The sequence below is a fragment of the Nostoc foliaceum FACHB-393 genome (genome assembly GCF_014698505.1).
Lineage (GTDB): Bacteria > Cyanobacteriota > Cyanobacteriia > Cyanobacteriales > Nostocaceae > Nostoc > Nostoc foliaceum_A.
The window spans coordinates 57,672-115,342 of record NZ_JACJTD010000009.1; the positions used below are offsets into that span (position 1 = coordinate 57,672).

At 41.2% G+C, this 57,671-nt stretch carries 47 protein-coding genes and 2 pseudogenes (1 of these 49 only partly in view); 30 read left to right on the plus strand and 19 right to left on the minus strand.

The features are described 5' to 3' along the window. Positions 1-61: 61 nt before the first annotated feature. The gene (locus H6G92_RS10230) at positions 62-652 is read right to left on the minus strand and encodes an IS630 family transposase (protein WP_190893619.1); all 591 of its coding nucleotides are present in this window, start codon (positions 650-652) and stop codon (positions 62-64) included. Next, positions 634-1,143, minus strand: a complete 510-nt coding sequence (locus H6G92_RS10235) for a helix-turn-helix domain-containing protein (protein WP_190893411.1) — start codon at positions 1,141-1,143, stop codon at positions 634-636. The genes H6G92_RS10230 and H6G92_RS10235 overlap by 19 nt, the downstream gene beginning before the upstream one ends. A 253-nt stretch (positions 1,144-1,396) precedes the next feature. Here H6G92_RS10235 and H6G92_RS10240 point away from each other — a divergent pair, with 253 nt between their 5' ends. After that, positions 1,397-3,745 carry a WD40 repeat domain-containing protein gene (locus H6G92_RS10240; RefSeq protein ID WP_190893413.1) on the plus strand — a complete coding sequence of 783 codons (2,349 nt, stop codon included), beginning with the start codon at positions 1,397-1,399 and terminating at the stop codon, positions 3,743-3,745. Positions 3,746-3,762: 17 nt separating this feature from the next. On the opposite strand, the gene H6G92_RS10245 is transcribed toward H6G92_RS10240, so the two are convergent. The 5 genes from H6G92_RS10245 to H6G92_RS10265 all read right to left on the minus strand — a co-directional run bounded on the left by H6G92_RS10245 (position 3,763) and on the right by H6G92_RS10265 (position 9,556). Further along, the gene (locus tag H6G92_RS10245; protein WP_190893415.1) at positions 3,763-4,341 is read right to left on the minus strand and encodes an HMA2 domain-containing protein; all 579 of its coding nucleotides are present in this window, start codon (positions 4,339-4,341) and stop codon (positions 3,763-3,765) included. A gap of 350 nt (positions 4,342-4,691) precedes the next feature. After that, positions 4,692-4,997, minus strand: a complete 306-nt coding sequence (locus tag H6G92_RS10250; protein ID WP_190893417.1) for a DUF5132 domain-containing protein — start codon at positions 4,995-4,997, stop codon at positions 4,692-4,694. Between the two features lie 70 nt (positions 4,998-5,067). Further along, complete coding sequence (locus H6G92_RS10255) at positions 5,068-7,320, minus strand: heavy metal translocating P-type ATPase (RefSeq protein ID WP_190893419.1); 2,253 nt, start codon at positions 7,318-7,320, stop codon at positions 5,068-5,070. 144 nt (positions 7,321-7,464) lie between these two features. Further along, positions 7,465-8,304, minus strand: coding sequence for a hypothetical protein (locus H6G92_RS10260; RefSeq protein WP_190893421.1), 840 nt, complete (start codon positions 8,302-8,304; stop codon positions 7,465-7,467). A 37-nt stretch (positions 8,305-8,341) separates the two neighbouring features. Beyond that, the gene (locus H6G92_RS10265; RefSeq protein ID WP_190893423.1) at positions 8,342-9,556 is read right to left on the minus strand and encodes an HMA2 domain-containing protein; all 1,215 of its coding nucleotides are present in this window, start codon (positions 9,554-9,556) and stop codon (positions 8,342-8,344) included. Between the two features lie 326 nt (positions 9,557-9,882). On the opposite strand from H6G92_RS10265, the gene H6G92_RS10270 reads away from it, so the two are divergent. The 6 genes from H6G92_RS10270 to pip all read left to right on the plus strand — a co-directional run bounded on the left by H6G92_RS10270 (position 9,883) and on the right by pip (position 19,486). Next, positions 9,883-11,661, plus strand: a complete 1,779-nt coding sequence (locus tag H6G92_RS10270; RefSeq protein ID WP_190893425.1) for an iron uptake porin — start codon at positions 9,883-9,885, stop codon at positions 11,659-11,661. Between the two features lie 541 nt (positions 11,662-12,202). Continuing rightward, complete coding sequence (locus H6G92_RS10275; RefSeq protein ID WP_190893427.1) at positions 12,203-12,565, plus strand: hypothetical protein; 363 nt, start codon at positions 12,203-12,205, stop codon at positions 12,563-12,565. Between the two features lie 105 nt (positions 12,566-12,670). Then, a complete protein-coding gene (locus H6G92_RS10280; protein WP_190893429.1) occupies positions 12,671-16,651 on the plus strand; it encodes a tetratricopeptide repeat protein in 3,981 nt (1,326 codons plus the stop codon). An 82-nt stretch (positions 16,652-16,733) separates the two neighbouring features. Continuing rightward, positions 16,734-17,120, plus strand: a complete 387-nt coding sequence (locus H6G92_RS10285) for a hypothetical protein (RefSeq protein WP_190893431.1) — start codon at positions 16,734-16,736, stop codon at positions 17,118-17,120. After that, positions 17,120-18,442 carry a hypothetical protein gene (locus tag H6G92_RS10290; RefSeq protein ID WP_190893433.1) on the plus strand — a complete coding sequence of 441 codons (1,323 nt, stop codon included), beginning with the start codon at positions 17,120-17,122 and terminating at the stop codon, positions 18,440-18,442. The genes H6G92_RS10285 and H6G92_RS10290 overlap by 1 nt, the downstream gene beginning before the upstream one ends. 96 nt (positions 18,443-18,538) lie before the next feature. Then, positions 18,539-19,486 (plus strand): prolyl aminopeptidase, encoded by a 948-nt coding sequence (gene pip, locus H6G92_RS10295; protein WP_190893435.1) that lies wholly within the window; start codon positions 18,539-18,541, stop codon positions 19,484-19,486. Between the two features lie 44 nt (positions 19,487-19,530). On the opposite strand, the gene H6G92_RS10300 is transcribed toward pip, so the two are convergent. Next, the gene (locus tag H6G92_RS10300) at positions 19,531-19,968 is read right to left on the minus strand and encodes an NUDIX hydrolase (protein ID WP_190893437.1); all 438 of its coding nucleotides are present in this window, start codon (positions 19,966-19,968) and stop codon (positions 19,531-19,533) included. 406 nt (positions 19,969-20,374) lie between these two features. Beyond that, positions 20,375-21,346, minus strand: a complete 972-nt coding sequence (locus H6G92_RS10305) for an RsmB/NOP family class I SAM-dependent RNA methyltransferase (protein ID WP_190893439.1) — start codon at positions 21,344-21,346, stop codon at positions 20,375-20,377. A 161-nt stretch (positions 21,347-21,507) separates the two neighbouring features. On the opposite strand from H6G92_RS10305, the gene H6G92_RS10310 reads away from it, so the two are divergent. The 4 genes from H6G92_RS10310 to H6G92_RS10325 all read left to right on the plus strand — a co-directional run bounded on the left by H6G92_RS10310 (position 21,508) and on the right by H6G92_RS10325 (position 28,098). Continuing rightward, on the plus strand, positions 21,508-22,926 hold the full coding sequence (locus H6G92_RS10310; protein ID WP_190893442.1) for a DUF2157 domain-containing protein: 1,419 nt from the start codon (positions 21,508-21,510) through the stop codon (positions 22,924-22,926). A 217-nt stretch (positions 22,927-23,143) separates the two neighbouring features. Then, positions 23,144-23,854, plus strand: a complete 711-nt coding sequence (locus H6G92_RS10315) for a GDYXXLXY domain-containing protein (protein WP_190893445.1) — start codon at positions 23,144-23,146, stop codon at positions 23,852-23,854. 867 nt (positions 23,855-24,721) lie between these two features. Beyond that, a complete protein-coding gene (locus H6G92_RS10320; protein WP_190893447.1) occupies positions 24,722-26,194 on the plus strand; it encodes a hypothetical protein in 1,473 nt (490 codons plus the stop codon). A 299-nt stretch (positions 26,195-26,493) separates the two neighbouring features. After that, the gene (locus H6G92_RS10325) at positions 26,494-28,098 is read left to right on the plus strand and encodes an NAD(P)H-hydrate dehydratase (protein WP_190893449.1); all 1,605 of its coding nucleotides are present in this window, start codon (positions 26,494-26,496) and stop codon (positions 28,096-28,098) included. Positions 28,099-28,175: 77 nt separating this feature from the next. Here H6G92_RS10325 and larC read toward each other — a convergent pair whose 3' ends face one another. Next, positions 28,176-29,456, minus strand: a complete 1,281-nt coding sequence (gene larC / locus H6G92_RS10330) for a nickel pincer cofactor biosynthesis protein LarC (protein ID WP_190893621.1) — start codon at positions 29,454-29,456, stop codon at positions 28,176-28,178. 61 nt (positions 29,457-29,517) lie between these two features. Here larC and H6G92_RS10335 point away from each other — a divergent pair, with 61 nt between their 5' ends. Both H6G92_RS10335 and H6G92_RS10340 read left to right on the plus strand, forming a co-directional pair. Then, positions 29,518-30,177: an L-threonylcarbamoyladenylate synthase gene (locus H6G92_RS10335; protein WP_190893451.1), complete on the plus strand. Its 660-nt coding sequence runs from the start codon at positions 29,518-29,520 to the stop codon at positions 30,175-30,177. Positions 30,178-30,573: 396 nt separating this feature from the next. Next, a complete protein-coding gene (locus H6G92_RS10340; RefSeq protein ID WP_190893453.1) occupies positions 30,574-31,794 on the plus strand; it encodes a HetZ-related protein in 1,221 nt (406 codons plus the stop codon). Between the two features lie 655 nt (positions 31,795-32,449). Here H6G92_RS10340 and H6G92_RS10345 read toward each other — a convergent pair. Next, a complete protein-coding gene (locus tag H6G92_RS10345; protein WP_190893456.1) occupies positions 32,450-33,844 on the minus strand; it encodes a sensor histidine kinase in 1,395 nt (464 codons plus the stop codon). Between the two features lie 235 nt (positions 33,845-34,079). Between H6G92_RS10345 and H6G92_RS10350 the strand changes: the two are divergent. From H6G92_RS10350 to H6G92_RS10365, 4 genes and pseudogenes are all read left to right on the plus strand, one after another. Next, positions 34,080-34,253, plus strand: a pseudogene (locus tag H6G92_RS10350) (penicillin-binding transpeptidase domain-containing protein); the annotation flags it as partial. Positions 34,254-34,274: 21 nt separating this feature from the next. Next, positions 34,275-34,976, plus strand: a complete 702-nt coding sequence (locus H6G92_RS10355; protein WP_190893458.1) for a response regulator transcription factor — start codon at positions 34,275-34,277, stop codon at positions 34,974-34,976. A gap of 717 nt (positions 34,977-35,693) precedes the next feature. Continuing rightward, on the plus strand, positions 35,694-37,136 hold the full coding sequence (locus tag H6G92_RS10360; RefSeq protein WP_190893460.1) for a glycosyltransferase: 1,443 nt from the start codon (positions 35,694-35,696) through the stop codon (positions 37,134-37,136). Positions 37,137-37,433: 297 nt separating this feature from the next. Next, entirely contained in the window at positions 37,434-38,207 is a 774-nt protein-coding gene (locus H6G92_RS10365; RefSeq protein ID WP_190893462.1) for a sucrose-phosphate phosphatase, read from the plus strand. 99 nt (positions 38,208-38,306) lie between these two features. On the opposite strand, the gene H6G92_RS10370 is transcribed toward H6G92_RS10365, so the two are convergent. Further along, the gene (locus H6G92_RS10370; protein WP_190893464.1) at positions 38,307-39,191 is read right to left on the minus strand and encodes a DUF2382 domain-containing protein; all 885 of its coding nucleotides are present in this window, start codon (positions 39,189-39,191) and stop codon (positions 38,307-38,309) included. 236 nt (positions 39,192-39,427) lie between these two features. Next, positions 39,428-40,339, minus strand: a complete 912-nt coding sequence (locus H6G92_RS10375; RefSeq protein ID WP_190893466.1) for an S-layer homology domain-containing protein — start codon at positions 40,337-40,339, stop codon at positions 39,428-39,430. Between the two features lie 491 nt (positions 40,340-40,830). Here H6G92_RS10375 and H6G92_RS10380 point away from each other — a divergent pair, with 491 nt between their 5' ends. From H6G92_RS10380 to H6G92_RS10400, 5 genes are read left to right on the plus strand one after another with little or no spacing between them, the layout of a single operon-like run. Further along, positions 40,831-42,111, plus strand: coding sequence for a TIGR00341 family protein (locus H6G92_RS10380; RefSeq protein ID WP_190893469.1), 1,281 nt, complete (start codon positions 40,831-40,833; stop codon positions 42,109-42,111). Between the two features lie 11 nt (positions 42,112-42,122). Next, a complete protein-coding gene (locus H6G92_RS10385; RefSeq protein WP_190893471.1) occupies positions 42,123-42,938 on the plus strand; it encodes an ion transporter in 816 nt (271 codons plus the stop codon). Between the two features lie 31 nt (positions 42,939-42,969). Beyond that, positions 42,970-43,977 (plus strand): mechanosensitive ion channel family protein, encoded by a 1,008-nt coding sequence (locus H6G92_RS10390; RefSeq protein ID WP_190893473.1) that lies wholly within the window; start codon positions 42,970-42,972, stop codon positions 43,975-43,977. Then, positions 43,974-45,323 (plus strand): DUF2254 domain-containing protein, encoded by a 1,350-nt coding sequence (locus H6G92_RS10395; protein WP_190893476.1) that lies wholly within the window; start codon positions 43,974-43,976, stop codon positions 45,321-45,323. Before H6G92_RS10390 ends, H6G92_RS10395 begins: the two co-directional genes overlap by 4 nt. A 44-nt stretch (positions 45,324-45,367) precedes the next feature. Continuing rightward, positions 45,368-45,967 (plus strand): hypothetical protein, encoded by a 600-nt coding sequence (locus tag H6G92_RS10400; RefSeq protein WP_190893478.1) that lies wholly within the window; start codon positions 45,368-45,370, stop codon positions 45,965-45,967. Positions 45,968-45,999: 32 nt separating this feature from the next. On the opposite strand, the gene H6G92_RS10405 is transcribed toward H6G92_RS10400, so the two are convergent. The 3 genes and pseudogenes from H6G92_RS10405 to H6G92_RS10410 form a co-directional block, all read right to left on the minus strand. After that, on the minus strand, positions 46,000-47,184 hold the full coding sequence (locus tag H6G92_RS10405) for an acyl-CoA dehydrogenase family protein (RefSeq protein WP_190893480.1): 1,185 nt from the start codon (positions 47,182-47,184) through the stop codon (positions 46,000-46,002). Positions 47,185-47,386: 202 nt separating this feature from the next. Then, positions 47,387-47,464 (minus strand): annotated as a pseudogene (locus H6G92_RS38815) (class II aldolase/adducin family protein); the annotation flags it as partial. Between the two features lie 399 nt (positions 47,465-47,863). Next, positions 47,864-48,811 (minus strand): D-2-hydroxyacid dehydrogenase, encoded by a 948-nt coding sequence (locus H6G92_RS10410; RefSeq protein ID WP_190893483.1) that lies wholly within the window; start codon positions 48,809-48,811, stop codon positions 47,864-47,866. Positions 48,812-49,016: 205 nt separating this feature from the next. On the opposite strand from H6G92_RS10410, the gene H6G92_RS10415 reads away from it, so the two are divergent. The 3 genes from H6G92_RS10415 (at position 49,017) to H6G92_RS10425 (ending at position 51,695) form a co-directional block, all read left to right on the plus strand. Continuing rightward, positions 49,017-49,337 (plus strand): hypothetical protein, encoded by a 321-nt coding sequence (locus tag H6G92_RS10415; protein WP_190893485.1) that lies wholly within the window; start codon positions 49,017-49,019, stop codon positions 49,335-49,337. 409 nt (positions 49,338-49,746) lie between these two features. Then, the gene (locus tag H6G92_RS10420) at positions 49,747-50,850 is read left to right on the plus strand and encodes a sulfonate ABC transporter substrate-binding protein (protein WP_190893487.1); all 1,104 of its coding nucleotides are present in this window, start codon (positions 49,747-49,749) and stop codon (positions 50,848-50,850) included. A gap of 23 nt (positions 50,851-50,873) precedes the next feature. Further along, positions 50,874-51,695, plus strand: a complete 822-nt coding sequence (locus H6G92_RS10425) for an NADPH-dependent oxidoreductase (protein ID WP_190893489.1) — start codon at positions 50,874-50,876, stop codon at positions 51,693-51,695. A 57-nt stretch (positions 51,696-51,752) separates the two neighbouring features. Here H6G92_RS10425 and H6G92_RS10430 read toward each other — a convergent pair whose 3' ends face one another. Next, entirely contained in the window at positions 51,753-52,508 is a 756-nt protein-coding gene (locus H6G92_RS10430; protein ID WP_190893491.1) for a dienelactone hydrolase family protein, read from the minus strand. A gap of 548 nt (positions 52,509-53,056) precedes the next feature. Between H6G92_RS10430 and H6G92_RS10440 the strand changes: the two genes are divergently transcribed. The 5 genes from H6G92_RS10440 (at position 53,057) to H6G92_RS10460 (ending at position 57,060) form a co-directional block, all read left to right on the plus strand. Next, positions 53,057-53,476 (plus strand): VOC family protein, encoded by a 420-nt coding sequence (locus H6G92_RS10440; RefSeq protein WP_199344765.1) that lies wholly within the window; start codon positions 53,057-53,059, stop codon positions 53,474-53,476. A gap of 182 nt (positions 53,477-53,658) precedes the next feature. Beyond that, the gene (locus H6G92_RS10445) at positions 53,659-54,513 is read left to right on the plus strand and encodes an ABC transporter ATP-binding protein (protein ID WP_190893493.1); all 855 of its coding nucleotides are present in this window, start codon (positions 53,659-53,661) and stop codon (positions 54,511-54,513) included. Next, positions 54,470-55,324: an ABC transporter permease gene (locus H6G92_RS10450; RefSeq protein ID WP_190893496.1), complete on the plus strand. Its 855-nt coding sequence runs from the start codon at positions 54,470-54,472 to the stop codon at positions 55,322-55,324. The genes H6G92_RS10445 and H6G92_RS10450 overlap by 44 nt, the downstream gene beginning before the upstream one ends. Before the next feature lie 19 nt (positions 55,325-55,343). Then, positions 55,344-55,823, plus strand: coding sequence for a MarR family winged helix-turn-helix transcriptional regulator (locus tag H6G92_RS10455; protein WP_190893498.1), 480 nt, complete (start codon positions 55,344-55,346; stop codon positions 55,821-55,823). Next, on the plus strand, positions 55,783-57,060 hold the full coding sequence (locus H6G92_RS10460) for an MFS transporter (RefSeq protein ID WP_190893500.1): 1,278 nt from the start codon (positions 55,783-55,785) through the stop codon (positions 57,058-57,060). The genes H6G92_RS10455 and H6G92_RS10460 overlap by 41 nt, the downstream gene beginning before the upstream one ends. A gap of 101 nt (positions 57,061-57,161) precedes the next feature. Here H6G92_RS10460 and H6G92_RS10465 read toward each other — a convergent pair whose 3' ends face one another. After that, positions 57,162-57,413: a hypothetical protein gene (locus tag H6G92_RS10465; RefSeq protein ID WP_190893503.1), complete on the minus strand. Its 252-nt coding sequence runs from the start codon at positions 57,411-57,413 to the stop codon at positions 57,162-57,164. A gap of 31 nt (positions 57,414-57,444) precedes the next feature. Beyond that, positions 57,445-57,671 carry the 3' end of an ABC transporter ATP-binding protein gene (locus tag H6G92_RS10470; RefSeq protein WP_190893505.1) on the minus strand. 1,624 nt of this gene lie beyond the right edge of the window, so 227 of the gene's 1,851 nt are visible here — the last part of the coding sequence; the start codon falls outside the window, past its right edge; it ends in the stop codon at positions 57,445-57,447.

The window sequence follows — 57,671 nt, forward strand, 5'->3', positions numbered from 1 at the left end:
TGGGGCTAGTCATAGCTTTGCTACCAACAAGAGAACTTTTAAAACGCCCTCTTATACCAATTTAATATGAAGCTGCATAGAAAAGGGCTTCTAAAATGAAGTTATAAGAGGAAACAGAAATTACCTGCTCAAATGTAAGTTGCTCGAACAATTGCTGTATGCGATGCCTACGGCGGGCTACGCCTACGCGTAAATTTTGTATAGAAGAAAATAATTCATTTTTAAGCGACTTTTTGAGGAACTGCCAAAGCCTTTCAATCGGGTTCAGTTCGGGAGAATAAGGTGGTTGAAGCAGAGGAATAATATTTTCGGGCCAATTAATTGCATAACTAACATGAGCAGGAGCTTGGTCAATTTGTAAAATTGCATAATCTGAGCCTAATTGCTGAGATAGCCAGTCTACGAATTGTTGAAAATAGTCACCGTTAAGTTTGGGGTATTCTTGTTGGAAATATTTTCCTGTTAATGGTTCAATTGCACCATAAATCCAAAAATTTTCTCTTTCCCATTTAACAGATACAGTTGGCTTGATTCCAGAAGCCGTAATAACTTTTCCTGTCAGAGTTTTTAATCCCACCCTAGTTTCATCCTGACATAGGTAATGAACGCATTTTCCTTGGGCTAGATATTCTTCTAGACACTTGAGAATAATTCCGAGTTTTTTTTAAACTCAGACACCAATTTTTCATCTTGTTTGTGGCTTTGAGGACGAGGAACTTTTAGCTTTGCTCCTAATCGATATCGAACCCAGGAATAAACCGTTGCATACTCGATATTTAGTCCATGTTCTTGTTTCAACCACTCAACTATTGCACCATAGCTACTAAAGCCTTTTCCTGTTTTTAATTCCTCTTTGAGTGCTGCGATCGCTACGTCATGAATTTTCCGTTCTGCTCCTGGAGCTTTTTTGATTGACAATAATTCACATAGCCCACCTGATCTATACTTTTGCAACCACCTTGTCACAGTTGAGGTATCTTTTGCCAAGCGTTTTGCAATTTCTTGCTGCTCCTGAACCTGTCCGCTTTTTATCCACCACAGCATAATAAGTTTTTCTTTTTGGTTTCCCAAATTAGCTGTTTGTAAACGTTTTTTAAGTTCTTCTTCGCTCTCTGTGATTTCAATCCTAAAAGGGCGGCTCATGGTTATTTTAATTTCTCGAGTTTGTTTTCTCCATTATATGCAGCTTCATATAAAAATGGTATTAGATGATTATCATTTCTATTTACAGGTATTTCATTACATAGACTTATTGACATGTAAGGGTTTTAAACTTTTACGGTTGAGTTACTATACTTTCAGTTAGTAATATCAAGAGGATGTATGAATTTAATGGATGGCAGGATTGCCCTGATTTCATACAAATCTTGCTTATTTAGTTTCTAGGTATGTGTTTATGCAGCAAGGGTTAAGGTTACTAATTCAACTGGTACTAGAGTTTGCACCTGTTGTTGCAGAGCTAGTACAGAGGAGAAATCAAGACAATTTATCTCTAAGTAAATATGAACCGATTGAAGCAATTCCGGAATTAGTCAAAGCTCTGAATTCTTCAAATAAAAACAGCAGTTACGTTGAGGACTTTGAACAAGAAAGAATTTCCCAGCAGCAATTAGTAGCTTACAATCACAAAATGCGATTAAGAATAGCCTCGCAAGAGCGAGAAACGGCGCTTAAGTTGCCAGAAGTTCATAAAATTCTTGATAGCTGGCCATTAAGACTATACCCTTCACAAATTTTAGACTCCACACATAATGGACACATTCCACTGAAAATTTTGATTGCTCCTCCTCAAGTACATTTTGACAAATTTGACGATAATAAAGATGATAAAACTTCCCAAATTGAGTTAATGTTGGCTGAAGGATTACGGGATTTTCTTAACAAGCATTACTCTCTACACAGCCAAGTTAGACCAACAGAGTTATTGGCAGGAGCTTGGGATAGTAAACGTTTTCACAGTGAATCAAGTATTAAGGCTCTGTTTGAAATGTTGAAAACAGAGCCAAGTTTGATTTTGGAGTCAGAAAATGATGGTGATTATTTGAATTTTCGAATTGCCTACTGGGGTTTGGGACAAGGAAATTATTATTATAAAACAATTGCCCGTTTACCTTATCGACAAATTCTGGAAGAGTCTGCTAAAAGACGGGCGTTAGAATGGAAAAAGATTAGAGATGAACTGCTAGCATTGGGAGAAGACTTAGAGGAAATTAACCACATTGGAAAAGAAAATGTTATTAATTTGGCAATTTTAGAAAAGCTAGAAATATGGAATGAAAAAGGAATTGATATTAGTAAGTTATCCTTACAATATCAAGTCAATCGTCAAGACTTTGAAAAACTTTGCCAGGTTTTGATTACCTATCACTGTTTGGTTGCAGGTTGGGTAGCTGATGCTTACCACCTAGTTGATCATGGTGTACCTCCGCTATTACCAGAGTTGCTGCCGAGTTTACTGTCAGATACTTTTGATTTACAATCATTACAGGTTATAGCCTCAGGTTATAAACAAGTTTACCAAGCTCTGGAAAATGAGCGTTGTTACTGGATTCCAGAATTGGCTTTGCAATTAGCCCAGAGTTTATCTCATTTAAGCGATTGCTCTTGGGCAAACGAACAGCTTGATTATTCTGTGAATACTTGGTTGCAACTACGCCAAATATCACCACAAGATTCTACGAACCCGCTTCAGGCAATGCAATCAGCCGTCAGCGTCAAAGATGAGGAATATGTCAAAAAGTTAAGAGAATATTTTGTCGCAGTAGGTGATAGTCAGAGAATTGCTGATGTTGAAGAAATTTTAAATTGCGTCGCCAACCTCAAACACCAAGTAACCCTACAACATATTGTTCTCAGCCACACCCTAACTGGACATTCAAAAAAAGTCACATCTGTCGCCATTAGCCCTGATTCTGAGAGTTTAGTTAGCGGGTGTGCAGATAAAACCATCAAAGTATGGAATCTTAAGACCGGCAAACTTATCCGCATCACAGAAGATTTAGGCGAAATTTCATCTGTTGCGATTAGTCCTGATGGACATTTTCTTGCCGTTGGTAGTTGCCAACACCCCAGAAGTAATGTCAAAGTATGGAATCTCAATTCTGACAAACTCCTCCACACTCTGTTAGGACATCAAAAACCGGTTAACTGCATTGCAATTAGTCCTGATGGACAAATTATTGCCAGTGGCAGTCATAAAATCAAAATTTGGAACTTGCATAAAGGCGATGCCTGCGGCGGGCTATGCCAACGCATTTGTACCCTTTGGCATTCATCCGCAGTTAATGCCGCTGCTATCAGTCCCGATGGTACAATCCTTGCTAGTGGTAGTTCTGATAATAAAATTAGGCTGTGGAACCCACGCACGGGAGATCCATTACGCACCCTCAACGGACATTTAGGTGGGGTGAAATCAGTAATCATTAGTCCTGATGGAGAAATTCTCGTTAGCGGTAGCACGGACAAAACTATCAAAATTTGGCATTTAGCTACAGGTAAACTATTACACAGCTTGACTGGACATTTTGAAGAGGTAAAATCCTTAGCTGTTAGTCCTGATGGGGAAATTCTCTTTAGTGCTAGCGCAGACAAAACCATCAAAATTTGGCATTTGCAGACGGGAGAGTTACTGCAATCTATCACAGAACACTCAGGGGCTGTAAACTCTATTGCTATTAGCCCCAATGGTCAATTTCTTGCTAGTGCTAGTTCTGATAAAACCATCAAAATTTGGCAGATAAATTAAGCTTTTTACTGCTTTGGTTACTCGTTGGTTGATTGTTCTTGGCTCGTTCTGTGCAACTTAATAAAGCTATCAAAAGCATACCATGCTAAAACATACCAAGGGATAACTTCTAACTCCAAACCTTTATTAAGTAATTGCCGCACTGAAAGACTAGCTAATCCCAAAGGAAAAAGAATCCGCAGATCAAAAGCACCATGCGTTGACTGTTTTACGCGCTGGTTTAAGTCAACAAGCGCAGATGAGACTCCTGCTGCTGCCTCGGTGTTACCCTCGGTAACATCGGCAAAAACTATTCCTAAATCTTTAAGTGTTGCTAGCACATTTTCTAGGCTGCCATCGTTACCATCGTGATTGATCACAATACTGCCATGATGGACATTTGTCGTAACTCGATTAATGTGAGAATTGGCTGACAAAGCACTGGCGATGCGTTGCATCTTTTCTGGTTGACGATGGGAATGAGCGACTCTCAACCGCAATCTTCCGGGAGTCGAACTTACAACTTTTGTAGATATCGATTGTGGTGATGTTTTTAAGCTGGCTTTGTCTATAATTTCTGGCATTTTATTATAAGTGCTATAGCCGTTTTTTAACATACAACTGCTTTTTTGATTTGTATGATTGCGGATTTTTTATTGTGGGTTTGTGAGTTAAGGGACTTCCAAAAAATAAACGATCTATTTTCGTAGGGTGTGTTAGAGGATGTTTGTAAAGTATCAAGTTGTATAAAGATCCCCCCTAACCCCCCTTTTTAAGGGGGGAATCGGAATCAAAGTCCCCCAATTTATCAGGGGATTTAGAGGAATCTAGAATCTTTGATACCGACAAGAAGACTTTTAAAACATCCTCTTAGGTAGAACACCATAACGCGCCCTACTAATTTGCTCTTTTTGTAATTGGAAGTCGCCTATGGCGAAGAATTTAACTTGCTAATGGGTAGATGAAATTATGCACCATTATCGGTGACATTATCCCCATTACTGGCAGTAGCTTCAAAGACGGGGGTTTCTTTTTCATCAGCAAGTTCTGCTCTGGCTTCAGCTACCATGTCTTCCCAGGTTTCGCCCATTTCTGCAATGGTTCCTTTGCTTCTTTCATAAAGACCAATTCCGCCTTTGATGACTGACTTGACTAAGGGTTTACCAACTCCAGCGACAATGGGCAGCAAAACAGGTGCTAAGAGGACTGCACCAATTCCGGCTATAATACCGGGAGCGCCTGCATCTTCAACAAAATCACTAATTTTAGCCATATTCAATTTCCTCCTATTAATTAAGAAATCTCAGAAAGCTTTTTAAGATACTCTTGCCGGCATAGTTGTATCATCTTGCCGATGGTAGAGTTTTATGGTGGCGACTTTTAAGAATTGGACGTAAACCGTTGACTCCGGCAACTACGGTTGAGCCATTGTTGACTACTGTTGCAGCTAAGGGGTTAAGACCAAAGAGAACAGCGATCGCTAATGCTGCTAAATTAGGAACAGCAACTAGTCCTGTGTTTTGCCGAATCAATTGCTTGGCTTGACGAGCGATCGCGATCGCTTCTAATAAACTATGCAAGTCATTCTGCATCAACACTAAGTCTGCTGTCTCGCGGGCTATCTCAGAACCGTTGGCAAAGGAAACGGAAACATCGGCGTAGGCTAAAGCTGGCGAATCGTTGATTCCATCGCCTACAAATGCAACTGTCTTGCCTTGTTCGTGCAGTTGGCGGACAACTGTTGCCTTTTGTTCTGGAAAAGCTTCTGCGTGAGTATGCGTTGGCAAAATACCAAGTTCAGTAGCAACAGCGGTAGCGGTTCGCTTATTATCCCCCGTTAGCATGTGAATTTCTACACCTTCGACCGTCGAAAGTGCCCTAATGACTTCCCGGCTTTCGGGACGGAGAAGATCACTATATTTAATAATACCTTGAAGTTGACCGTTGCTGGCTACATAAATCGCTGAATTTACAAATTTTTGCTGACCATTTAACGCTTCGGTATCAATGCCACTGGAACGTAAAAAGCGATCGCTCCCGACATAAACTGTCTCTCCATCAATCTGAGCTTTTACGCCCAAACCCAGTTGATAATCCCACTTACTACGCGGCAAAATTTCCACTTGCTCTGCTTGGGCATAGCGAACAATTGCTTCTGCGACTGGATGAGTTAAACGCTGTTCGGCGGCGGCTGCCAATTCCAACACTCGCAATCTTGAGGTTGCTGGATTGAAACTTTCCACACTGACAACATCGACTTCTCCCTTAGTCAGCGTCCCCGTTTTATCAAAAACTATGGTATCAACTTCTGCTAGTTGTTCTAACGCCCGTCCACTACGGATAAGAATTCCCCGCCGTGCAGCATAAGTTAATGCTGCTAAAACTGTTGTGGGGACTGATACTCTGATACCTGTAGCAAAGTCTAGAGTTAAAACGCTGGCTGCCCGTGAAGGGTTGCGGGTTGTGGCAAATACTGCCCCACCAAGTAGCAAAGTTGGCACAACAGCTTTCTGAGCAAATTTCATGGCATAATTCTCCATCCGCGTATCGTGGACAGGCGCTTCTTGCATTAACTTAATGCTCTGTCCGGCGCGGGTATCATTACCTATCCATTCGGCAAGAATATAAATTCGTCCTTCTCGTACCAGCGTTGAGGCGAAAACTGGTTGTCCTTTTTTCTTCAGTACTGGCATGGACTCGCCAGTTAGCTTCTGCTCATCTAGCAGGGCTTTACCTCGCAAAATGCTACCATCAACCGGCACTTGTTCGCCAGGGTAAACAATTACTGTATCGCCACGTTGGACATCTTGAATGGGAATTTGTTGCTTTTCGCCATTGCGTTCCACCCAGACAAATTGTCCCAAAGAACTAAGTAAATCTAGAGTTTGTTGAGCAGAAGAACGAGCCGTGCGATCGCGGATATTTTCGCCCACTTCAATTAAACTGAGCATGAGCGATGGTGTGAGAAAATGACCTTGGAAGGTAGTAATAGCGATCGCCATAAAATCCAAAAAGTCAATATTCAATTTTCGCTCTACCCGAATACCTTCCCAGGCTCGTTGGACAACGGGTAGTGTAGCAATGGCGATTGGAAGCACGACTATCAAAGGTGGGATCGGTAATCCTAACGGCCCTCCCAGTACTGCTAAAGTAGTGGCAACAGCCGAGAGTCGTAAACCTGGCCAAGATGTCTCTTTTTCAGTTTCCGATAATGATGTAGAGTTTTTGAGAACGACTACAACACTTGCAGCTTGAATCAAATCGTGAAGGTGCGATCGCATCTTCGCATCGGAAACTTTCTCAGATTTATAAGTAACTGCAACTGACATTGCCGCAGGCTTGACACGGACATTGTTCACCAGCGCATCTGCTGTTAACAATACTTCAAGACGCTTGGCATAATCTGCATCACAGCGTAAGCGAGGTATGCGAAACCGCAGTCTTCCCGGAGTTGTATGGACAACGCTGTAGGTAACCTTGGGAAACTCTCTTTTAGAGTGTCCATTAGTGTCAGTTATAGAAACTTTACCATTCCCCTCTAACACAGTGAATTGAGATTTTGAGGGTGATGCTAGTTCCAGTGCTACTTTTGCCATTACTTTTCTTTGATCCAAAGTTGGTACACTTCACAATGAAAATCAGGCTCTTTACCTCTGTAAAAAGATCAAATAGACCACCAATCCTGCAAGATTGATTAGCTATCAACAGTTTGGTTATTCGTCATTTGCTGAATTCGTTAGCTAACTTATCGCTGTGGCGGGATCATTGGCAGATTCAATTAGACTGGCTAGATGAGATATTGCTGCTGACAAAAAGTTTTGTACTCGCTTCTGAGAATCCCGCATCATTGCAGTTTTATAGGTAATGACAACTGATTTTGCAGCGCTATTAACTCGCTCACTGGTAACTGTAGAATCTGATTTGAGTAAAGTCTCTAAGCGTTGGACATATTTTGGATCGCAGGCAATTTGAGGCACACGAAACCGCACCCTTCCGGGAATTGCATGAGCAATGGTATAAGCTACTTTTGCAGGTTTTTTTGCTTGTTGAATTACATAATGAGTAGAGGATACCGAATTGCTTTTAGTCTTAGAGACTGACGTATCCGCAGAGGATAAGGAGAATGTTGCTGATTTCTGCTTCTGGGCTTCTCTGCTTGGCTTTCTATCCTGCCTACCTTCTGTTGTCACCGCCGCTGAGTATGGTTTGAATTGGTTTGCAGCTGCTGGTACCACTTCTGCATTGCCAGCCAACTGAATCAAATTAGCCAAATGCGATCGCATCTCAACATCTGACATTACATCAGTGTTGTAGGTAATGGCAATTGACCCTACCGTAGTATTACTGACTTGCTGATTGATGACCAAAGGCTCATTAGCAAGCAAGGCGAGAAGACGTTCCACATATTTTGGATCTTCGCTAATCTGAGGTATGCAAAATCCTACTTGTCCAGGAAATGCACAAATAATGCTATATGCTACCCTTGAAGGCGGTGTTGCTGGGTAATTAATCTCGTCTGTGACTGTTTGCTCTTGTTTTTTGTCTAAATCTGCTACCCTTGCTAAATTTAAACCAGCCATAATTCCCCTCCCGTATTCCGCAATTTGAAACTGTATATTAGGTTTCCAAGGGTAAGTTCGCCATAATACCTAATGACAATGACATAGCAGGCGATTTTAGGTTACTCCACAGACTGGATAACTCTGAATTTGTTTGGTTTGCTGTTGTTGAGTTGATAACTTCAGCAGTCTGAGTAACCTGAGTAGTAAGATTTGCCGTTGTTGCGTCTGGAATTTCAGCCGTCTGGCTAACTTCTTCGAGGGGTTGGTTAGCCGTTGTCATCACTATTATTGGTGGGTTTGTCTCCAATGCCAATTCCATCAAACTCACCCAATGAGACAATGGAATCTCACGAGACTGATAAGCGATCGCGATTGATGCAGCATCAAAATTCACACGCACGCTGGTAACTTCAGCATCGGTTTTCACTATTCTCTCAAGTCGTCGTCCATAAGCTCTATCTTGGGCGATTTTTGGCACATTCAACCGAATACGCCCAGCAATTGCATGGACTACACTGTAGTCAATCTTTGCAGGTGCTACCGCCTCGCTAGCCTTCTCAAGATTATTTATGGACTTTTCTTGTTGGATAGAAGATTTGCGATCGTCTTTTGATAATTCCGAATCAGATTTTATGTTGCTTTTTATCGCAGAACTGGTATCGTTACCTTTGATTTTTTCTGATATCGAAACTTGAGAGCCAAGATAACCAATTACACCACGGGTTGCATCCGCCGCAATCACGTAAACTGGAATCGATACCCAGCCATGAATTCCCAACCCTCCTGTTACCGCCAAGCCTGTCATCATCGGAATTAAGGAAATACCTTGCTCTTTCCAAAATGAAGCCGATTTCCAAGCTGCAAAGGGATCGGTTTTGCTAAGTGAATCAGAGGAAGGTTGTGGCTGTTGGATCTCAAAGCCGAATTTTAGCGCCAAAATTTGCGGTAATGACAGCTTATCTTCATCAAAATTAACTACCAAACTACCCGTTTGCTCATTTACAGTAACTTCCCTGACTCCCTCTAAGGAGCGTAAATCTTGGGCTATGCTGGCTAGTATCGAATTAAGACTACTGTCAGTGGTACGCAATCGCACACGCCCGGTAGTTACATGAACTATTTGTAAGGCACCTGAGGGCTGTGACTGCGTTGCCTGTGCCATCTTAGTTGTACTTTGATTGACTTCGTTGCTTTGTTGTGTAGGGATTAAATCAGTAGAAATTTTAGCGGAAATATTTAATTTTTCACGATTACTAATATTTTTAGCCATTTACCGGATTACCCAATAGCTAGATCAAGTCAAAAGGTTAACAATAGATTAAATCTAACTTAAGCTTTGGGGGTCAAGTATGTGTCTTCCGAATTATTTTTAACAATAATTATTTTGTGAGAATGATTATCTTGAAGGGACGGAATTATACAAAATTTTCAGGCGGGGCCTTTCCATAATTTTTACTCCAATTAGATTCACTGCCCATAGCCATATATTTAAGTCACTGTAATCTGATAAGATTTCCAACAAGCACAATAACTGCTTGTTCTCTTTTTCTTGAAGCCATTGATTTCAGGTCTTTTTTGGGAAAGGAAAATAAAAAAATGTCTCATCTATTGTGGAAAACTCTGGTACTAAGCCCAGTAGTTTTGGGAGTGACGGTGTTGGTTTCCGCTAGAGCTATGGCTACTAAAGTACCTAGCTCTTCTGAAGATATAAAGGCAAAAGTTGCTCAGGCAGAAGCGCCAATAGCTTCTAGTGCTTCAATATTGCTCCAAACAGAGCAACCAAAAGTTAATCAGCAATTGATTGCCCAGGCAAAGACTGATGATAATAAAGTTTTAGAAGAAGTTAACCGCTATAGCAGCGAAGGCAAGAATCAGAATTCACTATCTCAAGTCACATCAGTTTCTCAGTTTTCTGATGTACAGCCGACTGACTGGGCATTTCAAGCTTTGCAATCCCTAGTTGAACGCTATGGCTGTATTGCTGGATACCCCAATAGTACTTACCGTGGCAACCGCGCATTGACTCGTTATGAGTTTGCCGCAGGTTTGAATGCTTGTTTAGATCGGGTTAATGAACTGATTGCGACAGCAACCGCTGATTTAGTGACAAAACAGGATTTAGCAACCCTCCAACGTTTGCAAGAGGAATTCTCGGCAGAACTAACAACTCTACGTGGTCGAGTAGATGCTGTAGAAGCACGGACTGCTGAACTTGAAGCAAATCAGTTTTCCACTACCACAAAATTGGTGGGTGAAGCTATTTTTGCCGTTACTGATGTGTTTGGCGGTGATACTGGCGATGCTAACAATACTGTCTTCCAAGATAGGGTACGTTTAGACTTGCAAACCAGCTTCACGGGTAAAGACGTTTTACACACCCGTCTTGCAGCAGGTAATGCAGCAGCCTTCAGTCAAGTGGATAATGGTGGTCTTCCTATCAATACTGCTGAAGGTACACAAACATTTCAAGTCGGCAGCACTGGTAACAACGGTGTCATTATAGACTGGCTGGCGTATTACGTACCTATAGGCCCAGCCCAAGCTTACTTTGCGGCCACCGGAGGTATTCATAGCGATTATGCTGCCACTAACAACCCTTACTTTGAGGACTTTGATGGTGGTAATGGTGCTTTGTCTACCTTTGCTTCTGAAAGTCCCATCTATCGCATTGGTGGTGGTGCCGGTGCAGCCCTAACTTTACCCTTTGGTAGCGGTGGCAGCTTTTTCAAACCAAGTTCACTAACTGTCGGTTATTTGGCATCAAATGCTAATAATCCTGGAGTAAATCAAGGTTTGCTTGAAGGTAACTATGCAGCCCTGGGACAGTTGAACTTTAGTGTTGGCGATCGCTTGGCTTTCGCAGCTACCTACGTTCACGGGTATCATGGTGCTGGAGGTGGGAATTTATTTGATGCAGGTGGTGGTTTAGCTGGCACTAACCGCGTCGTAGGTACTGGTCAATCTAATACCCTAAGTGCTCTAGACGCATCTTCTAGTAATTCCTATGGGATATCGGCAGCCTTTAGACCCAGTGACAAACTGTCAATCAGTGGCTTCATTTCTTATCACGATGTTACAGGCTTTGGTATTGGTGATGATTATGAAGCTTGGAGCTACGGAGTTGGCATAGCCTTACCTGACTTCGGTAAACAGGGTAACGTTTTAGGTATTTTTGCTGGTGCAGAACCCTATGCCTTTAACCGAGCAGGTTTTACTGGTAATGATATACCTTATCATTTTGAAGGCTTTTACAAGTATCGCGTGTCAGATAACATTTCAATCACCCCTGGTGTAATCTGGTTGACCTCTCCTGGTCAAAACAGCGCTAACGACGATGCAATTATCGGTACGCTGAGAACAACTTTCACCTTCTAAAGGTTTACAGCAAAAGCGTGAAGAATGCAGAATTCAGAATTCTGCATTCTTTTTCAATTTTTAGAGACGCGATAAATCGCCGTCTCTACAAAGAATGTACTCGTCAATTATTCCTTGACAAACTACTATTTCCGACCTGTGTGTACACCGTAGAGAGGAATGGAAGTGAGGTCAGAGTGTATCGCATCCAAACGAGAAGCGCTATAAAAGCAAGTTTGCTAAGTTCCTATATTGAATTCGGGCAGTCGTTTATTGAATTTGGGCAGTCGTTTATTGAATTTGGGCAGTCGTTTATTGAATTCGGGCAGTTGTTAATTGAATTCGGACAGTCGTTAATTGAATTCGGGCAGTTGTTAATTGAATTCGGGCAACCTACAAGAATTTACATAAAGCCATTCAAGATATTTGTGATAAATAAATCAACATATACTGGATAATGCGGGTGTCAATTAACCCTAGTTCTGTTTATCCTAGTGCTGTACAGTTCAGGGTATAAGTCAGTTTTTATCCTGGCGCATTATTAATAATAGGAAAGTGATTTATGTCACGTCCAAAACGCGGGTCTAAAGTAATTGATAAAGCGCAGCGTCGGATTGCGGCTTTGAAATCGATCAATCCCACCTTAGACTTAGGCAATGGGGTAACAATTGACTCCTTTGCAGCCGTCATTAAAACAACGCAAGACAAATTGGAAGCTTATAACTCAAGCCTCTCCACCGTGGATATGACTCAGGAAGCCTTAGAAGTTACCGAAAAATCGCTAATGGAACTAACAGAACACATGTTACTCAGTGTAGCTGCAAAGTATGGCAAGAATAGCGATGAGTACAAAATGGCAGGAGGCGTTCGTCGAAGCGATCGCAAGCGTCCGGTGCGTCAGCCTAAGCAAGAGGCTACTACTTGATAAACAGGACTTATGCGGTGATACTGCGTAAGTCCTGCTATAAACAGCCTATTACTCAGCCAATAAGTTATAATACCAATCAAACTTATTGGAATTTGGGTAATAATGCCAAATCCTAGCGTAGCAAGTTTACTAGAGCAAGGACATAACCAACTGGATCGGGGAGAGTATCAAGCAGCTTTACAGATTTTTCAGCAAGCTGCTGTACTGGAACCGGAAAACCCCCAAGTAAGTTATGGGTTGGGTGTAACTTTTGATCTTCTGGAAGAATACCACGAGTCCATTGGATACCTGAACCAAGCTTTGGAAATTAAGCCAAATTACATCTTGGCGCTAGTAAGGCGAGGATTGGCTTACCAAGAAATTGACCAAGCGCAGCAAGCACAAGCAGATTTTGAGCGAGCAATCGCACTTACCCCCCAAGATTCAGAAGACTGGCGAGGTAGAGGAATTGCATTAAAGGAATTACAACGCTACGAAGAAGCTGTTGCATCCTACGACCAAGCACTGACAATTAAACCAGACTTGTATTTGGCTTGGAACTTGCGGGGGATTGCGCTGGGGTTTTTGAAACGCTACGAAGAAGCTGTTGCATCTTTTGACCAAGCACTGAAAATTAAACCAGACTTATATTTGGCTGGGAACAACCGAGGGATTGCCCTGTGGGCTTTGGAACGCTACAAAGAAGCTATTGCATCTTTTGACCAAGCACTAAAAATTAAACCAAATAACGATGAGGCTTGGTACATCCGGGGGATTGTGCTGGGGAGTTTGGGACACTACGAACAAGCGCTTGCATCTTACGACCAAGCACTGAAAATTAAACCAGATAAGCATGAAGCTTGGCTTTACCGGGGAATGGCGCTGGAGTCTTTGAAACGCTACAAAGAAGCTGTTGCAGCTTACGACCAAGCACTGAAAATTAAACCAGATAAGCATGAAGCTTGGCTTTACCGGGGAATGGCGCTGGAGTCTTTGAAACGCTACGAAGAAGCTGTTGCATCTTACGACCAAGCACTGAAATTTAAACCAGACTACGATTCGGCTTGGAACTCCCGGGGGATTGTGCTGGGGTTTTTGGAACGCTACGAAGAAGCTGTTGCATCTTACGACCAAGCACTGAAGTTTAAACCAGACTACGATTTGGCTTGGAACTCCCGGGGGAATGCGCTGCTGAATTTGAAACGCTACGAAGAAGCTGTTGCATCTTTCGATCAAGCATTGAAATTTAAACCAGATGACGATTCGGCTTGGAACTTACGGGGGATTGCGCTTTTGGTTTTGGGACGCTTTGAAAAAGCTGTTGCATCTTTTGACCAAGTACTGAAATTTAAACCAGACGACGATTCGGCTTGGAACTTACGGGGGAATGCGCTTTTGGTTTTGGAACGCTACGAAGAAGCTGTTGCATCTTACGACCAAGTACTGAAATTTAAACCAGACGACGATTCGACTTGGTACTCCCGGGGGAATGCGCTTTTGGTTTTGGAACGCTACGAAGAAGCGATTGCATCTTTCGACCAAGCACTGAAATTTAAACCAGATAACGATTTGGCTTGGAACTTCCGGGGGAATGCGCTGCTGAATTTGGAACGCTACGAAGAAGCGATTGCATCTTTCGACCAAGCACTGAAATTTAAACCAGGCTACGATTCGGCTTGGAACTTCTGGGGAAATGCGCTTTTGGTTTTGGAACGCCACAAAGAAACTGTTGCATCTTTTTTCTACCAAGCACTGAAAATTCAACCAGACTACGACTCGGCTTGGTACTTACGGGGGAATGCGCTGCTGAATTTGGAACGCTACGAAGAAGCGATTGCATCTTTCGACCAAGTACTGAAAGGTCTGGCTTGGAACTTCCGGGGGCTAGCGCTCTCGCGTTTGGAACGCCACGAAGAAGCTGTTGCATCTTTTGACCAAGCACTGAAAATTAATCTAAATAACGATGAGGCTTGGTGCTACCGGGGGATGGTGCTGGACTCTTTGGAACGCCACGAAGAAGCTGTTGCATCTTTTGACCAAGCACTGAAATTTAAACCAGATAACGATTTGGCTTGGTACTCGCGGGGGATTGTGCTTTCGGTCTTGGAACGCTACGAAGAAGCTGTTGCATCCTACGACAAAGCTATTAAATTCAAGCCAGATAAGCATGAAGCTTTGGTTAACAAAGGAAATGTACTCGTTAAGTTAAAGCGAGATACAGAAGCCATTGAATTTTATAATCGCGCTCTTAACTGTATAGATCCTCAGTGGTGGGAAGCTTGGAATAAAAATCAGAGTTTAGCAAACATATATGCTCTAAGTAAGGAAGCTGCTGTAAAAACTTTGGTTGACGGTATAAATACCGTACATATACTAACACCTGATGATCAAGGGAGTAGCAGCAAATCGCATCTTGAAACATGGAAAAAGTTGCAAGATTACATGATGCAACAACCACGTTTTTTCTCAGATTTATCTGAAGCAAAAAAAAGCTATGAAGAAGCCCTTGAGTTCCTGACGTTTGATAAGTATCCAGAGCAACACTTGCAATTCTTGCAAGAATTGCTGAAAGTATATTCATCGGATAACCCTGAAGAATTCCAGAAAAATTTGGAGAAAGGGACTCAGCAGTTAGAAAAATTGCTGAGAGAACCCAAATCAGAGCAAGAGAGAATAAAGCTAGACAGCAAATTAGCGGCTTTTAATCAAATGCGGGTAGATATCCTTGCACAGTCAAAAGTTACAGAGAAACACATAGAAGCTTTAGAAACAGCAGAGATACGCAAGAATATTTGCCTTGCTTGGCTGAAGGAAGGGTCAATTTATCAACCGCCTACCGAGTTTGACTTTGAACAGACAAAAAAACTACTTAATTCCAAAACTGCGGCAATTTACTGGCATCTCAGCCCTATTGCTATCACTACTTTCATTATCAAACATAATGAACCCCTAAAAATCCTGTCACCACAATTACCAAGGGAATTACAAAACGGAGGCTATAGCCCTTATTTTTATCAGCTTCGGCGTTTTGAAAGCTGGATGCAGCAATGGAAAAAGTCTTATGAGGATTACTGTAAAGTTTCTTACACAAATAAAGAAACGACTCCTTGGCGGAAAAATATGAAATCCATGTTAGAAACTCTTGGTGAAATTCTAGAAATTAAGCGCATTGTTAAAGAAAATCTCCAAGATGTTGATAACTTGATTCTCATTCCCCACCGGGAATTACACCTATTACCCCTAGATTACCTATTTAAAGATAAGGATAAAGATTTTATCATTACTTACTTACCAAGTTTTCAGATTGGCTTGCAGTTATTGGAATCAATATCAAACAACGAAAATACTGATAGCCCAAAACTTGTGAATATAGAAATGCCTTTAAATAATCTTTCCAATAACTTGCCCTTTACAGAAATTCAATCTGCTGCAATTTACCATTTATATCCTGAGTATGGTAAATTGCAAGACCCACTTCAAACAAAAACTAACTTGATCAAAGCTTTAGGAGAGTATGAAGGTTACTTTCACTTTACAGGACATGGGTATCACATTTTAGAAAACCCAAGAGAATCAGCTTTGGCGTTAGCAAACGCCGAGAAATTGACTTTGGGTGACATTTTTGAGTGTCTAGAATTAGACTTACGAAAGTATCACCTAATTTGTCTTTCTGCTTGCGAAACTGGGGTCACTAGCCAGAAATTCAGCAAAGAGAGGATAATCGATGAATATATTGGTTTAGTAAGTGGGTTTCTTGCTAAGGGAGCAAACCACGTTGTTAGTACCCTGTGGAGAGTCGATGAACGTTCCACTGCTTTACTCATAATTAGATTTTACCAGTTACTCAAGCAAAGACAAACACCTACCATAGCACTGAGACAAGCAAAAGATTGGCTACGTCAGTTAACCTATATAGATTTAGCTAAGTGGTATAGAGACTTAGCCAATAAATTAAATGAACCCCAATTGAAAGAGTATCTGAAAACAGAAGCGGAAATTATTGAAAATGACACAAAGAATAAGGAATCTACCGAATTTCCCTATGCTCATCCTTATTATTCGGCTGGCTTTATTTTGACTGGTAAACCAAGTACAACAAGGTAAAATGAGCCAGTTCGTTGGAAAGCCAGCGCTTTTTACCTATTTTAGGTGTTAGCTTTATTTCCTTTACCCCCTATTCCATCCTATGCTTAACCAACCACAAACAGTCACCCTCAGCGCCTTTTTAACAGCTTTGGTAGAATTAGATTCTTCTTTACCAACAGCTTTACAGCACGAAATCAATGAAGTTGGTGAAATGCTTGCAAACGCACAAAAGGATGATGCTCTTAACCGCTTAATAGAATTGGCAGAAAACGACTGTCTTCAGGTGTCTTACCGTAATGCGCGAATGAATATTCAGACGCAATATACAACTCAAGAACTCAACAAATTCGATAAACCCAGTCAGCAGAATCAACCCCCAATACCCGAAGAACATCTTAGCAATATTGCGATCGCCATTCTTCAAGCTCCTGATTCTAGCGTTGAAGCTAAGAAGCACAAATCAGAAATTATCCCACAAAATTCTTAATGTGTAAAATAGAGTATCCCACCCTAGACTTATTCATTTATAATCTTGCAGATGATTCAAGTAATACGCAAGATTATTGGTCAAAGCTTGCAGAACAACTTAAACAAAAGGGATTCTCAACTAAAACCAACGACGAAGATCGACAACGCTTTGATTTTTGGAACACAATTTCAACTGCTGTTGATGGTTCTTACAGTCTAGCGAATTTTGATGATACTAACTGCCTACGCTATAGCTGCTCTGTGGATCAGCAAGTTGAATTATCTAATATTGAGCAGACGTTAACTCAAATCAAAGATTTAGCCCTTTTACCAAAAATTGGACATTTAGCACCTGGAAGACTTTCAGAAAATGGCTACTTAGGGCAAACTTGGATGATATCAGGCTGGACAGTCCCAGCTAATAACCCAATTTCTGAAGAAAACGCTCATCAAGCTTACAAAGCCATAATTCCACAAGGACACCAACATCAAAACTTAGGAGAATTTTTAGGCGCTACAGTCTATGAAATGTGGCGTGGTGAAGGGCGTTGGGACAAAATTGAAAAAGACAGTCATGTAATAGTTGTTTTCTATCCCGATCAAGATAAATTTATAGAAGCTAGTAAATCTTCTAATTCATGGAGATACCTATTTTACTGTAGACATAAAATCCTTTGGGCTTATGAACAGGGACGGGAACTAAAATTAAGGCTGTTGGAGAAATATAAGCATAGTTTAATAAACCAGAAGAATTTAGAAAGTTTATCAACCAAAGGATTGCAAGAGCTAAAAAGCGAATTGCAAAAAAACATTAATACTATATTTAATTACGTCCAAGATATAAACCTCCTGCAAACTCAACAGCACACAGTTGAAGTTAATGAGCGTAACTATGAAAAAGAGTGTGAAAAAAATTTTACAACCGAGAAATTTTTAGAAGAATTCAGCAAGATAGTCAAAGACAAATATCGGGTACAATTAGAAAAAGACTATCTCGGTCTAAATCCAGGATTAGCAATATTAGAAAACTTGACCGCTACAATTCGCGGAATGGTGGAGATAAAGCAAGCAGAGTTGGAGGAACAGCAAACACAGCGTGATCGCAACCTCAACACTAATATTGCTATTGTAGGTATTGGACTAGCAACAAGCCAAATTGCATCCTCTGTCATTATCGCTCAACAAGAGCCACCCAAAAACATCCTATTCTACCAAACACAAGCTTTTTGGTACAGTATTGGCACAGGTGCAATCGCCAGCTTTGTTTTCTGGATTTTTTTAACCAAAATCTACCCTGGCATCATTAGTTATATTCAGCAGTGTAAAACTAGGAATTTTTAGAAGATAATCTTCCTTGTGTAATGCGATCGCGCCAACGATCTAATAACTCAGGGCTGGCGCGATCGCTATGACTACATTGCTGCTAAAATATCCAAAATGCGAGAACTTTACCCAGCGATCGAGCCTTACTTAGAAGGTAGTTTAAAGGTTTCCAACCTTCATACCATTCATTTTGAAGAGTCAGGTAACCCCCAAGGTCAACCCATTGTTTTACTGCATGGGGGCCCTGGTGGTGGATGTCCACCTTTTTATCGGCAATATTTTCACCCAGAAAAATGGCGGTTGGTGATGTTTGACCAGCGCGGTTGTGGTCAAAGTACGCCCCATGCAGAATTACGAGAAAACACAACTTGGGATTTAGTCAGTGATATCGAAAAACTGCGCCAACATTTAGGTATAGAAAAGTGGGCGGTCTTCGGTGGTAGTTGGGGTAGCACTTTATCATTAGCCTATAGTCAAACCCATCCCTCTCGCTGCACGGGGCTAATTCTCCGTGGAATCTTCATGCTGAGGCAAAAAGAGTTGCGATGGTTCTACCAAGAAGGTGCTAGCTATATTTTTCCTGATGCTTGGGAAGAATATCTTAAACCAATTGCGATCGCAGAACGTGATGATATGATCGCAGCATATTACAAACGCTTGACCAGTCCAAATTTAGAAATTCAATTAGCAGCAGCGCGTGCTTGGTCAATTTGGGAAGCTAGTACTAGTAGACTTTTCTTAGACCCAGAACTCATGCAAAAGTTTGGCGAGAGTGAATTTGCTTCAGCTTTCGCCCGCATTGAATGCCATTACTTTATGAATAAGGGATTTCTTGAAACAGAAGATCAATTACTCCAAAATGTAGACCGCATCCGCCACATTCCGGCTGTAATTGTTCAGGGACGCTACGATGTAGTTTGCCCGATGATATCAGCTTGGGAACTACATCGGGCTTGGCCAGAAGCAGAATTTATTGTGGTTCCTGATGCCGGGCATTCGATGAGTGAGCCAGGAATCCGCAGTGCCTTGATTGAGGCAACAGATAATATTAAATTCGGTTAAATACTTAGCCTGCTAAGAGGATGAATGTGTATTTCTATGTCTGACTAACATCGAAATGCACAAAATTGAGATTTAACCTGGAAAAAACCTTTAAGGATTCGTTTGAGTGAATTAAACTTAACTCGCCTGATAGCTTTAGTCACTTCTACCCACTGGCGTTTTCTTTTGCTTGCTTCTGGATAATCTTCACTTAACATTTCTACTGGTAACAAATACATCTTTACCCGGTATACTTTGCCTCGTTTGCGGTACTTATAAGTTCCCAGTTTATTGCCGTCTACCTGTCCAATCACCCCTGCTTCTTCCCACGCCTCTTTGGCTGCTGAAGCGGGTGGACTCATGCCATTAGGAATATCTCCTTTCGGAATTACCCAGTGTTGAAAGTTACGGGTTGTGATTAGCAAGATTTCGACTTTGCCATTGTTCACTCTATAAGGAATCACACCAGATTGTTTAAACACTTTGCTTACTTTTCGACTCATCTAATTTGCATCCTGTAGGCCTAGCTTTTTTGTACAATGTTTACTTCAAAAAGTCGAGAGCTGATACCGGATAAATTTTAGTTAACTTCAGGTTATGAAAAGGTTAAAAAATTTTTGCCCATAAGTAAGAGTTAATTATTGAAAATTTTTGATTGTTTAAATACGGCCGCACATCTATGCACCCCACTATGTGTTGCAATAAGACGCGTAGTAGTGAGTCAGGCTCACTCTACGAGAACATCTGCAAACCCGCAGGGTATGAGAATGGCTAGGTTTGTAACTTTACAAATATAAAATCAACTGCTGTAAAATGTGTATTCCTGATGACTGATTGACAAATGCAGCACTATTAAAAACATCAGATACTCTGTCTGGCTTAATGCCAGAATATCTGCCACCAATCTAACTAACTTGACTTTTTCATATTTTGATAGATATACAACGAAGATATTGTATTTAAATCTACTTCTTTAGGTTCATCTTCATCGTCATTGGTATTTTTAAACAATACTGTAAATGCACCAGCACCTAACCTATCCTGAGGAAACATTCGATAACAAGCTATCGTAGTTAAATGCGACTGATATTTAGCTAAATTACTAATTTCCATCGCCTGAAAGTGGGGAAAACGTTCCAAAAACCATTCACAGACTTGCTCATTTTCTTCGGGTGAATATGTGCAAGTCATATAAGCAAGATAGCCTTGTGGTGAAACAACTTTAGCGGAGTTAGCTATAATACGTTTTTGTCTATTTGCACTTTTATTAATAGCAGTCGGGTGAAAACAACCGGGCGCTTTTTCAGCTTTAGCAAGTAAAGATTGTCCAGTACAAGGAGCATCTACTATTACTAAATTGCTAGAGCCAGTAAACATTTCAGCGAATATACTCGAATCTCTATTAACCACTGCACTAGGGCTGATCTGGCAACGCTTCAAATTAGAAATTAGCATTCCCAGACGTTTGCCAATTACTTCGTTACTGATGAGTAAGTCAGGTTGTAAAGCTTTCCAAGCGAACATACTTTTACCTCCTGGTGCAGCACACATATCAAAAATTAAACTTACTGGCACAGGAATAGCTAACAAAGTAGTAGCTGCAAACACCGAAGAAAAATCTAAACAATAAAAATATCCTTGTTGATGCAAGGAATGCTGACCGGGTTTTTCTCCCAAGCACAAACGGTCAGTAAATTTTGGTTGCCAATCGGTTGGTGTTTCTACTGCCAAAGGCGAAACATTGGGCTTTTCTTGACACCAAAGAATACTAGGTGAAAAAGGCTGAGGATTGATCAATGCCTCGATAAATTTTTCTTGTTCATCTAAATTAGTGAACAAACGCCGCGAGACTTTAAGTAATAAATTAGAAGGTTTTTCCATGTAAATTACGAATTACGAATTACGAATTAGGTTGTATCAGAATCAAAATAAAACTGTTACACAAGAACAATGTAATTAAGGCTTTTGGCTTCATACTCAAAATATAATGACCGCCATTCAGAACGCAATGGCCAAGCTACCCCACTGCACCGGAGAAGGTCATGTTCTTAGATAATTTTCCGCAAAAATTACGCAAAGAAGCACAACTATGGAGGGATGAAGGATTAATTAGTTCTTCGCTGTATGAGCAAATAGCAGAACGTTATCAATTTAAAAACCTGGAAGCTGCTGCACGCGATCGCAATAAAGCGATCGCAATAGCTGTGGGTAGCATCCTTTTGTGCTTAGGCATAATTACCTTTGTAGCAGCAAACTGGCAAGCAGGATCGCGAGAAGTCAAGTTTATTCTGCTGATGAGTTTGTTTTTTACGATCGCTATTACTGGTTTTTACACCTGGAGACCACCTGAAGGAAAGAAGCCAGAACGAAGCAAACGTCTACTGGGAGAGGGGTTGCTAATTTTAAGCGCCTTCATTTTCGGTGCAAATTTACTGCTGATGGCCCAGATGTTCAATATTGCCGGTTCAGCTTCCCAACTTTTTCTCGCCTGGGGGCTGGGTGTTGTGGTGATGGCCTTCGGTTTGTCTTTAAATTCTTTAGGAATTCTGTCAATTGTTCTCGTAGAAATCGGGTACTGGACTGGACTAGAAGACTTGTGGTACTCTTCAGGTGAGTTAACTTGGTCGCGCCTAGTGGTGCAGCATATGCCTTTATTGGCATGGCTGGTCTTTGTACCCTTAGCCTACTTCTGTCGCTCACGTTGGATTTTTGGTCTAGCAGCCTTTGTTTTTGCTAGTTCCTTACAAGCCAACCTCAATCCTCTGCCACTGCTGAATTATGCTGATATAGCCCCTTGGGTGGCATCTTTTGCTTTTGCACTCCCACCTGCATTATTCTGGAGTTATGATGATCTGCTGTTTCCAACCATAAATTACAGGTTGTTTCAATCTCTGGCCCGTAATTTAGCGCTGGTAAGCTTCGGGATTGTCTTTTACGTTCTGTCTTTTCGTTGGGTCTGGGAATCTCCAGATTATGGTTATAATCAGCCAACGACTTTGACAAACTTATTTGAGTCTCTGCCGATCATCGATTTGGGAATTCTCAGTGGCTTGGCCGTATTGCAATGGTTGTTTCTACTGCGTCAAAGAAATAACCCACCGCGTCGCGAAGTGATTTTCACGACAGCTGTTATTGGTACTTTTCTTGCGTTTATTGCCATAGTACCTTTTTGGCATCAAACTATCAGCCGGATTGATGAACTCGGTGTTTTTATTTTCAATGTACTTCTAGCAACATTAGCCTGGGGACTAATTCAAGAAGGATTGAAATTAAGCAACAGAAGTTCCTTTTGGGGCGGTATGTTGTTAGTAACACTGCAAATTATCAGTCGGGTGCAAGAGTACGATACCGATTTACTTTTCAAGTCCCTAGTCTTTGTTTTGTGCGGTTCTGCTTTAATTAGCGCTGGACTCTGGTTTGAACGCCGCCTACCTGGTGGTAGCTCTACAAGTAAGAAGTAGTGCAAAAGACGAAAGAATTCAGGAGTCAGAATTCAGGAGTCAGAATTCAGGAAAAGTTCACTAAATCTAAAATTGAATGATTCCTAACTCCTAACTCTTAACTCCTAACTCCTAACTAAAAATCTCTGTGCGTCAAAGTTTTTAAAGTTTCTCTGCGTTAGTCCTAATCTCGTTACTTTTGACCTCCTCAATACCTCTGCTTTTTAGGACTACGCTCATGACTAATAGTTCTTCTGAATCTAAAAATAAACCCTTGTCTCCCGAAGCCGAATTCTCCAGTAAGGTGACTTTTCGGGATTACTTGATTGCTACTGAACAAAAATCGAATAAGCCCTTACCTTTTTGGCGGTTACTAGCTCCCCTGGCGCTGCAAACAGGGCTAATTATGGCAGTACCAGCCCAAGCGCTTTATACAGATGTGACAGGTAAGACGGTGATTTTGCAAACCGTACCTGTAGACCCTAACAATGTGCTAGAAGGTAACACCTTAGCCTTAGATTACAACATATCCCGTACCGCAAATTTGAGCAGACTGCCGGGTTGGCAAACATTAGTTAGCAGAGGTCGTGGAAGCGGCAGACGATTACCTGAAGGAACCAACATTTACGTGACTTTGCAAGAGCAAATATCCTCTGGCCGAGGTGTTCCTAGAGCTTGGAGACCGTTACGAGTGACTAGCGATCGCCCCACAACTCTTAGAGCCAATCAGGTAGCCTTAAAAGGTGTTTATCAGGATGGTTCTGTTAACTACGGCTTAGAAACCTATTACATCCCAGAAAACCAACGGCAGCAGATTAGGAATGATTTGCAAGCCCAACGCGCCCGCAGAGGGCAAGTACCCCCTATTGTGGTGAAGGCGAAAGTAGATCCACAGGGTAAGGCAGTCCCAGTTAGTATGTGGGTGCGCGATCGCAACTATCGCTTTTAAGCTGTTAGGCAAATAAACATTGCATATTTACACGCAAGGTTTGTCTCCGTCTGAGTGCCAATTTCCGGCGCTCAGAATTTTTTGTTTGTCATTTTTATTTACAAATGACAAACAGAAAAATGAATCTTGATGCCCTTATTTAGTACCATTTGTCAGAGATTAAGATAATTACACTAATGTATCGAGGGTGCAGTCTAAGTGGACAAATCCAAATTGTAGACTGTCTTTTGCAGGGCTTTAACTCTCCAGAAATATTTATTTATTTAATAAGTTAATTTTAATACTGGAAGACGAGTTAACACTCTTAGTATTCAGTTGACTCTAAGTATTTCAGTACATGGGTAGGGGCACAACATGTTGTGCCCCTACGATTATCTGTACCTCACTAAGTCGCAATCTGCTGTAAACAACTGTCAACTTGTCATGTACAATCGCCTGAACCGAGGGTTACAAAGCATCCAGAATTTTATAACCCGCAACTTCGGTTATTATGCCAACGGTGGGATCAAAATATAAAGAATACATAAAAAACAGTATTCTACTATACATTTTTCAACAAAAAACATGAAGATTTTGCAAAGATATTGATTTCAATATAGACATCTAAGTAAATTTTCGCTACGTAAGTACTATCAATTTGTTAACTGTTTCTTCTTTTCAAGAATCGAATAACAGATTATTTTTTGTCATTAACACTCTTAAAGGTTGTTGGGATCATGACAAATAATTCGTTAATCAATACTTGTCAAGTCTGGAACTTCTAGTTCTGACTGTGTGAACTTCTGAGATCAGAATTCACACTTATTGAAAGAGCAAGACTTTCAGGGGTTAAAGCTCTATCACACTCAATTGAGGAGAGTTAATATTATGCCCAGACTAATTGTTTCTTTTCCCGCGATCATAGGCACCTCTGGTTCTGATCTAGTAGTCGGCCAAGAGGATAATGCATTCCCAGCAATTGGAATTGAGGTTCTAAAAAACGGAGTCATTGATACTCAAGGAGGTAACGACACTATTGAGGGTAGTGGCACTGGCGGAGAGAGTAACACCGACTTTGGCGGCACAGGCACTGGCATTGCTAACAGTGGCATTATCAATGCAGGTAGAGGAAACGACACTATCTCTGGCACAGGTATTGGCGGAGAGCAGAATACCAGCGGAAGTGGCGGCACAGGCACAGGCATTGCTAACAGTGGCATCATCAATGCGGGCAGGGGAGACGATACTATCTCTGGGACAGGCACTGGCGGTTCAGGCTATCGGGGTTACACTCGACCTGGTATAGGTATCTCTAACACTCAGGGCGGCTACATTAATGGAGGAGATGGAAAAGATTCGATCTTCGGAACCGGACAAGGAGGCGATAATAATTATTCCATTGAAGACCTTAACTCTGCTATAGGAATTAATAATACTCAGGATAGCCGCATTGATGGAGGAAAAGGTAACGACGAAATCACCGGAACTGGAATTGGAGTTCGTAACGGGCCTAGTACAGGAATCTCTAACACTGAGGGTAGCAATATTAATGGAGGAGAAGGGAACGATTCCATCTCCGGAACTGCAACTGGTGGATTTTCTTATACAGGAGATGGTACAGGCATCTTCAACAGTGGTGGTAGCGTGATTAGTGGAGGGAAAGGAAACGATTCTATTGTTGGTATCGGCAAAGGCAGTGATGCCCAGCCAGCCCCTACTGCCGATAGTCCTTCGGCTAACGGTATAGGCATCTCCAACAGCGAGGGTAGCGTGATCAGTGGAGGGCAGGGAAACGACTTCATCTCTGGCACAGGCACCGGCGGTGAAGGGAGCTACGATACGCCCTGGGGGGATTATGAACCCGGTGTAGGTATAGGCATTGTTAACAGTGGCATCATCAGTTTAGGCGATGGCAAGGATACCATCATCGGTACTGGCATTAGTCAAGGCATAGGTATCGATAATACTAATGGCATTATCTGTGGAGGAGGAGGAGATGATACCCTTACTGGGTATGGTGCCAACATTGGTATCCAAGGTGGCACGATTGATGGCGGAAACGGTAACGATTACTTCAAAGCCCGTCGAATTGATGATAGCGGTAATCCTATTTCAGACCAAGGGGGCGCGATCGCCGATGTCTTGATTAAGGGTGGATGTGGAGCCGACATATTTGATGTTGGTTACGGTAATGCCACAATCAATGGTGGCTGGGGATGGGACAAGCTAATTCTGTCTGATTCCAAAAGTGATTACACCATTTTAGGCAGCTCCAACAATTACACTATTAAACGTGATGAGTTCACCCTTAATGTATTGAATGTTGAGGAAATCGTCTTTTTTGGCGCTGCTCCCCAGTAAAGTGTGCTTGGGATTCCTGATCGGATTAGGGAGAGGCATCTACAACAAAAAACCTTTAATTTTTAGGCCGTAAGTCTCCCACTGAATTCTGTAACTATAATCAGTGGTGAGATACAAGGCGGGTGATGAAGATTGCATCTAGGATTGATTTTTTAGAAAGTAAAAATCAATCTTAGATGTATGACGAATCACCAATTATTTTCTTGCTTTTACAAAAAATTATAAAGTTTCAGTTACCCTAAAACTTATAACTCAACACGAGCTAAACCATAGCTATCCGGTAACAGGACTCAGGACTGATGCAGAACAGGCAAGAAAAAATTTCGCAAGTAGTAGTGACTGCTGGGCAAATGCGCGATATTGAAAAGCGGATCTTTGCAGCGGGAATGCCTGTAGTAGCTTTGATGGAAAAAGTGGCGGGATTAATTGCCCGTCGTATTCAAGAGATCCCCCCAACCTCCGTTAAAAAGGCTTACTCTGTTCCTTTAAACACCCCCTTTTTAAGGGAGTCGCCACAAGCGGGAGGATCTCGTGTCGGAATTCTTGTCGGCCCAGGTCATAATGGCGGGGATGCTTTAGTAGTAGCGCGTGAATTACACTTTCGTGGGTATGAGATTTGGATTTATTCTCCTTTCTCTAAGCTTAAGGAATTAACTTCGCAGCACTTGCAGTATGCTCAGAGTTTGGGTATTCCAATTTATCAAACAATTGAGCAACTGCCAGATTCTGATTTGTTGATTGATGGCTTGTTTGGGTTTGGTTTAGAAAGAAACCTCACCGATCCCATCGCCTCTGCAATTAATCAGCTAAATGAATTGTCTGTGCCGATTTATAGTATTGATTTACCTTCAGGTTTACACACCGACACAGGCGAAGTATTAGGAACTGCCATTCGCGCCACTTACACTTTTTGCTTGGGTTTATGGAAACTAGCTTTCTTCCAAGATCAGGCGCTGGAATATCTCGGCAAAGCTGAGTTAATCGATTTCGATATTCCTTTAGCTGATGTAGAAGCTGTTCTAAAAGATGCACCCAGAATAAAACGTATTACACGAGCAACAGCACTTGCTACTTTACCCCTACCCCGTCCACCAGTCACTCACAAATATAAGGAAGGACATTTACTGCTGATTTGCGGTTCACGGCGCTATGCAGGTGGAGCAATTTTAACTGGTTTGGGTGCGCGGGCTAGTGGTGTGGGGATGCTTTCGATCGCTGTACCCGAATCGCTGAAATCTCTTTTGGTGTCACACTTGCCAGAAGCGTTAATTGTCGGTTGTCCAGAGACGGAAACTGGAGCGATCGCCCAATTGCAATTACCAGAAAACACCGATTTGAGTTCCTTTAATGCGATCGCTTGTGGCCCTGGTTTAACACGAGATGCGACTCCCATTGTGCAAGAAGTCATAAAAAGCGATTGCCCTTTAATTCTCGATGCCGATGGTTTAAATATCTTGGCACAAATGGGAGCGATCGCGACGTTAAAAAAACGTCAACCAGTAACCGTACTCACACCCCACACTGGCGAATTCCAACGATTGTTTCCTGATGTCCCCGATGCCAAACATGACAGGGTGCAAGCAGTACGGGAAGCAGCTACGCAAAGTGGGGCTGTAGTGTTGTTGAAAGGGGCAAGAACTGCGATCGCAAACCCTCAAGGTGCTGTTTGGATTGTTCCTGAAAGTACACCCGCCTTGGCGCGTGGCGGTAGCGGTGACGTGTTAACTGGGCTACTGGGTGGATTGTTGGCGCAAGCAGCAACTAAACAGATTCCCGTAGAAGATATTGTGGCAACTGCCGCTTGGTGGCATTCGCAAGCCGGTATTTTAGCAGCCCAAGAGCGTACCGAATTGGGTGTAGATGCTTTTACACTGACACAATATTTGATCAAAGCTCTAACTTAGTCAATTCCCTCGTTCCCAGTCTCCGACTGGGAACGAGGAACGAGGAACTGGGAACGAGGAACTGGGAACGAGGAGATTCAGCTATTGACTAAATACCAACGCTGTAGCGCCAGCCGTTGAATTTCGCGCCAGGGAATATTATGTTTTCGGGCTAACTCTGCACAATCTTCATATTCTGGCTGCACATTTGCAATAACTTTTTCTGGTGATTGTCCTTTCCATGCTAGTTTGACACGCACTTTGCCATATTCAATTTCCACTTCTTGAATTTCCCGTTGTAAAATGGCGCGTTGCTGAGTTGTTCGCCGAATCCCTAAAGTAGTGGTTTCGCGGAATACAACAGCTTCACAAGTGAGTAAATTTTCTGGATGACAAATCACAGTCAGCAAAATCCCTGGACGAGACTTTTTCATGCCGATCGCTTGGGTAAATACATCCACTGCACCAGCAGCAAACAACGCCTCAAACACATAGCCGATCGCTTGCGGATTCAAATCATCAATTTGGGTTTCTAGTACTGATATCGTTTCTAAATTTGAGCTATTATCTTCAGAATCGCTGAAATTTGGCTGTAAAGTTGCGCTTTCACCGAACCAGAGGCGTAAAATATTGGGAATGGGTAAATTTATGGTTCCTGCTCCTAGTCCTATCTGCTTGATAGCGATCGCAGGTGGTGAACCAAAATCTTTTACCAAAGTAGTAGCGATCGCAGCTCCTGTTGGTGTGACCAGTTCTCTATCAATCCCATTGCTATAAACTGGACAACCCCGCATTTCCCACAGCTTTAATACCGCTGGTACTGGTACCGCCATCTGCCCATGTGCAGCCCGAACAGTACCGCCACCAGTCGGGAACGCCGAGCAGTAAAGTAGGGGCCATCCTTCTTCATTGCTCTCAATCCCCAACCAATCCAACCCCAGGCAAGTACCCACAATATCTACGATCGCATCTATAGCACCCACTTCATGAAAATGAACTTTTTCAGGAGAAATGCCATGCACCGCCCCTTCTGCTACTGCTAGCTGCCGGAATACCGCCAAACTCCAAGCTTCTGCCCGTGATGGCAAACCCGCTTTGAGAATCATCTGCTCTATTTCTGGTAAGTGGCGTGTGTGTTGGTGACTGTGTTCGTGGTCGTGATGGTGATGATGATCGTGCAGTAAATCCACATGGACTTTAGTCGCCTGCTGACCATTTCGTTGGACAAGTTCTGCCCTTAACTGATATTCCTGTTCAATACCCAACCCATTGAGTTTTTCAATTAAATACTCCACAGGAACACCCAAACTTACCAAAGCACCCAGGCACATATCACCAGAAATTCCTGTCGGACATTGAAGATAAGCAATTTTATTCATAATAAGTTTAGTCATTAGTTAGTAACTTTCTTCCTAGTCCCCAATCCCTACTCTTTGTCCTATGGCAAAAATTTTCCCAGTTCATCCGGATAATCCTCAGAGTCGCCGAATAGAGGAAATAAAGTCGGCGCTTTCTAGTGGCGCAGTCATGCTTTACCCTACTGATACAGTTTATGCGATCGGTTGTGATTTGAATGCCAAGTCGGCGGTAGAACGAGTGCGGCAAATTAAACAGCTAGCAAATGATAAACCACTGACATTTTTATGCCCCTCGCTTTCAAATGTGGCAACTTATGCCTTCGTAAGTGACACAGCCTATCGAATTATGAAACGCTTAATTCCCGGGCCATACACGTTTTTGCTCCCAGCAACTAAATTAGTACCGCGATTGGTGCAAAGCCCCAAGCGGAAAACTACTGGAATTAGAGTTCCAAACCATACTGTGTGTTTGGAATTGCTGGCAGCGTTGGGCAATCCGATTATTTCAACTTCAGCACATTTGCCACCAGATGAAGCAGATGATGGCATGATTCGGATAGATCCAGCAACTGTTCAGTCGCGGGTAGAGCTATTTGACCGTTTGGACAAGTTGGTCGACATCATTGTAGATACTGGCGAGGAACCTACATATGAAGTGTCTACCATCTTGGATATGACCGGAGATGAAGCAATGATTATACGGAGGGGTTTAGGTTGGGAAGCAGCAGCAGCATGGGTATAAGAATTAAACGTTCACAGGCGCACCTCTCCGTTTCGGAAATTGTGATAAAAGCGACTCCAGTTTTTAAATTGTCATATTTAAAGGCCATGTCTACGACGGGCACAGATGCAATAACAGGATGGGGTAAAAGTCGGTATAGCAAGAGATTTGACAACTTTGAGACAATAGTGGGGACATAAGTACCCATGTCAATTTGGTGGCTTGTGAAAAAACCGACACATTGCCATAACCGTAACTCTTTCGTATTTCCTACAGTTTTATATATGAGCTTTAGATGTGAGCATTATATACGGCAAGCCTTAATGGATGAATGCCCAAAGATTCACAAGTCTTGGCTAGCCTTGATTGCTGTGTCTGCGTTGTAATTACGGTGCAATACTACTCCCTGGAAAAGTCATGAAAGCTAACGTCGTCAATCTACCAAACTCTACACCCATTTTTAATAACCACCTTTCGACTGAAGAATTTTCAGACAGCAGCAGCGAAACCTTAATTGAATTGCTCTGTCACGAAATGCAAGCGCAAGTAAAAGCAGCACCGAGGTGCGTAGAAGCTTTAGCAAAGCGCATAACCATAGAAGTAGAACGCATTTGCGATAAAAGCTCCCGTATCCAAACATCTGGGGAAATCAAGTCCTGGCAGATTACGTTGGGAAGGCATCGGATGCAAAAGTGCTTACGTTACTACCAACTAGGTTCCAAACAAGGACGCGTGGAATTACATAGCAATTTGGGTGCTATGGTTTACCGCCATGTAACTATATCTGGCTCTGAGTTGGGTTTTGAGGCTCGTTACAGCCTAATTGAAGATTTTCTACAAGCGTTTTATATCGAAGCTATTAAAGCTTTCCGCAGAGAAAACGAACTACCTAATGACCACACGCCGCGTACTCAGCTGCAATTAGCTGAATATATGGCATTTACAGAACAGTATGCTAAACGCCGGATCAATTTACCTGGTGGTGCAAATCAGCAATTGATTATCTTACGGGCCCAAGGTTTTGCTCGTCGTCAGCCCCAAGAAACTACCGTAGATATCGAAATGGCGGTAGAGTCTGCTAAGGGTGAAGAGGCAGAATCTTACCAGCGTAACTCGGCGGTGCAACAGCTGCGATCGCAAATGGTAGCCCAAACTAATTTCGATCCATCTGAAGAGTCAGAACGCGATCGCGTCATCACTGAATTGATGAAATACCTGGAGTCTCAAGGTCAATCTGACTGTATGAACTACCTCAGTCTGAAACTCCAAGACCTCTCAGCCCCAGAAATTGACCAAATTCTTGGTTTAACTAGCCGTCAGCGCGATTATCTCCAACAGCGTTTTAAATACCATGTAGAAAAGTTTGCCAAGCAACACCATTGGCAATTAGTACATCAATGGCTAGGTGCGGGTTTAGAGCAAAAATTGGGTTTATCTTCCCAGCAGTGGGAAATCTTTGTGAATCAACTCACAGAACAGCAACAGCAAATATTAGAGTTGAAAACTGCACGACAAAACGACCAAGCGATCGCTAAAGCCATCAAATGCACTCCCAAACAGCTACAAAAACGTTGGACTCAACTGTTAGAACTAGCATGGGCTATCCGTAACGGCCATACTGAGGCACAGACAGGCTAAGGCCAAATAACTAAAATTTATGTGCCAGTTGAAGGCGCAGAATATGGGATGTAACAAAAAATGCATTTAAACCCCACTTGAAACAGCACTGCTTTTAAAAGCAGGGAAATCAAACACTTTTTAATGATGAATTTTGATATAAATTCACCCATGTTTATCATTAAAATTTAACTGTGTTTTAAAGAAAGTTTTTCTAAATTTTACTCATGTAAAAAAACTAAAGAAACCAGTAAGTCTACAAAAGCAACAGCATAATGGATTCCATTAACTCCAAAAAATATTGGGAAAAATTAAATTATATTTCTGATTAGTGTAATTACTCCTATTAGTTTACCTTTATCTATAGCTTGAAAAAATTCAATACTACATGAAGCAAAAGGAGCCAATAATATTAAAAAAATAACAATACGAAAGTTCAGCAAATCGTTATAAGTTATATTAAAATCTGGTATTAACCAGCGAATATAGGTTTCTTCCTGCCCGTAAACTTTAAGTTTTACTAAACTGTTTCCGGTGGTAAAAATACCCCATCAATTTCAAATTTGGCTTCTTTTTTGATAAATAAAAGAACCCCAAACAATAAATGGCATTGGCAGCATTACTACTAGGATAATGGAAGGAGGTAAAATCCAGAAAGCACCACCAGTTAAAATAATTATCGAGGTACTAATCTGGATGATGTCATTGTTCCCTGTTGGGAAAATTTTACCGTAAAACTTGTTCCGCCTTCTACCTTACTATCTACATAAATTTCTCCATGATGTATTTCTAAGCACTTTTTCACCACAGCCAGTCCTAGTCCAGTGCCAACAATCTTGCCTACATTCTTGGCACGATGAAAAGGCTCAAATAAATGCTGCTGAAATTCCGAAGGAATTCCTATTCCATTATCTTGAACTTGGAAAAATATTGCATCTAGTTCACAACTAAGTACTAGAAAAATGCTTCCCTTTGGAGGTGAGTATTTCATGGCATTTGAGAGTAAATTGCTCAGAATTGAATACAGCAAATTTTCATCTAATTTGGCATGAGTACAGTTACCTTGAGTGAGAAATTTAATAGTATGCTGTTGTTGATTGCAAAATTGAAGGTCTTCTATCAAATTAATGCAAAATGCTTCCAAATCCATCAGTTCTGGATGAAATTCTAATTTACCGGCTTCTGCTCTAGTCAAAGTTAAAATATCGGTCAATAACTGGTTCATTGACCTAGCTGAAGATTGAATACGATAGAGATTTTTAAGTTTCTTCTCTTCTTTCCACTGCTGATTACTTTGAGACAATAGTTGAGCCGATCCTAAAATAATACTCAATGGTGTACGAAATTCATGGGATACCATTGAAAAAAAGCGCAATTTCAATTCACTAAGTTCTTTTTCTTGAGCTAATGTTTGTTGATTAGCTTCTGCTTGCTGACGCTTAAGCAGTTGTTGATAAAGCAAGGCATAAACGCCTAATAAAATGGCAAAACTCAAGAAAGTACTGAGGAATTCAATCAACATCCGGTTGCGGATATTCTCTTGGGAATGTCTGACCGAGATTTGTAGTAACTGTTCCTCCCTAGCTTGCATTTGAGTAAGCGTTTCGCGAATTTGATTACGGTTTTGGTTGCTTTGAGTAACTAGAGGTGCTTGAATAGCAAAGCTTGATTTACCTGCTTCTTTGAGGTTAATCGACTGTTTAGATAATTGAACTCTTTGAGCAATGAGGAATTTTAGCTTCGTTATTTGCTGCTGTTGATAAGAATCATCAGCAAGTTGTTGCTGCAATTTTTCGACTTTGGCATCCAGGCTTTGCATTGCCTGATAGTAACGTTTGAGTTCTGATTGCTCTCTATAAAGAATATAACCCCTGCGTCCGGCTTCTGCATCAGTTAGTGTAGCGAAGATGTCAATAACATTTTTCATTACCTCATGTGTGTCCTTCACTTGATTGCTACTTGCAATTAACTGGGTAGCATTTTGGTAAGAAATAAGACTAGCTGTACCCATTAAGAATAAGCTCAAGCCAAAGCCAGAGGCAATCCATTTCCTTTCCAGTGACCATTTCATAGAAAAAATCAATTAATGGTTCAGAGTCCATATCTTATCCAAGACCTTACATCAAAGTAAAGATTTTCCAATAGAAGCTTAGTTCAAAATTATTTTTCTTACTAACCGATTTCTACCCGATTTTTGCCTTTTATCTCCACAACCAGTTGTTAAAATACCACCTAAATTAAAACTCTCTTGCACTAAAATATCTCCAAATAAACAATTAGATTTATTTGGAGAATTTTAATTTTATTGCCGTACTTTGGGAATTATGAGTCCAATGTTACCTGTGAGTTCTTTACCACTAGGTGCAATCGGTGTGACACCGCTAGAAATGGCTAGTGCTTATGCGACTTTTGCTAATTACGGTTGGCAATCACCTCCAACGATTATTGCCTGTGTTACTGATGGTAGTGGCAAGTTTTTAAATTGATAAATATTCTAAACAATGCGGATTTTGGTAGTTGAAGATGATGTCCAATTAGCAGAGATGCTGATGGAAGCCCTGACTGACCGTCAATATGTGGTGGATATAGCCCAGGATGGAGAGCAAGCGTGGGATTGCATCAAAGTGTTGGAATATGATTTAGTGGTGTTAGATGTTACCTTACCAAAGTTGGATGGTGTGAGTTTATGTCAACGCTTGCGATCGCCTACATCAGCGCGTAGCTCATCGCGCAATAGCACAATACCTGTCCTCATGTTAACAGCACGCGATACCCTTAGTGACAAAATTACCGGGTTGGATGCTGGGGCAGATGATTATATGGTCAAACCTTTTGAAATGCCAGAGTTAATGGCTCGTGTTCGCGCACTGTTGCGCCGCAATAGTTCCGCAGCATCATTCCCAGACCTTGGTTGGGGTAGTCTGTGTTTAAATTCCAGTACTTATGAAGTCACATACGCTGACCAGCCTTTACACCTAACGCCCAAAGAATTTGCTCTTCTAGAACTAATGGTTTCTAGCGGTCGGCGGGTGCTAAGTCGAGCCGGAATTATTGAGCGTATTTGGTCACTTGATGACCCTCCTAGCGAAGAAACTGTTAAGTCTCACATTAAGAGTTTACGGTATAAACTTAAAGACGCAGGTGCGCCTGATGACTTTATTGAAACAGTTCATGGATTGGGCTATCGCTTAAAGCAGCTTTAGAAAACTAACCGATTTCTACCTGATATTTACCCTTTATCTTTACAACTGATTGTTAAACTAAGATTAATGTAATTAACCTCTTCTTTTACACCAGAACACTAGAGTTCTCCAAATCAATTTAATTATTGGTTTGGAGAATTTTAATTTTTACGTCAATAAAGCAAAAAATACATAATTATTTTATTTTTAAACCTTAATTATTAAATAGCATCTCAAAATAAGATACAACTTTACAATAATCTTGGCTCAAATTCTTCTTAAATTAAATAGCGTTGAATCAGAATTCATAATTGAATTCTTTCATGCTAATTTTTTAATAACCGATTTTTACCCAATTACTAACCGATATTTAAACTTCTAAAGTGTAATATCCAGAACAAAAGTATTTTTGGAAAGTAAATTTCAGCTTTTAGGAAATTTTTATGTCTCATTTTTCAGTAAATATTTCTAATATTGTTATTACCAACGAAGAGTATCGCAAGCTTAAAAATTATGCAGGAGAGCATCAGATATCAATTAATGAAGCACTTCGGTTATTAATTGATTCTCTTCCAGAATGCTCCCAAACGAACAAAAAATTAAGTCGAAGTTATTCGTTTATTTTTCCTAGAAGGTTTTTACACGTTTCCTTGGATGATAGGTAACTTATAAAAATTTTTACTATAAATAACCTAGCTGTGGAATTTTCTGTCATCTACAAACAAATAAATTTTAATTATGAATACTCCTGCTTCTTTGAATTTAGTTAAATGTCCAGAAAATTCTGCTCAAGAAACGCCAAATTCTCAACCCATTTATGCACTAATTTCAGTTCATGGCGACCCTACAGCTGAAATTGGTAAAGAAGGAGCAGGTGGTCAAAATGTCTACGTGCGAGAATTGGGGTTAGCATTAGCAAAACGCGGCTGTCAGGTTGATATGTTTACCCGACGCGAATACCCTAACCAAGAAGAAATTGTGGAATTAGCACCAGGGTGTCGCGCAATTCGTTTAAATGCTGGGCCAACAGAATTTATTTCTAGAAATAATTTATTTGAATATCTACCGGAATTTGTAGAAGCTTGGCTGAATTTTCAACAACGAACAGGTTGCAACTATGCACTGATTCACACTAATTATTGGCTTTCTGCTTGGGTGGGATTGCAACTTAAATCTCGATTGGGACTACCCCAAGTTCATACCTATCATTCTATAGGGGCAGTTAAATACGGTAATGTGAAAAATCCACCGCAGATTGCTGCAATTCGTCATTGTGTAGAGAAGGCAATTTTAGAACAAGCAGATTGTGTAATATCCACCAGCCCCCAAGAAGCAGAAGATTTACGTCAGCTAATTTCGCAACATGGACGTATTAAAGTCATTCCCTGTGGAATTAATACTGAACACTTTGGTTCTATAAGTAAAGAAGTTGCTCGCCAACAGTTGGGAATTGCTTCAGATTCTCAGATTATCTTGTATGTAGGACGCTTTGACCCTCGCAAGGGAGTTGAAACCTTAGTAAAAGCCTGCGCCAGTTTGCCTAATACATTTCAATTCTATCTAGTTGGTGGCAGCCGTGAAGATGGAGCAGACTTCCAAGAACAACAACGCATTCAAACTTTGGTGAATGAACTGGGATTGGAAGCAGTTACAGTTTTCACCGGACGAATCTCTCAAACACTATTACCTGCTTACTACGCCGCAGGGGATATCTGCGTTGTACCGAGTTACTACGAACCTTTTGGCTTAGTTGCGATTGAAGCAATGGCAGCCGGAACACCTGTAATTGCTAGTAATGTGGGAGGATTACAGCATACGGTGGTACATGGTGAAACTGGGCTTTTGGTTCCTCCCTGTGATTCTACAGCATTAGCGATCGCTATTCACAATCTGTTAAAAAATCCGGCTCTAAAAGAGAGCTATGGCAATGCTGCACAGAATTGGGTTCAGTCTCGTTTTAGCACTCAGGGAGTTGCCGCTCAAGTTCACGAACTCTACCAATCTTTAACACTTGATACGTTTGTTCAAGAAATTATTCAAACTAAAAATTTAACTCCAGAGTTGGAAAAGCAAATCCAAAATTTGTTAAAATCGAAAGCTTTAAAATCCCGTGAAATTAAAGCTCTAGAAAAATTAATTGACTCTTTTTATAATGGTATTGTGAAGTGGGCAACGAGTTAAATTCAAAGTAAAAGCTGAGATAGTCGCTAATTTAGTGTTTGAAGTTTTTGAATCTGAGCAAAAAGCTTTAATTAGTCTATTTACAGAGTATTCTACTTGACGTTTTATAAAATATCTAGAAACAATATTTCATTTAGTGTTAAAGCCGAGAGTGTAACGACTTTTAGCACAGCACATACAACGCTAACGCTAGTATTATTTATACAGTGGTAAGGCTATACTTCCGTATTGAAATATATAAGTTATCTACACATCTTTAAATTTATGTAATTTTTTAACAAGTGGAAACAAGCAAATATGAAACTACTTTTAGTTATTGAATTAGATAATACCTTGGTTGGTAACAATCGAGCTATTGCCGCTTTAAACCAAAGGCTAGAAGCTATACGCAACCAGATGTACTTAGTCTATATTACTGGTCGGTCTTATGCTTCTAGTCATCGGGTGATAACACAAGCACAGCTTTTGAAACCCGATTATTTGATTGCTAGTGTAGGTACTGAGATTTATCAACAGGGTGTGCTTTTAGAAAATGATTGGGCAAATCAAATCTCAAAAGATTGGGATTGGGATGCAGTTTGGACAATTGCTAGCTACTTTTCTGCACTGATACCTCAACCCGACAGTGAACAAACTCCCTATAAATTAAGCTTTTGGCTAGATATGGATGCGTCGCTTGAGGTTATCCATGATTTAGAAGATTTGTTAGCTTTTACTGGATTGCAGACTCAGGTAGTTTTCAGCAATGGGCGAGATGTTGATATCATACCCAAGAACAGTAATAAGGGTAAAGCAACTGCATATCTGCAACAATTGTTGCAAGGGCAATCAGATACAACCGTTATCTGTGGAGGTTCTGGAAATGACATCAGTTTATTTCAACAGCCATCAGCTGGGATTATCGTTGCTAATGCCCAGACCGAACTTCTGTGGTGGTATTATAAAACACATTACCCTTGGCACTTTCTAGCTCACTACCCTGGTGCCGCAGGTATTCTTGAAGGATTAATTTATTTTAATATTTTGCCATTTCCTAACAGATGGCGATGGGCTACGCCCCACCATAGGTGATGACAACCTATTCCAAATTAACTTTGAATGTCAAAAATTGCCCCGCACTTAGCTTCTCAAAGTACGGGGATATTTCACTAGGAGTTATCTCAAAGCCATTTAGCTTCTTCTGTCACGTAATCGCTCATCGTTCTTATTAATGTCTAATTCCTCACGACGAACAGTACCTTCGGCTTCAACTGTATCCTGTTCAACTACTTTCTTAATTTTCACTTCCTCACGCAAAACGGCTTCCTTCTGAATATCAGGGGTTTCTTCATAAAGATCCATGCGAGTAACTTCTCCCTCACGGAAGTCAGCCTCAGCAGGCGATACAGTTCTACCAGCTTCTTGTGGAGTAGTGCGTTCAATAATTATGCGTTCTTTTTCAACTGGTACAGCAACCCTTGTCGTCTCAGTTTCCACATGTTTGCCAATAGATACTTCTCCTGTCTTAACACGGGATTTATTGGCAACTAAACGTTCTTCGTATAGTTTCAGGTTTTGATGATCCTGCTGATTCATATCGTAAAGATTTGGTTCATCTTCATACCTGTATGCATTACGATTTCTAGAGACTGGTGGAGCATCTACAGGTGTTGATGTCTCTACAGGTGTTGAGGTACTTAAAGGTGCTTGTCTTACTGGAGTCCGATAAACTCCACGCACCTGTTCCTCATAATCGTAATCAATCTGTTCCAAATCATTAAAATCTGGTAAATTTTCTACTTGCTCCTTCGTCAGCCCAATAGCATAGACGCGTCGATTGCTATAGCTTATTCGGGAACGTCCAATTGGTAACAATACTTGTCTACCAAAGAACCAAAAACCTGTGTCAACAACTAAATAGCGGAAATGACCCGAATCATCCACCAAGATGTGTTTGACAGTCCCAACTTTATCGTCATCTATGTCTGAATAGACATCAAAATCCCTAACTTCATAGTTATCAAAATCTGCATCACCATAGTTACCAGCAAAGTCTTCGAGTTTATATAAAGCCATATTCTTTTTCCTCCAACATCTATATTTTCAATTGTAAAGATATAATTTTTTACTCCTTCTTTCTCAAGAAAGATATTAATGTCTAAAAAATCATTACCGTGGAATTAATGGTTTTAAAAATTCGGGTTAATTAAACCAAAAGTAAACCTCTGCATATCTGCATAACATAATATTATAGAGGCTTATAACTAAGTCGTTAGACCTGAAATTAGCAAAAGTATTTGAGGAATTCGCACTTATTGAGCGTTTTGATTGTTGATAGGAGTACGAACAATATACTGATTGGCAGGTGAATTAGTAGCAATTGGTTCTATTTTCCCTTGGGAAACTAAAGTTTGATAAACTAAAGCCGTAATCTCTCCTCTAGTTGCAGGTTTATTTGGATTAAGAACTTTAGGATTTGGATAGTTGACCACTATATTTGCTTTAGTTGCGGCTGCTACATCTCCAACTGCATATTGCGGAATATTATTGGCATCTGCGTAAGTGTTAGTAATAATGAATGACGCAGGACGGTTAATATTTACAGCATTAGCTGCTACGGCTGGGGCTTTTGATATTAATAAAGGCTGCATTAAATTAGTAAATGCTAATGGCATTATACGTCTTTTTACAGGTTTTTGTGCGGTTTTTTGAGGAACTACTCTCTGCATGACTGTGGGCACAGTAACTGCTGATGTACCAGTAGTTAGATTCAGACCTTTGTTTAAAGCAACTATAGCCTCAACCTTAGAAACCGATTGATTGGGACGAAAGTATCCACCAGGATAACCCGTCATAAATCCTTGTTGATATGCTTCTTCAATGGGACGACTAGCCCAATAGTTTGTAGGAACATCTTTATATACAGCACCACTTTGTATCTGGCGAGTTGGTGGTTGGTCAAAAGCTTTACGAATAATTGCTGCAAACTCATCTCGGTCTACTGGCTGTTCTGGTCGAAATGTACCATCAGGATATCCAGTCACAATATTTCTTGCAGCCAAACCTCGAATAAATGGCTGTGCCCAGTAATTAGGTTGAACATCACTAAAGGTAGTTGTAGGGGAAGATTGAGCATAGGTATCCAATGCTCCAGCGGCAAGTACCGTTAAATTTAAAGTTAGTAAAGATACACCTGCTGACAGTAACTTAGTTAACTGTGTCATGATCCATGCCCCTTATTTTTTCAATTATTTATTCTTTCTAATACTTCAATAGTTATTAAGTTATTAACAAATAGTGGAGATTTAGTGGAGAAATTTATTCTACAGCTTGAAATACTACTAAAGACTGACTATGCTTGTTACTTTAGATATAGATAACGCAACAATGAAAATATCAAAAACGTCAATGTTTTAGTAACGGCTTATGTTAATACAAGGAAAGTAATAAAATCTAAAGCTTGCTTTCGAGAAGAAAAATATAGCGGACTTCTCCACGGCTTTTCCACTATTTAGATTTAATCTAAGTCTTAAACGATAAATTAATGAAATTTTCCTTATAGTTAACCTTAACTATCAGTTATTTCGCTATGTACCAATTTTACGGACAGAAATCAAGTGTTAATTGAATATGAGATACATCTTTAAAAAAATCTTTCTTTGGGTAGTAGAGTTATTGTCTGAAAAAACAAGATGGTTAGCGGTAGGAGGGTAGAATGCGTCAACTTATTATCCAAGTACCACAGGGAAATGGAAAAGCTGTTATCGATATTGCCAAATCTCATAACGGCACAAATCTGGCTCGATTTGAAGGAAATGCAGAAGAACCGATTGATGTAGTGATTGTTCATGTTTCTAATCGAGAAGTTGGCAAAGTTCTGGACAAGTTGCAAGACTTGCCCAAAGTACAAATTACGCTCATACCAACTGGTGTGATGACTCTGCAACCCCCTGCATCGGAAGCACCGCAACAAGTTGTAGATGTGGAAGAACGCAGTCCGATTGAGATTTTTCTTTCTGGTTTACAAAGTGTTGGCTCTTGGCGAGGTTTTCTTGGTTATGCAGCACTGGCAGGCTTTGTAGTCTGGATTGGCTTGTATACTAATACAGCTTACTTGCTGGTGGCGGCGATGCTGATTGCACCCTTTGCAGGCCCGGCGATGAATACAGCGATCGCTACTGCATGGGGCGATCGCAAACTCCTGGGGCGGAGTATTTTACGATATTTTGCGGCTTTAGCAGTCACAATTGCCACTACTTGGCTACTTAGCCTGATATTACGGCAAGAAATTCCCACCAGTTTAATGGTAGATAGCAGCCAGGTTTCAGCAGTGGCAGTGATTTTACCATTGGCAGCAGGAGCCGCAGGGGCGCTCAACTTGGTTCAATCAGAACGGAGTAGTTTAGTATCTGGAGCAGCAACTGGAATGCTAGTTGCTGCTTCTTTAGCTCCACCTGCGGGAATTGTCGGTATGGCTAGTGCAGTTGGCAGATGGGACATGGCAATTTCGGGACTGTTCTTACTGTTTTTGCAACTATGCGGCATTAATTTTTCAGCAGCTTTGTTGTTCCGAATATTTGGGCTGTCTGCTCAAGAAACTCGCTATGGGCGTGGTAAAAAACGGGTATTCTTTTCTGCCTTGGTGATAACTGTCATCGCATTGGCAGGTTTGTTGACTTGGCAGTTTTCTCATTCTCCCAATTTACAACGCTCTAGCCTTGCCCAACGTGCCAACGCCCAAGTTCAGAAAACTGTGGAGCAAGTTGGTTTAGCAAAATTAGTCGAGTCGAATGTGCGCTTTACACGATCCAACATTCAAGGGCAGGATACCCTACTATCTGTTATTTATGTGCAGCGTCAACCGGGAGTTACAGCGTCTAGTGAAGAAATACGCGATCGCCTCACCCAATCAATTCAAACTCAATTATTAAAACAGGACTTTAATGTGACACCTTTAGTTGATGTCAATGTGCTAGAAACACCTGCGAGCAAATAATAAGACCATTTATGAGTAGTTCAAAGCTTTCAGAAAAACAAGCCCTAGAAAAAGAACGTAATGAAGTCTTGCAACAGTTGGAAGATTGGCTAGAAATTCCAATGCTGGTGCTTGGCTCTGTATGGCTAGCACTATTCATCATCGAGATTATCTGGGGATTAAACTCTTTACTGGAAGCCTTTAGCATCACTATTTGGATTATTTTTATATTAGATTTTCTACTTAAACTAGCGATCGCTCCTCATAAATTTTCCTATATCAAAAGCAACTGGCTAACAGCTATTTCTTTGGTGTTGCCAGCGTTGCGTACTTTTCGCATCATACGAGTCATCCGAATACTACGAACAACGCGGGCTGTGCGAGGGCTACAACTGTTGCGAGTTATGACTCGTGCTAACCGAGGAATGCGGGTTTTAGGAGCAAGTATTAGCCGTCGAGGGTTTGGTTATGTTGTGGGATTAACAATGATTGTTACTTTAATAGGAGCAGCAGGGATGTATGCGTTTGAAAACGAAGTTCCTGTGGAATCAGGGTTACACAACTACGGTACTGCTTTATGGTGGACAGCAATGCTTATAACAACGATGGGTTCTGAGTATTGGCCCAAAACGCCCGAAGGACGGCTACTTTGTTTTTTCTTAGCATTGTATGCGTTTGCCGTGTTTGGCTATGTCACTGCGACTTTAGCAACATTCTTTATTGGTCGTGATGCCGATGATGACGAAGCAGAGTTAGCTGGAGCGAAATCGATTCAACTCCTTCAGAGTGAAATCGCAGCATTGAGGGAGGAAATTCAAGAATTATTGTATCAGAATCCAAAGCATTGACTTAGCAAAGATTAATTAGTGAGGAAAATTCATGAATGCAGAAATCTCCGCAGCTTGGGATAAGGTTCAAAGTATGATTAACGGGTTCATAGCTTTGCTACCGAACATTGTATTAGGGTTAATTGTCTTCATCTTCTTTTTGTTTGTTGCTAGCAGAATTAAGGTACTGGTAAAGCGGTTAACTCGCAATCGTCGTTCTGCCCGAAATCTGGGACTAGTTCTAGGAAGGTTAGCGCAAGGGCTAACAATTTTAATTGGGTTGTTTATTGCCCTTTCCATTGTTATTCCTACATTTAGAGCGGGTGATTTGATACAACTATTGGGAATTAGCGGTGTAGCAATTGGTTTTGCTTTCCGCGATATTTTGCAAAACTTCTTAGCTGGAATTTTAATTCTGCTGACTGAACCTTTTCAAATTGATGACCAAATTGTTTTTAAAGGCTTTGAAGGAACAGTCGAAAATATTGAGACACGCGCAACAACAATCAGAACTTATGACGGTCGGCGGATTGTCATTCCGAACTCGGAATTATTTACTAATTCTGTAACTGTAAACACTGCCTTTGATAATCGGCGATTAGAGTATGATGTGGGCATTGGCTACAACGACGACATTGACCGTGCCAAGCAGTTAATGCTAGATGCAATGCATAGTGTAAATGAAGTCTTAAAAGATCCGGCTCCTGATGTACTAGTAATGGAACTTGCCGAAAGCACTGTTAACATCCGTGTGCGTTGGTGGGTTCATCCACCACGACGGGCAGATAATCTTATTTCGCGGGATAAAGTGATTACTGCAATTAAGAAAACGCTTGTTGCAAACGGCATTGATTTGCCCTTCCCAACTCAACAAATTCTGTTCCACGACCAGACCGAAGAGACAGATGGCGATCGCTCCCGTCAGCGTGAAGGTTCGCCATCTGGTAAAGGTGAAGTACCGAAGCCTCGCCGCATCAGTGATTCACTTAGGTTACTTGCTCAAGTGCGCTCCTCACAAGATAACAACGGTAAAGTAGATTCTCAAACCAACGAAAAATGAGAAATGTCAAGTTAAGCAAACTGTGGGATCAGCTCCATTCAAGTTACTGGTTCATACCAGCAGTTATGGCGGTAGTAGCTACTGCTTTAGCTTTCACAATGCTTAATCTTGACCGTACAGACAAGGTGGAAATTAATTATTGGTGGGTTTATACAGGTGGAGCAGATGGAGCGCGATCGCTGTTAGGATCGGTTGCAGGTTCCATGATTAGCGTTGCTGCTACAGCCTTTTCAATTACAATTGTGGCGCTTCAGTTAGCTGCTTCCAATTTCGGGCCGCGACTTCTGCGTAATTTCATGCAGGATACTGGTAATCAAGTTGCACTTGGCACATTTATTGGTACTTTCATCTACTGCTTGCTCGTACTGCGGACAATTCGTGGAGAGGGAGATGGATATAGCCAGTTTGTGCCACAACTTTCGGTTACAGTCGGTATTTTACTCGCAATTATTAGCATTGGTGTATTAATTTATTTTATCCATCATGCTTCAACAATAATTCAGGCATCTCACGTCATCCAAAATGTTAGCGAGGATTTACATTCAGCAATTAAGCGGCTATTTCCCGAAAAAATTGGGCATGGTGAACCAGAACATAGCCTTGGAATTGAAGAAATTCCCATGTCTTTTGAGAAAGAGGCTTTACCGATTCGAGCTAATGGCACTGGTTATTTACAAGCAATTGATGACGAAGAATTGATGAAAATTGCTTGTAAACATAATTTGCTAGTACGCCTTCAGGTTAGACCAGGAAAATTTCTAATTCAAGGTGGCAATTTAGCCTTGGTTTTTCCTGGAAAAAAAGTAAATAAAAAACTTACCAAACAAATTAATGATGCTTTTATTTTGGGCAAAGAACGTACAGAACAACAGGATATAGAGTTTCCAATTGATCAATTAGTAGAAATTGCTCTGCGTGCCATTTCCCCTGGAATAAATGATCCATTTACTGCAATTCGCTGTATTGACCGAATTAACGCTGGATTGTGCCACTTAGTTCAAAGAGATTTTCCTTCGCCCTACCGCTACGATAAAAATAACAAATTGCGCTTCATTGCTGAAGGAGTAGATTTTCAAGGATTGGTTGATCGTGCTTTTAACCAAATTCGCCAGTATGGAAAGTCGGATGCGGGAGTAACTATTCGTTTGTTAGAAGCTATATCTACTATTGCCACCTACACTAACAATTCTAAATATCAAGTAAGCCTGCGCCATCATGCTGACATGATTTTACAAGATAGCCGTGAAGGACTATCACAAGAACAAGACTACAAAGATGTAGAAGAGAGTTATTATCAGGTCATTAAAAACTTAAATAATGATGACAATAATAAGGATTGGGATTAATCAGAATAATGGCGTTTTAAATTAATATTTTTGAGGTAATAATTATGAAAATCCTGAATTGGAAAGGTTATCGAACTATCGCATGGATAGGACAGGCTGTATTAACAATTTTTGTCATAGCCGCAGCAGTTCAAGGTAAATGGTCAAATGCCTTGGGGCTTGCATTATTTCTTGTTATATCCTTTATATTTGTCATCCGAGATGATAAATTACCCACTTTATTTGATTTTTTGTTTGTCTTGGCTGCATTGCTCAATGCTACTGGTTGGGTATGGGATTTATTTGGGATGCCAGGGCCTTATGACGAAATTGTTCATGCTTATACGACTTCTGCAATTACCCTAGCACTTAGTTTTTTAGTCTATGGTTCAATGTTGAATATATTTCGGAATCATACACTTTTGTATTTAGTGACAATCACTAGTTTTGGAATTGCTATTGGTGCTTTATGGGAAGTCACGGAATGGTCTGCTGGTAAAATTCTCAGTACTCAAGTAATTGAAAGCTTGGATGACACCATTATTGATTTAGTTATGGACACTCTCGGCGCTGGATTAGCAGCTTTAATTAGCCTTTGGGCGTTGCGAAATTGGACAAGTCGTAATGCAAAGGCAAATCATTCGCAAACTGAGACATACATTTAAATTTTTGGGATAATTTATTTTTTGGAAGTCCCTTAGGTTGTAACTTTTAGTGCTGATTTCCCTAAAGACAAACAAATTGCATCATTTTGCGGTGTATGAATGCGACTACAAAGTACATCTCGATAATGTCTTTCCAGAGGATTTTTCTTGGATAAACCAGGATTACCAATCAGTTCTAGTCCAATTTCCACAGCACGAATGGCATTATTTGTAACTAGATATTTCACTGTTTGCGCTTGTAAATCAATTTTGGTGTCAAACTCACCTCGATCAATATCGTTCGCCAGACTGTAAATTAGTCGCTGATTGGCGTATAGTAGTGCTTCGATTTCACCAACGGCTGTTTGAAATCGGGGTAGAGTTGCTAAACTTGCACCTAAATTAGTAGGCGATCGCTTATTCAAATACTCAACTAACCAATCTCGCGCTGCTGTGGCTACTCCTTGATACAATGCACTCAACCACAAACTACCACCTGCTAATTTTAGAGGGTCTGGTGCTAAAAAAGTGTTCAGAGGATGCACATCCAAAGCGTATTCTTGAGGAATCAAGACATCTTCTAAAATTAGATCGTGGCTGCCAGTAGCTCGCATCCCTAAATGATCCCAAGTTTTCTCAATCCTCATACCAGAAAGATCGCGTGGGACAAGAAAACTGCCTACTCGTGGTTCCTCTTCATCTGTTCGCGCCCAAACGACGAAATAACTTAAGATCGGACTGCCCGTGGTGTATTGTTTGTGCCCAGTTATCAGCCAACCACTATCTGTTTGTTTGGCAATTGTGGCTGGTAGTCCTCCTCTGGCGGGTGTACCTAATTCTGGTTCCACACGGGCAGCATTGAGTAAAGCAATACCTGTAACTGACTCCTGACACAGCCTTTCATAAACTGCGGGATGCCAACGACGAGTCCGGGCTGCATTACTATGTTGTAAGTAGTGCATGGTCAACACCAAAGCTGTAGAAGCATCACCACTGGCTATCTTTTCAATTACTTGACAGACGGTAGCGTACCCTGAATCTTGTCCACCAAATTCTCTGGGAACCGTGAGACTTAATAGTTGTGCTTGGTGGAGAGCTTGAAAATTCTCAAAAGGGAAAGAACTGTCGCGATCGTGGATGGCTGCACGAGTGGCAAAATCAGCCGCCAGCGACTCGGCAAGCTTAAACAAATCAACAGATACTGCTGTATTAGCTTCTAAAACAGGTGATTGTGACATTTGGCTCAATTCCTACCTACTGGAGACAGTGCTAATTGCATTTGGCGATATCTTCATTAAAACTACTGTCCCATAGTTGTTTGACATCAACTTGTAAAGGAATTACACCCGCTTAGAAAAAAGTATCAGCAACCTGTTGTTGAGATGCGGTAAGCGCTAGCTATGCCGTCAGGCTTATCGCTTCATCAGAAACAGCAAGTAATTCTGGGTCACGGGCTGTAATATTTCCTGCTATTCCTTCACTGAAGCCAAAACGGCCAAATAAGCGAAAAGCCGCCGAAGGGGCCACTCCACTCTACTTTGATATTTTGAGTTAGTAGTTGGCGCTCTAATTCGCCACGCTGGCGTGCAATAGGAATAATCCCACCTTTTTGATACCTCAATCGCATTACTTGAGGTTTTTTTGAAGTTTGATTACTTGTATCATGTCCGCCTAATTAGTTATAATTCCCGCATCTGTGCAACAATCGCAAAAGCGTCTTTCCCCCTGGCCCCTGCGGTCTAAATGATAAGTCTTTAACCGGACACGATATTACAGGTATGGCTGTAGAACTTTTACTAGTGCGAGTGCAACCAGCAACTAGAAAACTGATAAACAGAGTTGTCACTAAAAAGCTACTGATTTGTTGTGATCTGGACTGTGAGAGAGGAGAGGAATCATCAAAGTAGTCCAAATGAATTAATAACCTACTGTTTGATCTACGATGTTACGTAGAGGTTGTCCTTGGTGATAACGTGTGAAATTATCTAGAAACAGAGCTAGCGATCGCTCCTTAACTCTGGGAGAATTACCAGAACAGTGGGGTGTAATAAAAACGTTAGGCAAAGACCACAATGGACTTTCTGGTGGTAGCGGTTCTGTGAACACAGTATCTAAAGCAGCCCCGGCAATTTCACCATCTTCTAAGGCTTTAACCAGTGCAAATTCATCCACAATTGCACCACGAGCGATATTAATTAAATAAGCACTCTTACGCATCAAGCGCAGTACCTCAGCATCGATCATGCCTTTAGTATCCCAAGTCAAAGGTGTGGCAATTACAACATAGTCAGCTTCGCCTAAAAGTGCTTTCCATTCATCTGCACCTACTACTTTGTCAAAGTTAGGTAGTGGTTGCGGGTGACGACGACTCCCAAAAATCCGCATCCCAAAAGCTTTAGCACGAGACGCAATTTCTTGCCCAATTCCACCTGCACCGATAATTAATAATGTTTTATCTAGCAATTCTTGAATTGGCAGACCTTTTTGCCAACGGTGTTGAGTCTGTTGTTGGTGTAATTTGGATAGTTGTTTGGCATAGGAAAGCATATAAGCAATGACGAATTCAGCTATGGGAACCGCATGAACTCCCGCACCGTTGGTTAAAATGAGGTTACGTTCTATATATTTGGGTGTAACGATGTGATTTACACCCGCATTTGGTGCATGATGCCAACGCAATTGTGGCGCAGATTCTAAAACTTGATGCAATGTTGTAGGTTTGAGGAAAAACCAGCTAAAGTAAACCTCGGCATTTGTAGCATCACCATCCAACTTACCTTCGCTGTCAACACGTACAACTACTGTGTCATCAGGTAAATGAGCTTCAAGTTCTGTGGCTACGTCTATTGGTAGAATAATTTTCAAAGCTGATAACTCCCTTAACAATCACTTTGTCGGTAAGTTTTAAGCAGTGTATTTGGGCACTTGGTTGGAGATATTATTCGGGCAAAAAATAATGCAGATATGTCATTTCACCTTTTGAATTGGAGATAAGAAATTAGGAAGATGCGATGCCTCTATTCTTTCTGCTTGCTTATATCTACACCTTTGTTGATAAATAAAAAAGCAGGTGCGACGATCGCCTAGATTTAAAAATTCCATCCATGACATTCTCGCACCCACCTCAACTGCAAAAAGGTATCCATCCCCATACAACACATTGCAACTTAGTGCTTTGCTCAAAAAAGCACAGCCTTCAGCAGCAATGATGACTGTGTGCCAATACAGCGCCAAAGTTGGGACGATGGGCTTACACCCCACCTTTGCTGCGGAACGCTACGCAAACTGCGATCGCACTTTAATATTTACTACTAATTATTGGTCGATTTACCGTAGTTTACACATAAAAGAGCTTTACACACTTTTTTCAAAAAATCAAGAGCTATCTTAATAAAAGTTAAAACCGATTGAATCAAGTTGTAATGAATAGCAAAAGCTTGCCGATCTGCAAAAAGCTTTATTTCAGAGAATCGAGCCGAAAAACTTCAATCTGTGGCAATCTTAGTAAAATTCGGCAATTTTGCGAATTTACTGCGATTTGATATTAAAAAATTAATGATACCAGATTTTGTTAACACAAGCAACTATATTTTGAGATTGAATTTGTAGCTGTAACTACCCATTTACTAAAGTTTTTATGGGATGCTACTATCTTATCAAAAGTAAAATACTGTAACTTGACCGACTTGATGTAAATTAAATAAACATATAAATTTAGCCAAATTATCATCAATTACTTGGTCTAACATCTTGGCAATGAATAAACTTAGCATTTTCCCTAAACAAAGAGGTAAAGATTAATGTTTAATTTTTTATTTAAGCGCATAATAATCTATTGTCAAAAATGGGTTATTTTCAGATTTGCTAGTCAAACCCGGTTATTATCAACTGTTCCTATACAAGTTACTGGGGCTTTTATTACTGGCTTATGCCTCAGCTTGCTATTTGCTGCTTGTACAGCAAATAATCCAAGTAATACTACAACTGTATCTGCCAATAATTCCACTCAAACCAAAGCATCAGTAGTCAGATTTGGCTATCAAAAATCAGCAATTCTCCTAAAAAGCAAAGGGCTTTTAGAAAAGCGATTACAACCTGAAGGTGTATCTGTTGAATGGATTGAATTTCCGGCTGGGCCACAGCTTTTAGAAGCTATGAATGTTGGCAGTATTGACTTTGGGCATACTGGAGAATCACCACCAATTTTTGCTCAAGCAGGAGGTGCTGCAATCACATATATCGCAGGAATCGCTCCAAGTCCTGCTAGTTCAGCAATTCTTGTTTCTAAAAATTCTGCCATCAAAACAGTCAACGATCTCAAAGGGAAAAAGATTGCTTTGCAAAAAGGCTCTAGTGCCCATTATATGCTAGTACAAATTTTAGAAAAATATGGTTTAAAATATAGTGATATTCAACCCATATATTTACCACCAGCCGATGCTCGTGCTGCTTTTATCAGAGGTAGTATTGATGCTTGGTCAATTTGGGATCCATTTTACGCAGCGGCCGAAAAATCTAGCGATGCTCGTGTATTAATTGATGGTACAGGAATTAATAAACAGGGAGGATATTACCTTGCCAGCCAAAAATTTGCTAGCCAACAACCAGCAATTATTAAGACATTATTAGAAGAGATTCAAAATTTTGAACAATGGTCTGAGCAACATCGAGATGAAGTAGCTGCAAGTCTTTCCCCCATTTTGGGCATAGATTTAGAAACAATGAAAAAGACTACTAACAGAAGAAAGTTTGGCATCACACCAATCTCTCAAGAATTAATTACTCTTCAGCAACAAGTTGCTGATAAATTCTATGAATTGAAATTGATTCCCAAACAAATTAACGTCAAAGAAGCAATGCTTACACCTGAGCAATATGCAGCTTTTTCACCCAAAATTAAATAATTCGTAATTAGTAGTTCGTAATTATGACCAATCCTACTGAGTTATTTCATCGTCGTTATGGCGTAGACGCGTTCAATGCAGATATTCCTTGGAATGAGACAATATCTAATTTGCTGTCCCACCGTTCAATCCGCGCTTACTTGAGCGATCCCCTACCATCAAATACTCTAGAAACTTTGGTAGCAGCAGCCCAATCTGCATCGACTTCCTCAAATCTCCAGACATGGAGTGTAGTTGCAGTAGAAGATTTACAACGTAAAGAGAAGTTATCGCAGTTGGCGAATAACCAAGCGCATATTCGCCAGTGTCCTTTATTTCTGGTGTGGTTAGCAGATTTGGCGAGATTAACATCTGTCGCTGAAAGTCAAGGATTACCCCATGAAGGTTTAGATTATCTGGAAATGTTTCTGATGGCGGCTATAGATGCAGCATTAGCAGCGCAAAATGCTGTTGTCGCCGCCGAATCCTTGGGTTTGGGAACAGTTTATATTGGTGCATTGCGTAACCGTCCAGAAGAGGTGGCAGAGGTTTTAAATTTACCGCCTCATGTCTTTGCCGTTTTTGGCCTGTGTGTTGGTTATGCAGATTCATCCGTAAATGTGGAAGTTAAACCGCGTTTACCTCAAGCAGCAGTATTGCATCGGGAGACTTATCAATTAGAGAAACAAGACCAGGAAATTGCTCTTTACAACCAAATCATGAAAGCATTCTACAGTTCCCAACAGATGAATGTTGCTGGTGATTGGTCGGAACACTCAGCTAAACGAGTAGCGTTTGCTGAATCTCTATCGGGACGCGATCGCTTGCAGGAAGCTTTGAAAAATTTGGGTTTTGAGTTGCGATGAAAAAGTAGAGACGCGATTAATCGCGTTTCTACAAAGTCAAAGGAGACTATTTGAGATTTAGACTGTTTGCAGTTGGAGGTTTTTTTGGAATAATTCTAAGACTTGTTGCCAAGCGTCAGCGGCAGCTTCGGGATTGTAGCTGGCACGATGGTTGCAGAAAAATCCATGCCCTGCTCCCTCATAGCGAAAGATTTTATGAGAAATTTGATGTTTCTTTAATTCGGCTTCAATTTCTTCTGTGTGTTCTAGCGGGATGCCTTGATCTTCAGTGCCAAAGAACGCGTAAATGGGGGCTTTAATTTTGGAAGTATGGGTGAGAGTGGGTTCACCACCACCAGGTGTAGAGTTGGTAATCCCGCCACCGTAGAAAGAGGCTGTAACTTTAATATCTGGCAGAGTGGCTGCTAAATAGACAACGTGGCCACCAAAGCAGAAACCAATCGAGCCGATCGCATCTTTTTGGACATTTGGTAAAGTTTTCAAATAAGCGATCGCACTTTGAATGTCGCTCAATATTTCTTCTGCTGTGGTCTGCTCTTTATAGCTTCTACCACGCTGGATATCTTCTTGGGTGTATACAGCCTCGAACCCCGGAGCAGTACGTTGATAAAGTGCGGGAGCGATCGCTACATATCCCTCCTTGGCAAACTTCTCGGCAACTTCCCGAATATGAATATTTACTCCAAAGATTTCCTGAATCACGATAACGGCGGGGAATTTTCCCTGTTTTGCAGGTTCAGCTAGGTAAGCATCAATTTGCAAATCACCGTTTGGGACTTTAACTTTAGTTGTGCGAATTTCTGTGGTTGCCATTTTAGGATGTAGCCTACAATCTCGTTGAGAGTTGATTGTTTTTGATATCTATAGAGATACTACGGTAAATACGTTAAATTGCCGTATTTTATAAAAGTATCATTCCACAACCAAGTAAGAAAAACAAGTGCTGTTACCAATATCCCAAACAGGGGTAAGGGCAATTTTGATGGTATTGCTGATAAAATACGGTAAATCTATCGTTTTAGTGTATCAAGATGACAATATTAATTCACTGTGCTGCTGGTGCTAGAGCATCGGGAATTGCCTTGATTGCTAATGCGATTTAGGAAAGTCTGAGTTATGAGCAAATTCGCCGATTTAGGAATTAGTTTAGATCAGCCACACCTGAAGCAATTTTTGCTGGAGAGATATACCGAAAAGCAGGCAGAAAAAAGTTAGTTCTGAAATTTGAAGAAAACTTGTGAGCTTCAATGATTATCAGTAATTGTTGAATCCTCAGCATTACCCTGTTTGCTCACAGCCACCATAAATCCAATTCGCAATGGGCTAACGCCCCGCTCCGCTAACGCAATTCGCAATAAAAAATGGAGGAAATCAAAGTGTGGTTCACAGCAATCGATCATATTCAGGTGACATCACCACCTGAGGTGGAAAACGCGATGCTGTTTTTTTACAGTCAAATTTTGAAACTCACTGAAATTACTAAACCATTTGCTCTCCAAGCTAATGGAGGCGCATGGTATGTGCTGGGGGATATTCAAATCCACGTAGGTATAGAGAAGCAGGCAAATAACCAAGTATCTAGACGGCATATATGTTTTCGAGTCCACGACTTAGAAGCATTTGCCAAACATCTGCAAGCTCATGGGGTAGAAATTATTAGCGATCGCACAACCGCCCAGCGTAGCGATCGCCTCCCAACTGTATACGATCGCTTTTTTATCCGCGATCCTGGTGGTAATCGCATAGAAATAGCGGAATTTACCCCAATACGCTTGGGTTAAGGGTTATTGGTGGAGATAATTGGTGTTTTAAGACGCGATAAATTGCGCCTCTACATGAGGGTTTTGTTGCTCATTCTGAACTGTATTGGAATTTATCCAACACAAAATAGACTCTTGACTTTCTAAACAAATATGCGAAGCTAATATTTAGATAGACTAAATATTAAAAGTGCATCAAACTCGTGACAAGACTTACGGGAAACGCTGATTTGTCTGAATCACTTGCTAGTAGCCCTAAAGCAGTGATTTTAGAAACACAAGGACTGACACGTTACTTCGGTAAAGCAGTTGCTGTAAATGATTTGAGTATCACAGTAAAACAAGGTGAGGTCTTTGGTTTACTCGGCCCAAATGGGGCAGGTAAAAGCACAGCCATCAAGATGTTGACAACTCTATTGCCCCTGAGTGCAGGTAGAGCAACTATAGCTGGCTATGATGTAACTCATCAGGCTGCTGCTGTCAGACGACTATTTGGCTATGTACCCCAAGCTCTTTCTGCCGATGGCAGTCTTACAGGCTACGAAAACCTCTTAATATTTGCCAAGCTATACGATATTCCTGTCAAGCATAGGCAAAGGCGTATCAGCGAAGTTCTAGATTTTATGGGTTTGCAAGACGCAGCCCATCGCTTGGTACGTAATTACTCTGGTGGCATGATCCGCAAGCTAGAAATTGCTCAATCTATCATGCACCAACCCAAGATTTTGTTTCTTGATGAACCGACTGTAGGGCTAGATCCCATTGCTCGTACTCAGGTATGGCAACTGGTGCAACAGCTCCGCGCAGATTACGGCACAACCATATTTTTAACTACTCACTTTTTAGAAGAAGCCGATAGCCTGTGTAACCGAGTGACAATTATGCAGCAAGGCGAAGTTGTGACAACAGGCACACCAAGTGATTTGAAAGCTTCTTTGGATAAATCAAATGCAACTTTGGATGATGTCTTTATTCACTACACAGGGGATCAATTAACATCAGGAGTCAGCTATCGTGATACAGCAAGAACCAGACGTACAGCTCAACGGTTGGGTTAAGGCAAAACCTCCTCGCCAACCTAATATTATCTCTGCAATTATTCAGATATTTACGAAAACCCTCGTGATTGCCGAGATGGAAGTGCGGAAACTACGGCATGATCCCACTGATTTAATAGTCAGAGCCGTACAACCATCACTGTGGCTATTGATTTTCGGGCAAGTTTTCACCAAGATTCGGGCAATTCCTACAGGCGACTTACCTTATTTAGATTTTATGGCTGCCGGTATTCTGGCGCAAAGTGTGTTGTTTGTCGCTATTTTTACAGGCGGTATGACGCTAATTTGGGAGCGAGACTTAGGAGTTGTGCATAAATTCTTAGCTAGTCCGACACCAAGAGTAGCGATGGTGTTAGGGAAATCCCTAGCCTGTGGAGTGCGCTGTTTATCACAGGTATTTGTCATTTATGGATTGGCATTAGTATTAGGTGTCAAACTTAATCTTCATCCTTTGGCTTTTTTGCAAGTGCTATTAGTCGTTATGCTAGGAGCAGGTTGTTTCTGCACATTTTCCTTAATCATTGGCTGTTTAGTAAAAACTAGAGAACGAATGACGGGAATTGGGCAGTTGTTAACTATGCCGTTGTTTTTTGCTAGTAATGCCATCTATCCCATTTCCATGATGCCCGACTGGTTAAAATTTTTGTCTCGTATTAATCCTTTAACTTACGAAGTGGATGCCTTACGCGGGACGATGCTAGCAAATGGAACTAGTATCTATGGATTTGGTTGGGACTGTACAATTCTCTTGTTAACATTAATAGGCTTAACCCTGATTTGTGGACGACTTTATCCACGGGTGGCAATGTAATTAGGAGAAAGAATAGCTGATGAAACTCGGAAAACCTACGCAAGGCGCAACTTCCCAAGAATGTGCTGCCAGAGTAATGGATACAATTCCGTTAGTGATGCGGTTTATCCGAGCGGATATGCGAGCTCACAGTGCTGCTGCTTTATCTATACCACAGTTGCGATCGCTAGCATTTCTTAACCGCAGTCCAGGTGCTTCATTATCCGATTTGGCAGAGCATCTAGGTGTCACCTGTGCAACAGCATCAGCAACAACAGAAAGGCTAGTACAGCGCAACTTAGTGCAACGCATCGATGATCCTCATGAAAGGCGGCGAGTTCTCCTGAATCTTACTGAAGATGGAAAGCATCAATTAAAGCAATCTCAAGACCAAACTCGCGCTCATATAGCCGACCTTTTGGAAGGTCTGACACCAGAACAAGTTTCCAATATTGAAGAAGGGTTGGCTTTACTGAAAAATGTCTTCGAGCAAACAGAAATTAAACGGGAGCAACGCTAAGTCTGCACAACACGATCCTTTTGCGGCGTTGAGGTTTCGAGATTATCGCCTATTTACAATTGGGCGTGTACTCTTGTTCATCGGGTCACAAATGCAGACTGTGGCCATTGGCTGGGAACTCTACGATCGCACAAATTCAGCTTTGGCATTAGGTGGTGTTGGGCTAGCCCAAGTCTTGCCCATGATTGCCCTCACCTTGATTAGTGGACATATAGCCGATCGCCGCGATCGCAAACTGACAATGTTGTTGTCAGTGCTGCTGTTAGTCTTATGTTCTCTAGGTTTGGCTGTACTTTCTTGGACTCAAGGTACAGTAGTTTTGATTTATGCCTGCTTGGTATTCACAGGGATTGGCAGGGCGTTCTTAAAACCTGCTAGTGATGCCTTGATGTGGCAATTGATACCTATCAGTGCATTTACAAATGCAGCCACTTGGAATAGTAGTAGCTTTCAGTTAGCCTCAGTTATCGGCCCAGCTTTGGGAGGATTTGGTATAGCCTTTTTGGGAGGTGCTACAGGGGTATATGTACTGGCTGCGATCGCAGGTTTGCTGTGTTTTGTCTTAACGGCGGCAATCTCAAAACAAGAAACCATTCGTTCTACAGAACCAATCTCACTCAAAGCACTCTCAGCCGGCGCTAAGTTTGTCTGGAAAAATCAGTTAATTTTAGCAGCCATTACCTTAGATATGTTTGCAGTTTTGTTGGGAGGTGCGATCGCGCTACTACCCATCTTCGCCAAAGATATTTTGCAGGTAGGGCCATTAGAGTTAGGCTACCTACAAGCAGCCCCCTCCATTGGGGCTTTATTTATGGCGGTTTTACTGGCATATTTACCACCCTTACGCAAGGCTGGGCCAGCCTTACTTTGGTCAGTAGTTGGCTTTGGTGTTGTGACAATTATCTTTGGGCTATCGCGTTGGTTTTGGCTGTCATTATTGATGCTGGTGCTAAGTGGCGCACTAGACACAATTAGCGTTGTAATTCGCCATACCTTAGTGCAAATTAGAACGCCAGATAATTTACGCGGTCGGGTTGCGGCGATCAATAGTGTATTTATTAGTGCCTCTAACGAGTTAGGCGGCTTTGAATCAGGCTTGACATCTGCTTTATTTGGCCCGGTTATCTCAGTAGTGAGTGGAGGAATTGGTACAATTGCAGTGGTAATTGCTGTAGCTGCAATTTGGCCGGGAATTGCCAAGCTAGGAGCATTACAAGAGTTTGAACATAAGGAGTAAAAGACGGTATGCTGCCAAAAATTCAATATTATCGCTGACTAGTGAGAGAAGCTGGTGTGATTGCAGCATATTGTTCAGGAGTCAGCAATGTTTCTTGAATATCAAGAGATTTGGGTAACAAGCCATTTTTGTGAACTACCTACATCGACCTTGCGGTACGATGTAGGTAGTTCACTTTCTGTCCTTTGATGTCCTTTAATTCCATTAGCTGATGCACTTGTAGTAGTAGCAGATGTTTCTGCTTGCTGGGTATTTGTCTTGCAACTATTGAGGGTAAATGCAGTTGATAAACCCAACAAGCCTGCTGTACCAAGCCGGATAAAACGGCGGTGAGTATTGAATACTTTAGTCATAACTTGCAAAGAAAGAAAAACTTACTCGAAACTATCCTGTTTGTAGTTCGGAGGCATTTTGATTATTGGCTTCTACAGGTAAGAATCCACCTGCCTGCATTTTCCATAACCTGTAGTAAGCACCACGGCGTGCCAGCAGTTTAGTATGAGTGCCATCTTCGATAATGCGCCCTTGGTCAAATACCAGAATGCGGTCTAGATGGGCAATAGTAGAAAGTCGATGAGCTACCACGATCACCGTTTTTCCATCCATCGCTA

What these genes read in the sequence shown, in the direction of transcription:
- H6G92_RS10320 (WP_190893447.1), top strand. Translation starts at nt 24,722, where the DNA reads ATGCCCAGACTAATTGTTTCTTTTCCCGCGATCATAGGCACCTCTGGT.
- H6G92_RS10260 (WP_190893421.1), bottom strand. Translation starts at nt 8,304, where the DNA reads ATGGCTGGTTTAAATTTAGCAAGGGTAGCAGATTTAGACAAAAAACAA.
- H6G92_RS10325 (WP_190893449.1), top strand. Translation starts at nt 26,494, where the DNA reads ATGCAGAACAGGCAAGAAAAAATTTCGCAAGTAGTAGTGACTGCTGGG.
- H6G92_RS10430 (WP_190893491.1), bottom strand. Translation starts at nt 52,508, where the DNA reads ATGGCAACCACAGAAATTCGCACAACTAAAGTTAAAGTCCCAAACGGT.
- H6G92_RS10290 (WP_190893433.1), top strand. Translation starts at nt 17,120, where the DNA reads ATGTGTAAAATAGAGTATCCCACCCTAGACTTATTCATTTATAATCTT.
- H6G92_RS10405 (WP_190893480.1), bottom strand. Translation starts at nt 47,184, where the DNA reads ATGTCACAATCACCTGTTTTAGAAGCTAATACAGCAGTATCTGTTGAT.
- H6G92_RS10460 (WP_190893500.1), top strand. Translation starts at nt 55,783, where the DNA reads ATGTCTTCGAGCAAACAGAAATTAAACGGGAGCAACGCTAAGTCTGCA.
- H6G92_RS10390 (WP_190893473.1), top strand. Translation starts at nt 42,970, where the DNA reads ATGAATGCAGAAATCTCCGCAGCTTGGGATAAGGTTCAAAGTATGATT.
- H6G92_RS10250 (WP_190893417.1), bottom strand. Translation starts at nt 4,997, where the DNA reads ATGGCTAAAATTAGTGATTTTGTTGAAGATGCAGGCGCTCCCGGTATT.
- H6G92_RS10255 (WP_190893419.1), bottom strand. Translation starts at nt 7,320, where the DNA reads ATGGCAAAAGTAGCACTGGAACTAGCATCACCCTCAAAATCTCAATTC.
- H6G92_RS10280 (WP_190893429.1), top strand. Translation starts at nt 12,671, where the DNA reads ATGCCAAATCCTAGCGTAGCAAGTTTACTAGAGCAAGGACATAACCAA.
- H6G92_RS10235 (WP_190893411.1), bottom strand. Translation starts at nt 1,143, where the DNA reads ATGAGCCGCCCTTTTAGGATTGAAATCACAGAGAGCGAAGAAGAACTT.
- H6G92_RS10345 (WP_190893456.1), bottom strand. Translation starts at nt 33,844, where the DNA reads ATGAAATGGTCACTGGAAAGGAAATGGATTGCCTCTGGCTTTGGCTTG.
- H6G92_RS10400 (WP_190893478.1), top strand. Translation starts at nt 45,368, where the DNA reads ATGAAAATCCTGAATTGGAAAGGTTATCGAACTATCGCATGGATAGGA.
- H6G92_RS10380 (WP_190893469.1), top strand. Translation starts at nt 40,831, where the DNA reads ATGCGTCAACTTATTATCCAAGTACCACAGGGAAATGGAAAAGCTGTT.
- pip (WP_190893435.1), top strand. Translation starts at nt 18,539, where the DNA reads ATGCGAGAACTTTACCCAGCGATCGAGCCTTACTTAGAAGGTAGTTTA.
- H6G92_RS10365 (WP_190893462.1), top strand. Translation starts at nt 37,434, where the DNA reads ATGAAACTACTTTTAGTTATTGAATTAGATAATACCTTGGTTGGTAAC.
- H6G92_RS10305 (WP_190893439.1), bottom strand. Translation starts at nt 21,346, where the DNA reads ATGGAAAAACCTTCTAATTTATTACTTAAAGTCTCGCGGCGTTTGTTC.
- H6G92_RS10370 (WP_190893464.1), bottom strand. Translation starts at nt 39,191, where the DNA reads ATGGCTTTATATAAACTCGAAGACTTTGCTGGTAACTATGGTGATGCA.
- H6G92_RS10420 (WP_190893487.1), top strand. Translation starts at nt 49,747, where the DNA reads ATGTTTAATTTTTTATTTAAGCGCATAATAATCTATTGTCAAAAATGG.
- H6G92_RS10385 (WP_190893471.1), top strand. Translation starts at nt 42,123, where the DNA reads ATGAGTAGTTCAAAGCTTTCAGAAAAACAAGCCCTAGAAAAAGAACGT.
- H6G92_RS10440 (WP_199344765.1), top strand. Translation starts at nt 53,057, where the DNA reads ATGGAGGAAATCAAAGTGTGGTTCACAGCAATCGATCATATTCAGGTG.
- larC (WP_190893621.1), bottom strand. Translation starts at nt 29,456, where the DNA reads ATGAATAAAATTGCTTATCTTCAATGTCCGACAGGAATTTCTGGTGAT.
- H6G92_RS10360 (WP_190893460.1), top strand. Translation starts at nt 35,694, where the DNA reads ATGAATACTCCTGCTTCTTTGAATTTAGTTAAATGTCCAGAAAATTCT.
- H6G92_RS10425 (WP_190893489.1), top strand. Translation starts at nt 50,874, where the DNA reads ATGACCAATCCTACTGAGTTATTTCATCGTCGTTATGGCGTAGACGCG.
- H6G92_RS10315 (WP_190893445.1), top strand. Translation starts at nt 23,144, where the DNA reads ATGACTAATAGTTCTTCTGAATCTAAAAATAAACCCTTGTCTCCCGAA.
- H6G92_RS10395 (WP_190893476.1), top strand. Translation starts at nt 43,974, where the DNA reads ATGAGAAATGTCAAGTTAAGCAAACTGTGGGATCAGCTCCATTCAAGT.
- H6G92_RS10240 (WP_190893413.1), top strand. Translation starts at nt 1,397, where the DNA reads ATGCAGCAAGGGTTAAGGTTACTAATTCAACTGGTACTAGAGTTTGCA.
- H6G92_RS10285 (WP_190893431.1), top strand. Translation starts at nt 16,734, where the DNA reads ATGCTTAACCAACCACAAACAGTCACCCTCAGCGCCTTTTTAACAGCT.
- H6G92_RS10375 (WP_190893466.1), bottom strand. Translation starts at nt 40,339, where the DNA reads ATGACACAGTTAACTAAGTTACTGTCAGCAGGTGTATCTTTACTAACT.
- H6G92_RS10270 (WP_190893425.1), top strand. Translation starts at nt 9,883, where the DNA reads ATGTCTCATCTATTGTGGAAAACTCTGGTACTAAGCCCAGTAGTTTTG.
- H6G92_RS10300 (WP_190893437.1), bottom strand. Translation starts at nt 19,968, where the DNA reads ATGAGTCGAAAAGTAAGCAAAGTGTTTAAACAATCTGGTGTGATTCCT.
- H6G92_RS10310 (WP_190893442.1), top strand. Translation starts at nt 21,508, where the DNA reads ATGTTCTTAGATAATTTTCCGCAAAAATTACGCAAAGAAGCACAACTA.
- H6G92_RS10265 (WP_190893423.1), bottom strand. Translation starts at nt 9,556, where the DNA reads ATGGCTAAAAATATTAGTAATCGTGAAAAATTAAATATTTCCGCTAAA.
- H6G92_RS10335 (WP_190893451.1), top strand. Translation starts at nt 29,518, where the DNA reads ATGGCAAAAATTTTCCCAGTTCATCCGGATAATCCTCAGAGTCGCCGA.
- H6G92_RS10340 (WP_190893453.1), top strand. Translation starts at nt 30,574, where the DNA reads ATGAAAGCTAACGTCGTCAATCTACCAAACTCTACACCCATTTTTAAT.
- H6G92_RS10275 (WP_190893427.1), top strand. Translation starts at nt 12,203, where the DNA reads ATGTCACGTCCAAAACGCGGGTCTAAAGTAATTGATAAAGCGCAGCGT.
- H6G92_RS10245 (WP_190893415.1), bottom strand. Translation starts at nt 4,341, where the DNA reads ATGTTAAAAAACGGCTATAGCACTTATAATAAAATGCCAGAAATTATA.
- H6G92_RS10455 (WP_190893498.1), top strand. Translation starts at nt 55,344, where the DNA reads ATGAAACTCGGAAAACCTACGCAAGGCGCAACTTCCCAAGAATGTGCT.
- H6G92_RS10465 (WP_190893503.1), bottom strand. Translation starts at nt 57,413, where the DNA reads ATGACTAAAGTATTCAATACTCACCGCCGTTTTATCCGGCTTGGTACA.
- H6G92_RS10355 (WP_190893458.1), top strand. Translation starts at nt 34,275, where the DNA reads ATGCGGATTTTGGTAGTTGAAGATGATGTCCAATTAGCAGAGATGCTG.